General features: G+C 71.5%; 51 protein-coding genes, 1 tRNA gene and 1 other RNA gene (1 of these 53 cut by a window edge). 25 read left to right on the forward strand and 28 right to left on the reverse strand.

Annotated features, from left to right (window positions below; translation table 11 throughout):
• The 5 genes from HNQ01_RS11250 to HNQ01_RS11270 form a co-directional block, all read right to left on the reverse strand.
• On the reverse strand, nucleotides 1–537 hold a 537-nt coding region (locus tag HNQ01_RS11250), incomplete at its 3' end, for a DUF3987 domain-containing protein (protein ID WP_173805536.1).
• A complete protein-coding gene (locus tag HNQ01_RS11255; RefSeq protein ID WP_173805537.1) occupies nucleotides 534–1553 on the reverse strand; it encodes a DUF7146 domain-containing protein in 1020 nt (339 codons plus the stop codon). The genes HNQ01_RS11250 and HNQ01_RS11255, both read right to left, overlap by 4 nt.
• A gap of 172 nt (nucleotides 1554–1725) precedes the next feature.
• Complete coding sequence (locus HNQ01_RS11260; protein WP_173805538.1) at nucleotides 1726–1917, reverse strand: helix-turn-helix domain-containing protein; 192 nt, start codon at nucleotides 1915–1917, stop codon at nucleotides 1726–1728.
• Nucleotides 1918–1996: 79 nt separating this feature from the next.
• On the reverse strand, nucleotides 1997–2656 hold the full coding sequence (locus HNQ01_RS11265) for a hypothetical protein (RefSeq protein WP_173805539.1): 660 nt from the start codon (nucleotides 2654–2656) through the stop codon (nucleotides 1997–1999).
• Nucleotides 2653–3822, reverse strand: a complete 1170-nt coding sequence (locus tag HNQ01_RS11270) for a tyrosine-type recombinase/integrase (RefSeq protein ID WP_173805540.1) — start codon at nucleotides 3820–3822, stop codon at nucleotides 2653–2655. Before HNQ01_RS11270 ends, HNQ01_RS11265 begins: the two co-directional genes overlap by 4 nt.
• Before the next feature lie 84 nt (nucleotides 3823–3906).
• Between HNQ01_RS11270 and HNQ01_RS11275 the strand changes: the two genes are divergently transcribed.
• Nucleotides 3907–3997, forward strand: a tRNA-OTHER gene (locus HNQ01_RS11275).
• Nucleotides 3998–4069: 72 nt separating this feature from the next.
• Here HNQ01_RS11275 and HNQ01_RS11280 read toward each other — a convergent pair.
• Nucleotides 4070–4927 carry a LysR substrate-binding domain-containing protein gene (locus HNQ01_RS11280; RefSeq protein WP_173805541.1) on the reverse strand — a complete coding sequence of 286 codons (858 nt, stop codon included), beginning with the start codon at nucleotides 4925–4927 and terminating at the stop codon, nucleotides 4070–4072.
• Nucleotides 4928–5008: 81 nt separating this feature from the next.
• Between HNQ01_RS11280 and HNQ01_RS11285 the strand changes: the two genes are divergently transcribed.
• Nucleotides 5009–6070, forward strand: a complete 1062-nt coding sequence (locus HNQ01_RS11285; protein ID WP_173805542.1) for an NAD(P)H-dependent flavin oxidoreductase — start codon at nucleotides 5009–5011, stop codon at nucleotides 6068–6070.
• On the forward strand, nucleotides 6067–6564 hold the full coding sequence (locus HNQ01_RS11290; protein ID WP_173805543.1) for a YbfB/YjiJ family MFS transporter: 498 nt from the start codon (nucleotides 6067–6069) through the stop codon (nucleotides 6562–6564). The genes HNQ01_RS11285 and HNQ01_RS11290 overlap by 4 nt, the downstream gene beginning before the upstream one ends.
• On the opposite strand, the gene HNQ01_RS11295 is transcribed toward HNQ01_RS11290, so the two are convergent.
• Both HNQ01_RS11295 and HNQ01_RS11300 read right to left on the reverse strand, forming a co-directional pair.
• Nucleotides 6537–6869 carry a hypothetical protein gene (locus HNQ01_RS11295; RefSeq protein ID WP_173805544.1) on the reverse strand — a complete coding sequence of 111 codons (333 nt, stop codon included), beginning with the start codon at nucleotides 6867–6869 and terminating at the stop codon, nucleotides 6537–6539. The genes HNQ01_RS11290 and HNQ01_RS11295 overlap by 28 nt on opposite strands.
• 52 nt (nucleotides 6870–6921) lie before the next feature.
• A complete protein-coding gene (locus HNQ01_RS11300; RefSeq protein WP_173805545.1) occupies nucleotides 6922–7962 on the reverse strand; it encodes a quinone-dependent dihydroorotate dehydrogenase in 1041 nt (346 codons plus the stop codon).
• Between the two features lie 57 nt (nucleotides 7963–8019).
• On the opposite strand from HNQ01_RS11300, the gene rpiA reads away from it, so the two are divergent.
• Nucleotides 8020–8682: a ribose-5-phosphate isomerase RpiA gene (gene rpiA / locus HNQ01_RS11305; protein WP_173805546.1), complete on the forward strand. Its 663-nt coding sequence runs from the start codon at nucleotides 8020–8022 to the stop codon at nucleotides 8680–8682.
• A 2-nt stretch (nucleotides 8683–8684) separates the two neighbouring features.
• Here rpiA and HNQ01_RS11310 read toward each other — a convergent pair whose 3' ends face one another.
• Complete coding sequence (locus HNQ01_RS11310; protein WP_173805547.1) at nucleotides 8685–9392, reverse strand: response regulator transcription factor; 708 nt, start codon at nucleotides 9390–9392, stop codon at nucleotides 8685–8687.
• Nucleotides 9389–11038 carry a sensor histidine kinase gene (locus HNQ01_RS11315; protein WP_173805548.1) on the reverse strand — a complete coding sequence of 550 codons (1650 nt, stop codon included), beginning with the start codon at nucleotides 11036–11038 and terminating at the stop codon, nucleotides 9389–9391. Before HNQ01_RS11315 ends, HNQ01_RS11310 begins: the two co-directional genes overlap by 4 nt.
• Nucleotides 11039–11207: 169 nt before the next feature.
• Between HNQ01_RS11315 and HNQ01_RS11320 the strand changes: the two genes are divergently transcribed.
• Nucleotides 11208–11783 (forward strand): hypothetical protein, encoded by a 576-nt coding sequence (locus HNQ01_RS11320; protein ID WP_173805549.1) that lies wholly within the window; start codon nucleotides 11208–11210, stop codon nucleotides 11781–11783.
• 77 nt (nucleotides 11784–11860) lie between these two features.
• On the opposite strand, the gene ssrA is transcribed toward HNQ01_RS11320, so the two are convergent.
• The 4 genes from ssrA to ompA all read right to left on the reverse strand — a co-directional run bounded on the left by ssrA (nucleotide 11861) and on the right by ompA (nucleotide 14382).
• Nucleotides 11861–12232: a transfer-messenger RNA gene (gene ssrA / locus HNQ01_RS11325) on the reverse strand.
• Nucleotides 12233–12251: 19 nt separating this feature from the next.
• A complete protein-coding gene (locus HNQ01_RS11330; RefSeq protein WP_353621688.1) occupies nucleotides 12252–12905 on the reverse strand; it encodes an HAD family hydrolase in 654 nt (217 codons plus the stop codon).
• Nucleotides 12906–12922: 17 nt separating this feature from the next.
• Complete coding sequence (gene ubiG / locus HNQ01_RS11335; RefSeq protein WP_173805551.1) at nucleotides 12923–13630, reverse strand: bifunctional 2-polyprenyl-6-hydroxyphenol methylase/3-demethylubiquinol 3-O-methyltransferase UbiG; 708 nt, start codon at nucleotides 13628–13630, stop codon at nucleotides 12923–12925.
• Nucleotides 13631–13710: 80 nt separating this feature from the next.
• The gene (gene ompA, locus HNQ01_RS11340; RefSeq protein ID WP_173805552.1) at nucleotides 13711–14382 is read right to left on the reverse strand and encodes an outer membrane protein OmpA; all 672 of its coding nucleotides are present in this window, start codon (nucleotides 14380–14382) and stop codon (nucleotides 13711–13713) included.
• Nucleotides 14383–14645: 263 nt separating this feature from the next.
• Between ompA and gyrA the strand changes: the two genes are divergently transcribed.
• The 11 genes from gyrA (at nucleotide 14646) to HNQ01_RS11395 (ending at nucleotide 27511) form a co-directional block, all read left to right on the forward strand.
• Nucleotides 14646–17330: a DNA gyrase subunit A gene (gyrA, locus tag HNQ01_RS11345; RefSeq protein ID WP_173805553.1), complete on the forward strand. Its 2685-nt coding sequence runs from the start codon at nucleotides 14646–14648 to the stop codon at nucleotides 17328–17330.
• Nucleotides 17330–17914 carry a DUF2059 domain-containing protein gene (locus HNQ01_RS11350; protein WP_286180720.1) on the forward strand — a complete coding sequence of 195 codons (585 nt, stop codon included), beginning with the start codon at nucleotides 17330–17332 and terminating at the stop codon, nucleotides 17912–17914. Before gyrA ends, HNQ01_RS11350 begins: the two co-directional genes overlap by 1 nt.
• Nucleotides 17915–17947: 33 nt before the next feature.
• The gene (gene serC / locus HNQ01_RS11355) at nucleotides 17948–19048 is read left to right on the forward strand and encodes a 3-phosphoserine/phosphohydroxythreonine transaminase (RefSeq protein ID WP_173805706.1); all 1101 of its coding nucleotides are present in this window, start codon (nucleotides 17948–17950) and stop codon (nucleotides 19046–19048) included.
• A 40-nt stretch (nucleotides 19049–19088) separates the two neighbouring features.
• Nucleotides 19089–20204 (forward strand): prephenate dehydratase, encoded by a 1116-nt coding sequence (gene pheA / locus HNQ01_RS11360; protein ID WP_173805554.1) that lies wholly within the window; start codon nucleotides 19089–19091, stop codon nucleotides 20202–20204.
• 29 nt (nucleotides 20205–20233) lie between these two features.
• Complete coding sequence (locus HNQ01_RS11365) at nucleotides 20234–21115, forward strand: prephenate dehydrogenase (RefSeq protein WP_173805555.1); 882 nt, start codon at nucleotides 20234–20236, stop codon at nucleotides 21113–21115.
• Between the two features lie 22 nt (nucleotides 21116–21137).
• A complete protein-coding gene (locus tag HNQ01_RS22420) occupies nucleotides 21138–23162 on the forward strand; it encodes a bifunctional 3-phosphoshikimate 1-carboxyvinyltransferase/cytidylate kinase (protein WP_173805556.1) in 2025 nt (674 codons plus the stop codon).
• A gap of 149 nt (nucleotides 23163–23311) precedes the next feature.
• Nucleotides 23312–25021 (forward strand): 30S ribosomal protein S1, encoded by a 1710-nt coding sequence (rpsA, locus tag HNQ01_RS11375; RefSeq protein WP_173805557.1) that lies wholly within the window; start codon nucleotides 23312–23314, stop codon nucleotides 25019–25021.
• Nucleotides 25022–25059: 38 nt separating this feature from the next.
• Nucleotides 25060–25365, forward strand: coding sequence for an integration host factor subunit beta (locus HNQ01_RS11380; RefSeq protein WP_173805558.1), 306 nt, complete (start codon nucleotides 25060–25062; stop codon nucleotides 25363–25365).
• 115 nt (nucleotides 25366–25480) lie between these two features.
• A complete protein-coding gene (locus HNQ01_RS11385) occupies nucleotides 25481–25819 on the forward strand; it encodes a LapA family protein (protein ID WP_173805559.1) in 339 nt (112 codons plus the stop codon).
• On the forward strand, nucleotides 25809–26960 hold the full coding sequence (gene lapB, locus HNQ01_RS11390; RefSeq protein WP_173805560.1) for a lipopolysaccharide assembly protein LapB: 1152 nt from the start codon (nucleotides 25809–25811) through the stop codon (nucleotides 26958–26960). The genes HNQ01_RS11385 and lapB overlap by 11 nt, the downstream gene beginning before the upstream one ends.
• Nucleotides 26961–27184: 224 nt before the next feature.
• A complete protein-coding gene (locus HNQ01_RS11395) occupies nucleotides 27185–27511 on the forward strand; it encodes a ComEA family DNA-binding protein (protein ID WP_353621689.1) in 327 nt (108 codons plus the stop codon).
• Here HNQ01_RS11395 and HNQ01_RS11400 read toward each other — a convergent pair.
• The 9 genes from HNQ01_RS11400 to HNQ01_RS11440 all read right to left on the reverse strand — a co-directional run bounded on the left by HNQ01_RS11400 (nucleotide 27489) and on the right by HNQ01_RS11440 (nucleotide 35312).
• The gene (locus HNQ01_RS11400; RefSeq protein WP_173805561.1) at nucleotides 27489–28826 is read right to left on the reverse strand and encodes a patatin-like phospholipase family protein; all 1338 of its coding nucleotides are present in this window, start codon (nucleotides 28824–28826) and stop codon (nucleotides 27489–27491) included. The two genes, HNQ01_RS11395 and HNQ01_RS11400, sit on opposite strands and share 23 nt — an antisense overlap.
• Before the next feature lie 58 nt (nucleotides 28827–28884).
• Nucleotides 28885–29115: a hypothetical protein gene (locus tag HNQ01_RS11405; RefSeq protein ID WP_173805562.1), complete on the reverse strand. Its 231-nt coding sequence runs from the start codon at nucleotides 29113–29115 to the stop codon at nucleotides 28885–28887.
• A 149-nt stretch (nucleotides 29116–29264) separates the two neighbouring features.
• Nucleotides 29265–30095, reverse strand: a complete 831-nt coding sequence (locus HNQ01_RS11410; protein WP_173805563.1) for an urease accessory protein UreD — start codon at nucleotides 30093–30095, stop codon at nucleotides 29265–29267.
• Nucleotides 30096–30183: 88 nt separating this feature from the next.
• Nucleotides 30184–31155, reverse strand: coding sequence for an isopenicillin N synthase family dioxygenase (locus HNQ01_RS11415; RefSeq protein ID WP_173805564.1), 972 nt, complete (start codon nucleotides 31153–31155; stop codon nucleotides 30184–30186).
• A gap of 106 nt (nucleotides 31156–31261) precedes the next feature.
• A complete protein-coding gene (locus HNQ01_RS11420; RefSeq protein ID WP_286180721.1) occupies nucleotides 31262–31762 on the reverse strand; it encodes a nucleoside deaminase in 501 nt (166 codons plus the stop codon).
• A 28-nt stretch (nucleotides 31763–31790) separates the two neighbouring features.
• Nucleotides 31791–32558 (reverse strand): ABC transporter permease, encoded by a 768-nt coding sequence (locus HNQ01_RS11425; RefSeq protein WP_173805565.1) that lies wholly within the window; start codon nucleotides 32556–32558, stop codon nucleotides 31791–31793.
• A complete protein-coding gene (locus HNQ01_RS11430) occupies nucleotides 32555–33397 on the reverse strand; it encodes an ABC transporter ATP-binding protein (RefSeq protein ID WP_173805566.1) in 843 nt (280 codons plus the stop codon). The genes HNQ01_RS11425 and HNQ01_RS11430 overlap by 4 nt, the downstream gene beginning before the upstream one ends.
• An 18-nt stretch (nucleotides 33398–33415) precedes the next feature.
• The gene (locus tag HNQ01_RS11435) at nucleotides 33416–34465 is read right to left on the reverse strand and encodes an ABC transporter substrate-binding protein (protein ID WP_434801499.1); all 1050 of its coding nucleotides are present in this window, start codon (nucleotides 34463–34465) and stop codon (nucleotides 33416–33418) included.
• Nucleotides 34466–34559: 94 nt separating this feature from the next.
• A complete protein-coding gene (locus HNQ01_RS11440) occupies nucleotides 34560–35312 on the reverse strand; it encodes a GntR family transcriptional regulator (protein WP_173805567.1) in 753 nt (250 codons plus the stop codon).
• Nucleotides 35313–35533: 221 nt separating this feature from the next.
• On the opposite strand from HNQ01_RS11440, the gene HNQ01_RS11445 reads away from it, so the two are divergent.
• From HNQ01_RS11445 to HNQ01_RS11460, 4 genes are all read left to right on the forward strand, one after another.
• Nucleotides 35534–37213 (forward strand): Na/Pi cotransporter family protein, encoded by a 1680-nt coding sequence (locus tag HNQ01_RS11445; protein ID WP_173805568.1) that lies wholly within the window; start codon nucleotides 35534–35536, stop codon nucleotides 37211–37213.
• Between the two features lie 171 nt (nucleotides 37214–37384).
• Nucleotides 37385–38854: an acetyl-CoA hydrolase/transferase family protein gene (locus tag HNQ01_RS11450; protein WP_173805710.1), complete on the forward strand. Its 1470-nt coding sequence runs from the start codon at nucleotides 37385–37387 to the stop codon at nucleotides 38852–38854.
• Nucleotides 38855–39100: 246 nt separating this feature from the next.
• Entirely contained in the window at nucleotides 39101–39652 is a 552-nt protein-coding gene (locus tag HNQ01_RS11455; RefSeq protein ID WP_173805569.1) for a hypothetical protein, read from the forward strand.
• Complete coding sequence (locus HNQ01_RS11460) at nucleotides 39649–40095, forward strand: hypothetical protein (RefSeq protein WP_173805570.1); 447 nt, start codon at nucleotides 39649–39651, stop codon at nucleotides 40093–40095. Before HNQ01_RS11455 ends, HNQ01_RS11460 begins: the two co-directional genes overlap by 4 nt.
• A gap of 96 nt (nucleotides 40096–40191) precedes the next feature.
• Here the strand turns inward: HNQ01_RS11460 and HNQ01_RS11465 are convergent, their stop codons facing one another.
• Nucleotides 40192–41673 carry an 8-oxoguanine deaminase gene (locus HNQ01_RS11465; RefSeq protein WP_173805571.1) on the reverse strand — a complete coding sequence of 494 codons (1482 nt, stop codon included), beginning with the start codon at nucleotides 41671–41673 and terminating at the stop codon, nucleotides 40192–40194.
• Between the two features lie 111 nt (nucleotides 41674–41784).
• Between HNQ01_RS11465 and HNQ01_RS11470 the strand changes: the two genes are divergently transcribed.
• From HNQ01_RS11470 to HNQ01_RS11485, 4 genes are all read left to right on the forward strand, one after another.
• Nucleotides 41785–43338, forward strand: coding sequence for a pyridoxal phosphate-dependent decarboxylase family protein (locus HNQ01_RS11470; protein WP_173805572.1), 1554 nt, complete (start codon nucleotides 41785–41787; stop codon nucleotides 43336–43338).
• A 2-nt stretch (nucleotides 43339–43340) separates the two neighbouring features.
• Entirely contained in the window at nucleotides 43341–44564 is a 1224-nt protein-coding gene (locus HNQ01_RS11475; protein ID WP_353621690.1) for an ATP-grasp domain-containing protein, read from the forward strand.
• Nucleotides 44561–46186 carry a hypothetical protein gene (locus tag HNQ01_RS11480; RefSeq protein ID WP_173805574.1) on the forward strand — a complete coding sequence of 542 codons (1626 nt, stop codon included), beginning with the start codon at nucleotides 44561–44563 and terminating at the stop codon, nucleotides 46184–46186. The genes HNQ01_RS11475 and HNQ01_RS11480 overlap by 4 nt, the downstream gene beginning before the upstream one ends.
• A gap of 112 nt (nucleotides 46187–46298) precedes the next feature.
• Nucleotides 46299–48872 carry an ATPase, T2SS/T4P/T4SS family gene (locus HNQ01_RS11485; protein WP_173805575.1) on the forward strand — a complete coding sequence of 858 codons (2574 nt, stop codon included), beginning with the start codon at nucleotides 46299–46301 and terminating at the stop codon, nucleotides 48870–48872.
• Between the two features lie 24 nt (nucleotides 48873–48896).
• Here the strand turns inward: HNQ01_RS11485 and mutL are convergent, their stop codons facing one another.
• Both mutL and HNQ01_RS11495 read right to left on the reverse strand, forming a co-directional pair.
• The gene (gene mutL, locus HNQ01_RS11490) at nucleotides 48897–50876 is read right to left on the reverse strand and encodes a DNA mismatch repair endonuclease MutL (RefSeq protein WP_173805576.1); all 1980 of its coding nucleotides are present in this window, start codon (nucleotides 50874–50876) and stop codon (nucleotides 48897–48899) included.
• 25 nt (nucleotides 50877–50901) lie between these two features.
• Nucleotides 50902–52023 (reverse strand): ABC transporter substrate-binding protein, encoded by a 1122-nt coding sequence (locus tag HNQ01_RS11495; RefSeq protein ID WP_173805577.1) that lies wholly within the window; start codon nucleotides 52021–52023, stop codon nucleotides 50902–50904.
• Between the two features lie 159 nt (nucleotides 52024–52182).
• Between HNQ01_RS11495 and HNQ01_RS11500 the strand changes: the two genes are divergently transcribed.
• Complete coding sequence (locus tag HNQ01_RS11500) at nucleotides 52183–52845, forward strand: DedA family protein (protein ID WP_173805578.1); 663 nt, start codon at nucleotides 52183–52185, stop codon at nucleotides 52843–52845.
• Nucleotides 52846–52874: 29 nt separating this feature from the next.
• Here the strand turns inward: HNQ01_RS11500 and HNQ01_RS11505 are convergent, their stop codons facing one another.
• Nucleotides 52875–54323 (reverse strand): hypothetical protein, encoded by a 1449-nt coding sequence (locus HNQ01_RS11505; RefSeq protein WP_173805579.1) that lies wholly within the window; start codon nucleotides 54321–54323, stop codon nucleotides 52875–52877.
• 61 nt (nucleotides 54324–54384) lie between these two features.
• On the reverse strand, nucleotides 54385–55096 hold the end of the coding sequence (locus tag HNQ01_RS11510; protein ID WP_173805580.1) for an N-acetylmuramoyl-L-alanine amidase. The gene runs 737 nt beyond the window's last position; only the last 712 of its 1449 coding nucleotides appear in the window; its start codon lies off the right edge, out of view; the stop codon is at nucleotides 54385–54387.

Here is a 55096-nt window from a genome sequence, read left to right on the forward strand (position 1 = left end):
CGCGGGCGGTTCCTCCAGACCGTCAAAGGCGTTGCCGATCTCGGCGTGTGGGTCTTTCGCCAGCTTCTGCCGGGCCAGCTTGTCGGCGGCGTCGGCGCGCATCTTGTGCAGCCGCAGCGCGTCGGCGTGCCCTTTGGCGTCGGCGTCGAACTGCTCGGCGCTCCGGACCTCAAGGCGTTCGAGCGGGGCCAGCGCGGCAGACATCGCCGGGCTCTTCATCATCCCCGGCCGGCCGACCACCAGCGCCCACAGGTTCGGCGACTCCTGCCACTCGGTCCGCTCCTGCGGGCGGATCGCCAGCCGGCGCGCCACCAGCGCGGCAGCCCCCACCAGCATCGGCACGCCCACGAAGTCCGGGGGGCATTGCATCCGCTCCGACACGTCGGCCACCCAGGGGCGCAGCGCATCGGGCAGCGCAGCCAGCGGCAGGGGCTCCACCGGCAGCAAGTCGGGCGGCAGCGGCAGCGGTGCCGATCCATCGATCAGCTCATCGGCGGCGGTGCTCATGTCGGTCATCAGTTCTTCGGCGCGGCTCATCGGGCGCCCTCCTTGTGGTGTTCGGTGGCGGCCGTCTTGGCTGCTGTGTTGCGCTGCTGGACCACATCGCACCAGTCCATTCCAGGCTGCTGCGGGGTCTTGGTGAGGACGGCCAGGCCGGCGCGCTGCGCTCGGGCTCTGAGCTTGGCGGCGGCTTCGGCGCCGGCCTCGTCGTGGTCGCTCCAGATGACCAGGCGGCGGGCTCCTGCCGGCCACTGCCAGGCAGCCAGGTTGCCGGCGCTGTACGCGGCGCAGACCGGCATCCGGCCACCGTAGTGGGCAGCCATCGCCGTTTCGATGCCTTCGGCCACGCCGATCACGCCCCGGTCGTCCGGCTCGCTCCACAGCGCGATGCCAGCGCCACCCAACGGGCCGCAGGTGCGCGACAGCTTCTTGACCGGGCCGGGCACATCGGCCTTCCGACCGTCTCGGCTGAGGTAGGTCCGGTGCAGCGCCAGCAGCTCGCCGGCCGGGCTGGTGATCGCGGCCAGCATCGCCGGGAAGCGGCCGACCTCCTTGCCGTCCTCGTTGAAGTACGGCAGCGCCGGCACGTACCGCAGCGCGGCCGGCAGTGGCCACAGCGCCACGCCCAGGCGGTTCTTCAGGTAGAGCGTGACCGGATCGCCGGGCACCAGCGGCCGGGCGCGTGACCACTGCAAGGCGATGTCGGCAGCGTTCTTCGCCCAGGCGGCGCGCTGCTCGGCTTCTCGTTGGCGGCGCTGCTGCTCTGCCCAGGCCCGAGCGGCGGCGCGCTCTGCCGGGTCCATCGGGCGGCCCAACTCGCTCCAGGTCTGATGTTCGCCCGTGCGCCAGTCGCCGAAGACGGCGGCGCGGCCATCGGTGAACAGCCGGACCCACAGCGGCCGATTCCGGCCACCGAAGCGGATGAACTCGCCGGGCGTGATGTCGCGCTCGGGCGCAGCGCCGAACGTGGCGCGCAGGGTGTCGTGAAGGCTGGCGGCGGTCTGTTTCGGGCAATGCAGCGGCCAGACCGACCTCTTGGGACGGTTGTTCATGGGGCTCCTTGGGTGTTACCGGACGGGGCCGGCTGCTGCCTGTTGCGCCAGGGCGGCGCGGCGTTGCGTGTGGTGGCGGGTCATGGGAAGATCACGTCCTGTTCTCGATCTGCGTTGAACACTGGCCCGGAACCGTTGCGAGCGGTTGCCGGGCCTTTCTCTTTGGCGTCGATCACTGTGCAGCGCCGGACTGAATCAGGCGCTCGATCGACGAACGGCGGATGCGGGCGGCGCGGCCGAACTTCACCAGTTCGAGGGCGCCACGCTTCTGCAGCGTGTAGATGAAGCCACGCGAAACGCGCAGGGCGGCGCAGGCTTCGGGGATGGTCAGCAGGGTGTCGGCGGGTTGAGATTGGGTGTTCATCGGTGCGGCTCCTTGTCATTGGGTAACTTCTGGGCGAAGCCTAGGGCGCTTTGTTGGCAGACCGAATCCAATCCGCCAACTACTTTTGCAGCGTCGCCAGGTGCTCGCGGATCGTCCGTTCTGCGCCCCGGCCGTACCCGAAGTCGGCGACGATGCGTGCAGCGGCGGCGGAGAACGACATTCGGCCGTTCACGGCCCGCAGCTCGTGCCATCTTGCCGCCCAGCGCTCGCGGTCCTCGTCCGTGTACTTTCGGCGGGCCTCGCCACCCTTGCGCAGCGCTGGCGCGGTCGTTTCGTCCGTGATGCGGTACACCTTCGCCAGTGCATCCAGGCGTCCAAGATGCAGGGCCGTGCTGATGATCTGGCTGGCCGGGTACCCTAGTTCTTCGTACCCGTCCAGGTGGTTGCACAGCTCCACGATGCGAGCGGCCAAGCCAAGCTCAGAGTCAGAGGGGTGGTCCAGTGAATTCCATACGTAGTCGCGCACAAGCGACCCGTACGGGGATCTCTCCAGCAACTCGGACACCGGGATGCCGGCTGCTTCGAGGATGCGAATCGAGCGGGCGCGCATCTCTTCGCGGGTGGCGTACATGGCGCGGTCCGGCTCCACCATGAGCCCATAGCCATCGACCGGGTGCTCAATCGCCCGCACCTTGGTGAAGCGCCTTCCGACCGTGACGCGGCGGGTTTTGTCGGTTTTGGCAGTGCCACGGGTAGCGGTTTTCGGCCGATCGCTCACAGTGCCAGCCCCGCAAGCGCATCGGCTGCGCGGTCGTTCTGCAAGTGGGCGTAGTGCTTGGCGATCATCGGCACCGATGTGCCGGCCAGCGCGGCGACGGTCGCCATGTCCAGCCCGGACACCACCAGGTCTGTGATCGTCGAGTGCCGCAGCGAGTAGGCGACGGCATCGGCCGGCAGACCTGCAGCGATCACGGCGGCCTTGACCGGGCCTTTCCATGCGTCCTTGTTCCATGCCTCGCCGTCTGCCCGCGCGAACAGCGGCGCGCCCGGCAGCTTGTCGCGGCTGCAGTCGGCCAGCAGTGCAGCAGCGCCGGCAGGAAGCTTGATGATCCGGCCGGCTCCGGCCTTGTCCGCGCGGATACGCAGCGTCCCCTGTTGGCGGTCGAAGTCGGCGACGGTCAGCGAGGCGAGGGCGCCAGGACGAAGCGGCAGGATCGCCAGGCCGCGCAGTAGCGGGCGGATCTCGTCGCTGGCGTTGGCGATCAGGTCGCGGCGCTGCTGCGGTGTCAGGTAGACCGTGCGGCGGCCATCTGCGCCGGCCGTGGCCTTCAGTGGCTCGTCCCAGGCGAACGACGATGCAACAGCGCCTTCGGCCAGAGCGTGATTCAGCGCGGCTCGAACGGCGGTCATGTCTCGGTTCACGGCGCTGTCGCTGCGCGGTCGGGTGTCTCCCGCCTTGCTGGTGATCGGCGCGGCGTGCAGGCGGGCTCTCCAGGCGCGGACATGCTCGCGCTTGAGCTTCAGCAGCTCCACCGGCCCGAGTGGGTCAGCGTCGATCCATCGGCGGTATCGGGCGCGCAGGTCATCGGCCTGCTTGTCCCCCTTGGTGCTGGCGATGTGCTCGGCGTAGACGCGGCAGGCGTCGGCGACCGTCACCACGTCGAGCCGGCCGCCTCGCTCCAGATGCGTCATCCAGGCCAGGGCGGCGCGGCGCGCGGCGTCGAATCGCTCGGACGGCGGCAGGTTCTCGAACGTCCCTAGCGGCTCGTGGATCTGGCGGCCGGTGTCCTGCTCGCGGTACCGGGCAATCCAACTGCCAGGGCTGGTGCTGGTCATCTTCCTGAAGCCGAGGGCCTTGCCGGTCTCCAGGCGCTGAAAGTAGGGGTCGCGACGGGGCGAGAGGCGATCTCGTCCGGCGACTTTGTGAAGTTCGATCTTCGCCATGCTCTTCAGATCCGTGTGAAAGGAGTCTGAAAAACATTGGAGCACAAGGATGAACTCAGAAGGATGCTGGATACTGGCTACAGAGGGAGAGTTGGTCTATGTTTGTGCATGGATGACTACAGATCCTGCCTTCACACGGCAGGGGTCGCAGGTTCGAACCCTGCACCGCCCACCAGAACAAGCCCCGTAAGTCGTTGATTTACGGGGCTTTTTCCTGTTGGCCAAGAGCGTGCAGTCTCGCAGCTCGTCAGTCCAGCAGCTGCTCGAAGGCCGACAGAGCGGCGCTGCGCAGGGTGTCGCGGCGGCGCACCAGCAGCGTGTCGACCGTCAGGCTGGCGGGTTCGAACGGCTCGAGGCGCAGGTCGGTGGCGCCACGGTGCGCCTCGACCACGCTGCGCGGCAGTCCGGTGATGCCGACGCCCGCGGCGACGCAGCCGAGCATGCCGTCGAGCGTGCCGAACTCCAGCCGCTGCAGCGGGCCCCAGCCGCGCGTCGCGAACGCCGCCTCCAGCCGCTGCCGGTAGGTGCAGCCGGCGCGGAAGACGATCACGGTGAGCCGGCCGCGCGCCAGCAGTGCGTCGATGCCGGGGCTGTCTGCCGCCTGCACCAGCACCAGCTCCTCGCTGAACGCCGGGCGGGCGTCCAGCTCCGGGTGGTCGAGCGGTCCGGCGACGAAGGCGGCGTCGAGCTGGTGGCGCTGCACCTGCAGCAGCAGCTCGGCGCTGGTGCCGGTGCGCACCTCCAGCTGCACCTGGGGATGGGCGTCGTGGAAGCGCCGCAGCAGCGGCGGCAGGCGCACCGCGGCGGTCGTCTCCATCGTGCCCAGGCGCAGCGGGCCGTGCAGCGCGCCGTCATCGCGCAGCGCCGCGCGCGCCTCTTCCTCCAGCGCCTGGAAGCGCTGCGCATAGCCGAGCAGCCGCTCGCCGGCCGGCGTCGGCCGCACGCCGCGGCTGTGACGAACGAACAGCGCGACACCCAGATCGGCCTCCAGCTGCTTGATGCGCGCGGTGACGTTGGACTGCACGGTGTGCAGATCCTCCGCGGCGGCGCTGACCGAGCCGCGGCGCGCCACCGCGACGAAGGTGTTCAGGGCGAGCGGGTCCATGCGATGTCATCTCCTGTACAGATATCTATGATCGCAACAAATCATTGGTACAGATGGTAGAACGGCCGTAACGTGATGACCATGGACACCTTGGACCGTTCGATGAACTCCTTTCTCGGCACGCGCTGGCCGCTGATCCAGGCGCCGATGGCTGGCGCGCAGGGCGCACGGCTGGCGCGGGCGGTCGGCGAGGCCGGCGCGATGGGGGCGCTGCCGGCGGCGATGCTCGATGCGGCGACGCTGGCGCGCGAGCTGCAGGTGCTGCAGGACGCCGGCCGGCCCTATCTCGTCAACTTCTTCGCCCATGTGCCGCCGACGGCGGAGGCCGCGGCAGCGGCCGAGCCGCGCTGGCGGGCCGCGCTGGCGCCGTATCACGCCGAGCTGGGCCTCGATCCGGCCGCGGCGGTCGCGGCGCCGAGCCGCCAGCCCTTCGGCCCGCCGGCGGCCGAGGTGCTGGAGGCCTTCCGGCCCGCGCTGGTGAGCTTCCACTTCGGGCTGCCGGCGCCGGATCTGCTGGCGCGGGTCAAGCGGCTCGGTGCGCGCGTGCTGTCGTCGGCGACGACGCTGCGCGAGGCGCAGTGGCTGCAGGCCCATGGCGCCGACGCGGTGATCGCGCAGGGACTGGAGGCCGGCGGCCACCGCGGCCATTTCCTCGACACCGATCCGGCGCGGCAGAGCGGCACGCTGGCGCTGCTGCCGCAGCTCGTCGCGGCGCTGGACATCCCGGTGATCGCCGCCGGTGGCATCGCCGACGCGGCCGGCGTGCGCGCGGCGATGGCGCTCGGCGCGGCGGCGGTGCAGGTCGGCACGGCCTTCCTGTGCTGCGACGAGGCGAGCACCGGCGCGCTGCACCGCGCCCGCCTGCTGCGCGATCCGGCCGAGCCGACCGCGCTGACGAACCTGTTCTCCGGCGGGCTGGCGCGCGGCCTGCCGAACCGGCTGATGCGCGACCTGGGGCCCGTCGCCGACGTGGCGCCGCCGTTTCCGCTGGCGTCGAACGCGCTGGCGCCGCTGCGTGCCCGCGCCGAGTCGCTCGGCCGCGACGACTTCACGCCGCTGTGGTCGGGCACGAACCGCACCGGCTGCCGCGCCGCTCCGGCCGCCGAGATCGTGCAGGCGCTGGCGGCCGGGTTCGACGCATGAGCACGGCGCCGACGGACCGCATGTCGCCGGCTGCCGATGCGGCGCGGCTGCGCGTGCTGGTCGCCGGGCTGTGCAGCCTGATGCTGACGATGGGCGTGGCGCGCTTCGCCTACACGCCGCTGATGCCGCTGATGCAGCGCGAGGCCGGGCTCGGCGTGGCCGAGGCGGGCGGGTTGGCGGCGGTCAACTACGCCGGCTACCTGTCCGGCGCGGTGCTGTTCGGCGCGACCTTCATCGGGCTGGTCAGCCTGGTGCTGACGATGGCCGGGCGCTTCCATCCGAACAGGCCGGCCCGGATGATGGGCCGCATGACGCTGACCTACGGCGTCGCGCAGATCATCGGGCCGGCCGTGACCGGATGGCTGGCCGCGCGCAGCGGCGGCAGCTACACTGGCGGGCTGCTGGGCGCGGCGGTCGTCATGGCGGTGGGGCTGGCGCTGCTGGTCGTCCTGCGCCAGCGCGGGCGTCAGCCCCGGCTGCCGCCGAGCCGCTGATCGGCGCGCACCACCTCGCGCGCCTGCACCTCGACGACGTCCCCGGCCTCGGCGGCCATGCCGCCGCCGTTCCAGCGCGCGCCGAAGCCGCCGGTGCGGGCGCGTTCGCGTGCGGCCTGCTGGAAGCGGAAGATGTCGACCGCCACCGGCCGGCGTCCGCGCAGCAGGCTCCACAGCGTGAATGCCACCGCGGCGATGACGCCGGCCAGCAGCAGGCTCATGAAGAACACCGCGCCCGCCGCGACGAAGACGAAGCGCACGACGAAGCGGATCAGGCGGCCGAGGGGATCGGAAGGTTGGTTCATGCGGGCTTGGAGCGCGGCGGCGCGTTCCGGTTCCGTGAAAAGACGGGTGTGCTCAGCGCGCGCGCATCGCCCGGGCGCATTCGCCCGCCAGCGCCGGGCCGCGGTAGATGAGGCCGGTGTAGACCTGCACCAGGTCGGCGCCGGCGCGCAGCTTGGCCTGTGCGTCGGCGCCGCTCAGCACGCCGCCGACGCCGATGATCGGATAGCCCGCGCCCAGCTCGGCGCGCAGCTGCGCGATCACCCGGTTGCTGGCCTCGAACACCGGCCGGCCCGACAGGCCGCCGGTCTCCTCGGCATGCTTCAGGCCCTTGACCGCGTCGCGGCCGATGGTGGTGTTGGTGGCGATCACGCCGTCGATGCCGTTGTGCTTCAGCGTCGCGGCGATGACCTTGACCTGCGCCTCGTCCAGGTCGGGCGCGATCTTCACGAACATCGGCGCGTTGCGGCCGTGCTGGCGCGCGAGCTGCTGCTTGCGCGCCTGCAGCCGCGACAGCAGCGCGTCGAGCGCCTCGTCGCTCTGCAGCGCGCGCAGGTTCTTGGTGTTCGGGCTGGAGATGTTGACCGTCACGTAGTCGGCGTGCGGATAGACGCCGTCGAGCGCGATCAGGTAGTCGTCGACCGCGTTCTCGATCGGCGTGGCCGCGTTCTTGCCGATGTTCAGGCCGAGGATGCCGCCGGTACGGCGGAAGCTGGTCGCACGCTTGACGTTGGCCAGGAAGCTGTCGAGGCCCTCGTTGTTGAAGCCGAGGCGGTTGATCAGCGCGTCGGCCTCGGGCAGGCGGAACATGCGCGGCTTGGGGTTGCCGGGCTGGCCCTTCGGGGTCACGGTGCCGACCTCGATGAAGCCGAAGCCCATCGCGCCCAGGCCGTCGATGCAGCGGCCGTTCTTGTCCAGACCGGCGGCCAGGCCGATGCGGTTGGGGAACTTCAGGCCGGCCACGGTGACCGGGTCGCTGACGCGCGCGTGCGACCACAGGCATTGCAGGGGCGTGTTCTGGAAGCGCGCGATCGCGTCGAGCGTCAGCTCGTGCGCGGCCTCCGGGTCGAGGCCGAAGAGGAAGGGGCGGGTGAGGGCGTAGGGGACGAGGGCCATAATCGTGAATTGTCCCCGATCACAACCCCTCCCCGAACTTCCCCGAAGATTCCTCCCATGACCCAGGACGAACTCAAGACCCTCGTCGGCCAGGCGGCCGTGCAGTACGTGCCCGCGGGCGCCATCGTCGGTGTCGGCACCGGCTCGACCGTCAACAAGTTCATCGACGCGCTGGCCACCATCAAGGACCAGATCCGCGGTGCGGTGTCGAGCTCGGTGGCGTCGACCGAGCGCCTGAAGGCGCTGGGCATCCCGGTGCTGGAGGCCTGCGAGGTCGAGTCGCTGCCGGTCTACATCGACGGCGCCGACGAGGTCGATCCCCGCGGCAACATGATCAAGGGCGGCGGCGCGGCGCTGACGCGCGAGAAGATCGTCGCCGACCTGGCCGAGCGCTTCGTCTGCATCGCCGACGAGAGCAAGCTGGTGGAGGTGATGGGCCGCTTCCCGCTGCCGGTCGAGGTGATCCCGATGGCGGCGGTCCAGGTGGCGCGCCGCCTGAAGGCGCAGTACGGCGGCGAGGCGACGCTGCGCGCCGGCTGCGTCACCGACAACGGCTGCCACATCCTGGACGTGCGCGGCCTGAAGATCACCGACCCGGCCGCGATGGAGGCCGACATCAGCCAGTGGCCGGGCGTGGTCACGGTGGGCATCTTCGCCCGCAACAAGGCCAGCGTCTGCCTGCTGGGCACGTCGGACGGCGTGCGCACGCTGACCTTCTGACCTCAGCCCGGCGCCTCCAGCCGGTAGCCCAGGCCGCGCACCGTGTGGATCAGCGCCGGCGTGCAGCCCTCGTCGATCTTGGCGCGCAGCCGGCGGATGTAGACGTCGACGACATTCGTCAGCGGATCCTCGCTGGCGCCCCAGACATTGGCGAGGATGCGCTCGCGGCTGAACAGCCGCCCCGGCGCGCTCATCATCAGCTCCAGCAGCGCGAGCTCGCGCGCGGTCAGCGCCAGCGGCCGGCCGGCGCGGCTGGCCTGCATGCGCTCGCGGTCGAACACCAGGTCGGCCACCACCAGCCGGCTCGGCGTAGCCGGCGTCCAGTCGCGGCCGCGCCGCGCCAGCGATTCCAGCCGCGCCAGCAGCTCCTCGAAGTCGAAGGGCTTGGCCAGGTAGTCGTCGGCGCCGAGCCGCAGCCCGGCGACCCGGTCCTCGACCGAGCCGAGCGCCGACAGCATCAGGATCGGCAGCGCCGCGCCTTCCGCGCGCAGCGTCTGGCAGATCTCCAGCCCGCCGATGCCCGGCAGCATCAGGTCCAGGATCAGCACCACCGGCGCGCCGCCGGCGGCCACCTCGCGCGCGGCCTGGCGGGCGGCCTCCAGGCCCTGAGGCCCGGTGCTGGCCAGCTCGACCCGGTGGCCCTCGGCGCGCAGGCCGCGGCCCAGGAAGTCGGCGATGCGCGGATCGTCCTCGATGATCAGGATGTTCATGTCGTCAGGGGTTCGGGGGCGAGCAGGTCCTGTGCCCGGATCCGCGGCAGCGTCAGCACCGCCCGGGTGCCGCGCTCGCTGCTGTGCAGCTGAAGCTGGCCGCCGTGCGCCCGCGCCAGCGAGCGTGCGATCGACAGGCCCAGACCGCTGCCGTCCGGGCTGTGGCGGCGCGCCTGCGCGCCGCGGAAATGGCGATCGAACACCAGCGGCAGCTCGTGCGCCGGAATGCCGATGCCCTGGTCGCCGACCGTCACGCGCAGGTCGGCCGGCTCGTCCTGGCCGTCCGGGCCCTGCGTCAGATCCTGCACTGCCTCGACGGTGATGTCGACCTGGTCGCCGGCGCGCGAGTAGCGCGTCGCGTTGTCCAGCAGCACGCCCAGCAGCTGGCGCAGCCGCAGCGGATCGCCCGCGACCACATGGCGGCCGGTGCGCCGGGGCGACTCGCCGAGCCGCACGCCCTGGCGGGCCGCGAGCACGCCGGCCTGCGCCAGCGCCTCGGCGGCCAGCTCGTCCATGTCGACCGGCTCGCGCACCAGCGACAGCGAGTCGATGTCGCTGCGCGCCATCGCCAGCAGGTCGTCGATGACCGCGCCGAGCTGGCGCGCGGTGACGACGATGCGCGACAGCGTCTCCTTGTATTCGGCCGCCGGCTTGTCGATGCCGCGCAGCGTGATCTCGGCCTCGCCGCGGATCACGGTCGTGGGCGTGCGCAGCTCGTGGCTGATGTCGGCGAAGAGGCGGCGACGCTGCGCGTCGGCCTGGCGCAGCGAGGCCAGCGCGTCGGCCAGCTCGCGGGTGCGTGCATTGACCTGCTCCTCGAGCCGCTGGCGCTGCGCCGATTCGCGCTCGCGGTGGCGCTCGAGCTCGGCGGCCAGCGCGTTGACGCTGTGCGCGACCTCGGCGAACTCGTCCTGTCCGTCCAGCGCGATGCGGTGGCCTAGCTGCCCGGCCTGCAGCGCCTGCGCGCCTTCGCTGAGCTGCCGCAGGGGGCGGTGCAGCGCCCGGCCGAAATGCAGCGCCGCCGCCATCGCGCTGGCCGACAGCACCGCGGCCGCACCGAGCCAGAGCCAGCGCACCCCCGTCAGCGTCGCGTCGGCGGCCGCGCGCTCGCGCTGCACCGCGGCGGTCTCGCGGGCGATGTTCTCGGCGATGAGCTTGCGCACGTCGTGGCCCTGGGGCATGTCGAAGACCCTCGACAGCTCGGTCCAGGCCTGTGCGGCGTCGGAGCCGGGCGGCAGCGCGCGGGCCTGGTCGGCCGCGCGGGCCAGCGCGCTGACGCTCTGCTCGAGCACCGCCAGCGTCTCGCGGCGGCGCAGGTTCTCCTCGCGGGCCTCGGCGCGGCCGTCGAGCTCGATCGCCTGCTGGGTCAGGCCCTTCAGGCGCTGCAGCGTGCCCTGCATCGCCGCGAGCAGCTCGGCGCGCGCGCCGCTGTCGGCGTGCGCGCCCTGCTGCGTCTGGGCGACCCAGGTGCGCAGGCGCTGCTTCTGCGCCGAGAGCTGGATGAAGCCGGTGGCGATGTCGCTGGCCACCCGTCCGCGCAGCACCTGGCGCTCGGTGACCGCCAGCGAGGCGGCGGCCAGCAGCGCGGCCAGCGCCATCACCAGCGCGAACAGGGCCAGGACCAGGGTGAGGCGGCGACGGAACATGGCCCGATTGTCTCCGTGCCGCCGCGGCGCGTGCCCCGGTTCATCCGGCGTTCATCTGGCTGTCAGTGCCGCCTCATGCGCCGATCACCGCAGGTTCAAGGCGCGTCGCTCCAATCGGACCTGTGCCGACACCCCGCAACGAATCCCGCGAGACACGGAGTTTCCGACCATGAAGAGCCGCATCCCCGCCCTGATCGCCACCCTGGCCGCCCTGACGCTGGGCCACGCGCCGCTGGCCGCCCGCGCCCAGACCGTCGTCGTCAACCATGCCATCACCGAGTCCGAGGTGCTGTCGGCGCAGAAGGCCTGGTGCCAGGCGCTGCTCGACATCGGCGCGGCGCATGCCAGCGGCGGCCAGCCCGCGGCACGGGCGCTGGCCGAGAAGGTGATCGATGCCGCCTACGGCTACCAGATGGGCGTGGTGCTGTTCAAGCCGACGCTGACGGTCAATCCGCAGACCTTCCGCACCACCCGCGACGGCGCGCTGTCCTATTTCGTCGGCGGCGACGCGACCTATCCGAAGGACAGCGGCTTCGCGCTGAAGGGCTGGACCGCCTGCGAGCCGGTCAATGCGGCGGTCTTCATCGCCGGCGACAGCGCCACCACCATGGGCAAGGTCCGCTTCACCGGCAAGGACGGCAAGGTCACGGCGGTCGACAAGACCTGGCAGTTCGTCAAGGACGACGCCGGCCGGCTGCGCATCGTCGTGCACCACTCGTCGCTGGAATACGTCGCGGCGAACTGAGCCGGGTTGAACTGAGCTTGGCTCTGGCACCAAAGGACAAAGGGCCCGGAGGTCGTCCGGGCCCTTGTCGTCGCAGCTGGTGGAGCCGGGGGGAATTGAACCCCCGTCCGCAAGCCATCCTCAGGCAGTTCTACATGCGTAGTTCTCTGATTTGAGTCTCGCGCGCCAGGCGGGCAGGAACACCCTCTTGGACACGCCAGTCACGAGATCTCGACCTGAACCGTGTGACCCGGCTCAGACCCAGCCAATGTGAATGACCTCTCAGCCCTTGACCTTGCGATCTCAGGCCCGGCCCATCGGCCAACCGTTGAGAGGCTCACCGGTGTTAAGCGGCGAGGGCGAAACGTTCGTCGTTCGCAGTTACTTTGTTTCCAGTGGATTTACGAGCGAACTGGTGCTCGGCATGCCCTGCTCCGATTCCGCACCCACGTCGAAACCAGGTCGGCCCCTGAACCCGTCATCTTAGCATCATCCGCGGGTGTCGAGCTGCAGCAGCTCGAGCAGCCCGGCCGGCGTGTGCGCGAGGTGGTCGGCGCCCCAGGCCTCGATCGGCTCGCCGTCGCCCAGATAGCCCCAGGCGGCGGCGACCGTGCCCATGCCAGCGGCCTGTCCGGCCTGGATGTCGCGCAGGTCGTCGCCGACATAGAGGCAGTGCGCCGGGGCGACCGCCAGGCGGCGCGCGGCCTCCAGCAGCGGATCGGGGAAGGGCTTGGCGCGTGCGGTGGTGTCGCCGCAGACCAGCACCCGGCTGCGTCCGGCCAGGCCGGTGCCGGCCACGACCGGCTCGGCGAAGCGGCTGTGCTTGTTGGTGACGATGCCCCAGGGCAGGGCGGCGGCGTCGAGCGCGTCGAGCACCGGTGCCATCGCGTCGAACACCCGCGTCAGCCGGGTCAGGCGGGCGGCGTAGATCGCCAGGTATTCGTCCTTCAGCACCTCGAAATCGGCGTCGTCGGGCGACAGGCCCAGCGCCACGCGCAGCATGCCGCGCGCACCGGTGCCGGTCATCGGCCGGAAGGTCTCGAGGGGCAGCGGCGGCAGGCCGCGGCGCTCGCGCAGGTCGTTGCCGGCGCCGCCGAGATCGAGTGCACTATCGATCAGGGTGCCGTCAAGATCGAACAACACCGCATGGACAGACCGGCTCACTGCGTTTCCCTGCGGCAGGCGATCATGTAGTTGACGCTGGTGTCGGCGCTCAGCCAGTAGCGGCGCGTCAGCGGGTTGTACTCCAGGCCCCGGGTGTGCTGCAGGTCCAGGCCGCAGTGGCGGCACCAGCCGGCCAGCTCGCTCGGGCGGATGAACTTGGCGTACTCGTGCGTGCCGCGAGGCAGCAGGTTCAGGACGTACTCGGCGCCCAGGATCGCGAACAGGAAGGACTTCGGGTTGCGGTTCAGCGTCGACAGGAAGACCCAGCCGCCCGGACGCACCAGCTTCGCGCAGGCCGCGACGATCGAGCCCGGATCGGGCACATGCTCGATCATCTCCATGCAGGTCACGACATCGAAGCGGCCCGGCATCTCGTCGGCCAGCGCCTCGGCGGCGACCTCGCGGTACTGCACGTTCTGCAGGCCGGCCTCCATCGCGTGCAGCTGCGCGACCTTCAGCGAGCGTTCAGCCAGATCGACCCCCAGCACCTGCGCGCCGCGCCGGGCCATCGCCTCGCTGAGGATGCCGCCGCCGCAGCCGACGTCGACGACCTGGCGGCCGTCGAGCGATCCGGCGCACTGCTCGATCCACTCGAGCCGCAGCGGATTGATCTGGTGGAGCGGACGGAACTCGCTCTCCGGGTCCCACCACTTGTGGGCCAGCTCGCTGAACTTGGCGAGCTCCTTGGGGTCGACGTTTTGCATGATCCGGCGATGGTAGCGAAATCGGACGGGCAACAAAAAACCCCGCCGGGGCGGGGTTCCTTGAGCGAGCAGGGTGCTGCTTACTTGGTGCGGGTACCGACGACCTCGATTTCCACGCGACGGTTCTTCGCGCGGCCTTCGTTGGTCTTGTTGTCGGCGACCGGCTGCTTCTCGCCCTTGCCTTCGGTGTAGATGCGGTTCGGCTCGATGCCCTTGCCGACCAGATACTTCTTGACGGCTTCGGCTCGACGCAGCGACAGCTTCTGGTTGTAGGCATCGGAGCCACGGCTGTCGGTGTGGCCGACGGCGATGATGACTTCCAGATTGATGCCCTTGACCTTGCTGACCAGGTCGTCCAGCTTCGCGCCGGCGTCCTTCTTCAGGACAGCCTTGTCGAAGTCGAAGAACGCGTCGGCGGCGAAGGTGACCTTCTCGCTGACCGGAGCGACCGGGACCGGAGCGGGGGCCGGAGCCGGAGCCGGAGCGACCGGGACGACGGCCGGAGCCGGTGCCGGAGCGGGGGCCGGAGCCGGGGCCGGAGCCACCGGAGCCGGGACGCCGTCGCAGCCCTGGACGCCGGTCTGCGGGGTCCAGAAGGCGTCACGCCAGCACAGTTCGTTCGTGCCGTTCTTGATGACGGTGCCGTCGGCAGCGCGCCAGTTGTCGACGGCGCCGGAGGTCGAGCCACCGGTCGCACAGGCGGCGAGAGCGGCCGACGCGAACAGCAGTGCAACCTTGTTGAGTTTGTTCATGGTTCTCCTCTCGAGAAAAGCCGCAGATCGGGCTGCAAGATGCAGAAAAAGCGGCGGCCCATGCTTGCCGATGAGAGCGCGGCACTAGGGACCGACAAATTCATTGTGCCATACGCGCTTTGCCGGCTTGTGCCACGGGAAGACGCCTCCGGACAGCGATGTTGCGCCATGACGACATTGCGCGGATCGTAGAATGGAGGGCTCGATGTCTCGTACAGCCCTGCGCTGACGAGCGCGTCCCCGCTGTGCAACGGTCCGACCGCATGACTCAATTCGCCAAAGAAACCCTGCCCGTCAGCCTCGAAGAGGAAATGCGCCGCTCGTACCTCGACTACGCGATGAGCGTGATCGTCGGGCGGGCGCTGCCGGATGCACGCGACGGTCTGAAGCCGGTGCACCGGCGCGTGCTCTACGCGATGCACGAGCTCAACAACGACTGGAACCGCCCCTACAAGAAGAGCGCGCGCATCGTCGGCGACGTGATCGGCAAGTACCATCCGCACGGCGACACCGCGGTCTACGACACCATCGTGCGCATGGCGCAGGACTTCTCGCTGCGCCACATGCTGGTCGACGGCCAGGGCAACTTCGGCTCGATCGACGGCGACAACGCCGCGGCGATGCGCTATACCGAGATCCGCCTGGGCAAGGTCGCGCACGAGATGCTGGCCGACATCGACAAGGAGACCGTCGACTTCGGCCCGAACTACGACGGCAGCGAGCGCGAGCCGCTGGTGCTGCCGACCCGGCTGCCCAACCTGCTGGTCAACGGCTCGGCCGGCATCGCGGTGGGCATGGCCACCAACATCCCGCCGCACAACCTCAACGAGGTGGTCGACGCCTGCCTGCATCTGCTGCGCCAGCCCGACGCCACCATCGACGAGCTGATGGAGATCATCCCGGCGCCGGACTTCCCCACCGCTGGCATCATCTACGGCGTGGCCGGCGTGCGCGAGGGCTACCGCACCGGTCGCGGGCGCGTGGTCATGCGCGCGCGGGTGCATTTCGAGGACATCGACCGCGGCGCGCGCCAGGCGATCATCGTCGACGAGATTCCCTATCAGGTGAACAAGAAGACGCTGCTCGAGCGCATCGCCGAGCTCGTCCACGAGAAGAAGATCGAGGGCATCAGCCACATCCAGGACGAGTCGGACAAGTCCGGCATGCGCGTGGTCATCGAGCTCAAGCGCGGCGAAGTCCCGGAGGTGGTGCTCAACAACCTTTACAAGCAGACGCAGCTGCAGGACAGCTTCGGCATGAACATGGTCGCGCTGATCGACGGTCAGCCGCGCTTGTGCAACCTCAAGCTCCTGCTGGAGATCTTCCTGGAGCACCGCCGCGAGGTGGTGACGCGCCGCACGGTGTACGAGCTGCGCAAGGCACGCGAGCGCGGCCATGTGCTCGAGGGCCTGGCGGTGGCGCTGGCCAACATCGACGAGTTCATCCGCATCATCAAGACCTCGCCCACGCCACCGATGGCGCGCGCCGCGCTGATGGAGCAGGGCTGGGACTCGGCGCTGGTGCGCGAGATGCTCGAGCGCGCGGGCAGCGCCGCGCTGGGCGGCCGCGAGGCCTTCCGCCCCGAGGGGCTGCCGGCGCAGTACGGCCTGCAGGACGACGGCCTCTACCGCCTGTCCGACGACCAGGCCGGCGAGATCCTGCAGATGCGCCTGCAGCGCCTGACCGGCCTGGAGCAGGACAAGATCGTCGGCGAGTACCGCGACATCATGGCGACCATCGCCGACCTGCTCGACATCCTGGCGCGGCCCGAGCGGGTCACCGCGATCATCGTCGACGAGCTGGGCGTGCTGCGCGCCGAGTTCGGCCAGACGAAGCTGGGCGCGCGCCGCTCCACCATCGAGCACAACGTGCAGGAGCTAGGCACCGAGGACCTGATCACCCCGACCGACATGGTGGTGACGCTCAGCCACGGCGGCTACATCAAGAGCCAGCCGCTGGCCGAGTACCGCGCCCAGAAGCGCGGTGGCCGCGGCAAGCAGGCCACGCAGACCAAGGAAGACGACTGGGTCGACCAGCTCTTCATCGCCAACACGCACGACTGGATGCTGTGCTTCAGCGACCGCGGCCGCGTCTACTGGCTGAAGGTCTGGGAGGTGCCGCAGGGCGGGCGCGCCAGCCGCGGCAAGCCGATCGTCAACATGTTCCCGCTGCAGCCGGGCGAGAAGATCACCGTGGTGCTGCCGCTCACGGGCGAGTTCCGCAGCTTCCCCGCCGACCACTACATCTTCATGTCGACCGCGCTGGGCACGGTGAAGAAGACGGCGCTCGACGAGTTCAGCAACCCGCGCAAGGCCGGCATCATCGCGGTCGACCTGGACGAGGGCGACCACCTGATCGGCGCGGCGCTGACCGACGGCGAGCATGACGTGATGCTGTTCTCCGACGGCGGCAAGGCGGTGCGCTTCCACGAGGGCGACGTGCGCCCGATGGGCCGCAACGCCCGCGGCGTGCGCGGCATGTCGCTCGAGGACGGCCAGAACGTCATCGCGATGCTGGTGGCCGAGGACGAGTCGCAGAGCGTGCTGACCGCCACCGAGAACGGCTACGGCAAGCGCACCAGCATCGCCGAGCACACCCGCCACGGCCGCGGCACCAAGGGCATGATCGCCATCCAGCAGTCCGAGCGCAACGGCCGGGTGGTCGCCGCCACGCTGGTGCGCGCCGAGGACGAGATCATGCTGATCACCGACCGCGGCGTGCTGGTGCGCACCCGCGTGTCCGAGATCCGCGAGATGGGCCGCGCGACCCAGGGCGTCACGCTGATCGCGCTGGACGAGGGCACCCGGCTCTCGGGCCTGCAGCGCATCTTCGAGAACGACGCCAACGAGTCCGCCGAGCCTGGCGCCGACCCGACCGTCGATCCGGCCGCCGAGGCCGCCACCGATTCCCCCACCGACACCGGCGCCAGCGCCGGGGAGACTGCCTGATGACTTGCCTGTCCACCCTGCGTCGCCTGGCGCTGATTCCTGCCGCGACGCTGGCGCTGGCGGCGGCGCTGCCGGCGCAGGCCGCCGAGCCGAGCGCAGCCAAGAAGGAGCTGATCGCCAAGGTCATCTCGCTGCAGCAGGGCGGCATCGAGGGCATCGCCCGCAGCCTGGTCGAGCAGCCGGCCATGGCGCTGATGCAGCAGGCCGGCATGGTGCTGCAGACGCGCATCGCGCCGGAAAAGCGCGAGGCCGTCGCCAAGGACATCCAGGCCGACGTGCGCAAGTACGTCGACGAGGCCACGCCGGTCGTGCGCGACCGCGCGCAGAAGATGGCGCCGGGCGTGATGGGCTCGATGCTCGACGAGAAGTTCAGCGAGGACGAGCTCAAGCAGCTGGTCAGCTGGCTGGAGTCGCCGGTGGTGCGCCGCTACCAGCAGATGACGCCCGAGATCCAGAAGGTGCTGTCCGAGAAGCTGGTCACCGAGACCCGCACCGCCGTCGAGCCCAAGCTGCAGGCGCTCGACCGCAGCATCAGCACCCGCCTGGGCGTGCCGCAGCCGGCCTCGGCGCCGGCGAAGAAGTGACTCTCCCGAAGACCTGTTGATCCGACGATGACGATGACTGCGCGCCCCTACAACTTCTCCGCCGGTCCCGCGGCGCTGCCCGAGGAGGTCCTGCAGCAGGCTGCGGCCGAGATGCTCGACTGGCACGGCTCGGGCATGAGCGTGATGGAGATGAGCCACCGCGGGCGCGAGTTCATCTCGATCGCCGAAGCCGCCGAGGCCGACCTGCGCGAGCTGCTGGCGGTGCCGGCGGACTTCCGCATCCTGTTCATGCAGGGCGGCGGCCTGGCCGAGAACGCGATCGTGCCGCTGAACCTGTCGCGGGGCGGCGCGGCCGACTTCGTCGTCACCGGCGCCTGGTCGCAGAAGTCGGCCAAGGAGGCGAAGCGCTACTGCGACGCCCAGGTCGCGGCCAGCAACGCCGAGGGCGGCCACCTGTCGATCCCCGCGGCGGCCGGCTGGGCGCTGCGCCCGGACGCGCGCTACGTGCACGTCTGCAGCAACGAGACCATCCACGGCGTCGAGTTCCAGGCGCTGCCGGATCTGAAGGCCCTGGGCAGCACGGCCGAGCTGGTGATCGACTGCTCGTCGCACATCCTGTCGCGCGCGATCGACTGGTCGAAGGTGGGGCTGGCCTTTGCCGGCGCGCAGAAGAACATCGGCCCGGCCGGCGTCACCATCGTCATCGTGCGCGAGGACCTGCTCGGCCATGCGCTGGCGATCTGCCCGAGCGCCTTCGACTACAAGCTGGTGGCCGACAACGCCTCGATGTACAACACGCCGCCGACCTACGGCATCTACATCGCCGGCCTGGTGTTCCAGTGGGTGAAGCGCCAGGGCGGCGTGGCCGAGATGGAGCGCCGCGCGGTCGAGAAGGCCGGGCTGCTCTACGGCTATCTGGACGGCGAGGGCGCGGGCTTCTACGTCAACCGCATCGATCCGGCCTGCCGCTCGCGCATGAACGTGCCCTTCCAGCTGCGCGACGAGTCGCTCAACGCCGACTTCCTCAAGGGCGCGCAGGAGCGCGGCCTGCTGCAGCTCAAGGGCCACAAGAGCGTCGGCGGCATGCGTGCGTCGATCTACAACGCCATGCCGCTGGCCGGCGTGCAGGCGCTGGTGGACTACCTGCGCGCCTTCGCCGCCGCCCGCGGCTGATCCGACTCCTCGACCACGACAAGACCGGGACCCTCCTGCCATGACCACGCCCGACCACGACGCCGCGTCGCCCGCTCCGACGCTGCCGGAGCTGCGCGACCGCATCGACGCGCTCGACCGCGAGCTGATCGCGATGCTCAACCGCCGCGCCCGCCTGGCGCAGGAGGTCGGCGAGATCAAGAAGAAGGAGGGCTCGGTCGTCTTCCGCCCGGAGCGCGAGGCGCAGGTCATCGACGGCCTGAAGCAGTTCAACCCGGGACCGCTGAAGAACGAGAGCGTCGCACCCATCTGGCGCGAGATCATGAGCGCCTGCCGCGCGCTGGAGACGCCCACCCGCGTGGCCTATCTCGGTCCGGCCGGCACCTTCAGCGAGGAGGCGGCGCTGGGCTTCTTCGGCTCGTCCATCGTGCGGGTGCCGTGCGCCAGCATCGACGAGGTCTTCCGCAACACCTCGGCCGGCGTGGCCGACTTCGGCGTGGTGCCGGTCGAGAACTCGACCGAGGGCATGGTGGCGCGCTCGCTCGACATCTTCCTGACCACGCCGCTGTTCATCATCGGCGAGACCAGCCTCTTCGTGCGCCACAACCTGCTGCGCAAGGAGAACGCGCTCGACGGCATCGAGGCGGTCTGCGCGCACCCGCAGGCGCTGGCGCAGTGCCACGACTGGCTGTCGCTGCACCTGCCGCACGCCGAGCGCCGGCCGGTCTCCAGCAACGCCGAGGGCGCGCGCCTGGCCGCGCAGGACAGCCGCCTGGCCGGCATCGCCAGCGCGCGTGCGGCCAGCGAGTACGGCGTGCATGTGGTCGCTCCGGCGATCCAGAACGATCCGCACAACCGCACCCGCTTCGCGATCGTCACCGACCCGCACCGCCATCCGGCCCCGCAGGCTTCCGGCCACGACTGCACCAGCCTGGTGGTGTCGGTGGTCAACCGGCCCGGCGCGATGTACGACATCCTGGCGCCGCTCAAGCGCCACGGCGTGTCGATGACCCGGCTGGAGTCGCGTCCGGCGCGCTCGGGCCAGTGGGAGTACTACTTCTTCATCGACCTGCAGGGCCATCCCGAGCAGCCGGCGGTGCAGACCGCGATGCACGAGCTGCGCGAGGCCTGCGCCTTCTTCAAGGTGCTCGGCGCCTACCCGATCGACGCCCACTGATCTCCCCTCTGCCGGCAGGTTCTCCAATCATGTTCAATCAACTCGGGGTGATCGGCTGCGGCCTGATGGGCGGCAGCTTCGCGCTGGCCCTCAAGCGCGCCGGTCTGGTGCAGCGGGTGGTCGGCTACAGCAAGTCGCCCTCGACGGTGGAGCGCGCGCGCCGGCTGGGCGTCGTCGACATCGCGGCCGAATCGGCGCTGCTGGCGGTCTCGGGCTCGGACATCGTGCTGATCGCCGTGCCGGTGGCCGCCAGCGACGCGACCTTCAAGGCGATCCGCCACCTGGTCGAGCCCGGCACGCTGTTCATGGATGTCGGCAGCACCAAGCGCGACGTGGTCGACGTGGCCCGGCGCGTGCTGCGCGAGCGCATCGGCAGCTTCGTGCCGGCGCACCCGATCGCCGGCAAGGAGGTCGCCGGCGTCGAGCATGCCGACGCGCAGCTCTACCAGGGCAAGCAGGTCATCCTCACGCCGCTGGCGCAGACCGATCCGGTCATGGTGCAGAAGGCCACCGACGTCTGGGCCGCGATCGGCTGCCAGGTGCTGCGCATGACGCCGGAGAACCACGACGCGGCCTTCGCCGCGGTCAGCCACCTGCCGCACCTGCTGGCCTTCGCCTATTTCAACGCGGTGATGTCGCAGCCGGCCGGCCGCGAGTTCCTGTCGCTGGCCGGTCCGGGCTTCCGCGACTTCACCCGCATCGCCGCGGGCGATCCGACGGTCTGGCGCGACATCCTGATGGCCAACCGCGAGGAGGTGCTCAAGCAGTCGCAGCGCCTGCGCCATGCGCTCGACGCCTTCGAGGTGGTGATGCGCTCGGGCAACCAGGAGGCGCTCGAGGACCTGATCCGCACCGCCTCCGAGGGCCGTTCGGGCTGGCAGATGAATGCCCGTCCGGCCACCGCCCGCTGATTTCCGAAGAACAATCCTGCGCATGTATTCGATCCCGTACCTCGACCTTCCGCCGCTCGGCCATGCCGCCGGCACCGTGCAGCTGCCCGGCTCCAAGAGCATCTCGAACCGGCTGCTGCTGCTGGCGGGCCTGAGCGAGGGCACGACGACGCTGGTCGACCTGCTCGACTCCGACGACACCCGCGTGATGCTGGCGGCGCTGCGCACGCTGGGCTGCGCCATCGTCCAGGACGGCCGCCTGACCCGCATCACCGGCTTCGCCGGCCGACCCCAGGTGGCCTCGGCCGAGCTCTTCCTGGGCAACGCCGGCACCGCGATGCGCCCGCTGACCGCCGCGCTGGCGGTGCTGGCCACGCAGCAGGGCGGGGCGGCCTACACGCTGGGCGGCGTCAAGCGCATGCACGAGCGCCCGATCGGCGACCTGGTCGACGCGCTGCGCGGCCTGGGCTGCACGGTCGACTGCCTGGGCACCGAGGGCTATCCGCCGCTGCGGGTGGCCGGCGGCACGCTGGACCTGGCCGCGCCCGTCAAGGTACGCGGCGACGTGTCGAGCCAGTTCCTGACCGCGCTGCTGCTGGCGCTGCCGCTGGCGGCGACCGATCGCGCCGTCACCATCGAGGTGGTCGGCGAGCTGATCTCCAAGCCCTACATCGAGATCACGCTGAACCTGCTGGCGCGCTTCGGCATCGCGGTCGAGCGCCAGGGCTGGGAGCGCTTCGTCATTCCGGCCGGCAGCCGATATGTCACGCCGGGCGAGGTGCATGTCGAGGGCGACGCCTCGTCGGCGTCGTACTTCATCGCGCTGGGCGCGATCGCCGGCGTCGACGCGCCGGTGCGCATCGAGGGCGTGGGCGCGGCCTCCATCCAGGGCGACATCCGCTTCAAGGAGGCCGCCGAGGCGATGGGCGCGGTGGTGCACGCCGAGCCCAACGCGCTGGAGATCCGCCGCGGCGCCTGGCCGCTGAAGGCGATCGACCTCGACTGCAACCACATTCCCGACGCGGCGATGACGCTGGCGGTGATGGCGCTCTACGCCGACGGCCCCAGCACGCTGCGCAACATCGCGAGCTGGCGCGTGAAGGAGACCGACCGCATCGCCGCGATGGCCTGCGAGCTGCGCAAGCTCGGCGCCACGGTCGAGGAGGGCGAGGACTTCCTGCGCGTCGAGCCGCTGGCGCGCTTCCAGCCCGCCTCGATCCACACCTACGACGACCACCGCATGGCGATGTGCCTGTCGCTGGCCGCCTTCAACCGGCTGAATCCGGCCGGCGACGGCGAGCACGCGGTGCCGGTGCGCATCCTCGACCCGAAGTGCGTCGCCAAGACCTTTCCCGACTATTTCGAGGCGCTGTTCTCGGTGGTCGAGGCCCGCGCGGCCGACATTCCGGTGATCACCATCGACGGCCCGACCGCCTCCGGCAAGGGCACGCTGTCGGCCAGCGTGGCCGCGCAGCTGGGCTGGCACACGCTGGACTCGGGCTCGCTGTACCGGGTGACCGCGCTGGCGGCGCGCCGCGCCGGCGTCTCGGCCGACGACGAGCAGGGCCTGGCCGCCACCGCACGGGCGATGCAGCTGCGTTTCGAGGGCGTGCGGGTGCTGCTCGCCGGCGAGGATGTCAGCGACGAGCTGCGCGACGAGGCGGTGGGCATGATGGCCTCGCGCATCTCGGCCTGGCCGGCGGTGCGTGCCGCGCTCTACGACCTGCAGTGCGGCTTCCGCCAGCTGCCCGGCCTGGTGGCCGACGGCCGCGACATGGGCACCGTCATCTTCCCCGACGCCGGCCTGAAGATCTTCCTGACGGCGACGGCGGCCGCGCGCGCCGAGCGCCGGCTCAACCAATTGATCGCAAAGGGAATTTCTGCTAGCCTCGACGATCTTCGGGCCGACCTGGAGGCACGCGACGAGCGGGACCGCACCCGCGCGACCGCGCCCTTGAGACCGGCCGAGGACGCGCTCCGGCTCGACAACTCCCAGCTCGGCATCGAGGCTTCGGTGCAGCAGGTGGTGGCCTGGTGGAACGCACGGCAGCCCTTCGACGCGCGCTGAGCGCCGCCGGATCGACCGCCACCTGAAAGCCTGGCCCGGCGTCCCACGCCTGGTGCGCGATGCACCTCCGGGGCGCCGGATCATCAACTCAACCCCGCCACGGAAGTGGCACCCGCCGCCGGCGCACCCGCCGGTGCAGAAAGTCCCCAATGTCCCAAGCAGCTATGGCCGACCTCGGCATGGAATCCTTTGCCGCGATGTTCGAGGAGTCGCTCCAGCGCGCCAACATGCGCGCCGGTGAAGTGATCTCCGCCGAAGTCGTGCGCGTCGAGCACAACTTTGTCGTCGTCAACGCCGGCCTGAAGTCGGAAGCGTACGTCCCGCTGGACGAGTTCAAGAACGACCAGGGCGAGATCGAGGTCCAGGTCGGCGACTTCGTGTCGGTCGCGATCGACGCCATCGAGAACGGCTACGGCGACACCATCCTGTCGCGCGACAAGGCCAAGCGTCTGGCCTCGTGGCTGTCGCTGGAGAACGCCCTCGAGTCCGGCGACTTCGTCACCGGCACCGTCTCGGGCAAGGTCAAGGGCGGCCTGACCGTGCTGGTCAACGGCATCCGCGCCTTCCTGCCGGGCTCCCTGCTGGACACCCGTCCGGTCAAGGACATGAGCCCGTTCGAGGGCAAGACCATGGAGTTCAAGGTCATCAAGCTCGACCGCAAGCGCAACAACGTCGTGCTGTCGCGCCGTGCCGTGGTCGAAGCCTCGATGGGCGAAGAGCGCGCCAAGCTGCTCGAGACGCTGCGTGAAGGCGCGATCGTCAACGGCGTGGTCAAGAACATCACCGAGTACGGCGCGTTCGTCGACCTCGGCGGCATCGACGGCCTGCTGCACATCACCGACATGGCCTGGCGCCGTGTCCGTCACCCGAGCGAAGTGGTGACGGTGGGTCAGGAGCTGACCGCCAAGGTCCTGAAGTTCGACGCCGAGAAGAACCGCGTCTCGCTGGGCCTGAAGCAGATGGGCGACGATCCGTGGCTGGGCGTCTCGCGCCGCTACCCGTCGGGCACCCGCCTGTTCGGCAAGGTCACGAACATCGCCGACTACGGCGCGTTCGTCGAGATCGAGCCGGGCATCGAAGGCCTGGTGCACGTCTCGGAAATGGACTGGACCAACAAGAACGTCGCTCCGTCCAAGGTCGTCTCGCTGGGCGACGAGGTCGAGGTCATGGTCCTGGAGATCGACGAGGACAAGCGTCGCATCTCGCTGGGCATGAAGCAGTGCCGCGCCAACCCGTGGGACGAGTTCGCGCAGAACTTCAAGCGCGGCGACAAGGTCAAGGGCCCGGTCAAGTCGATCACCGACTTCGGCGTGTTCGTCGGCCTGGCCGCGGGCATCGACGGCCTGGTGCACCTGTCCGACCTGTCGTGGAACGAGCCGGGCGAAGCCGCGGTCCGCAACTACAAGAAGGGCCAGGAAGTCGAAGCCATCGTCCTGGGCATCGATGTCGAGCGCGAGCGCATCTCGCTGGGCATCAAGCAGCTCGACGCCGACCCGTTCACCGCCTACACCTCGGTCAACGACCGTGGCATGACGGTCGCCGGCAAGGTCAAGTCGGTTGACGCCCGCGGCGCCGAGATCCAGCTGAACGACGACGTCACCGGCTACCTGCGTGCTTCGGAAATCGCCCGCGAGCGCGTGGAAGATGCCCGCAACGTGCTGAAGGAAGGCGACGAGGTCACCGCGCTGATCATCAACATCGATCGCAAGACCCGCTCGATCCAGCTGTCGATCAAGGCCAAGGACAACGCCGAGCAGCAGGAAGCCCTGCAGCGCCTGTCGGCCGACTCCAGCCGCGAGAACGCCGGCACCACCAGCCTGGGCGCCCTGCTGAAGGCCAAGCTGGACCAGGGCCACTGATCGCTGCCCGCTGACGAACGCCACGGACTCCTCGCTGCATGACCCGCTCCGACCTCGTGACGCTGCTGGCCGACCGCTTCGGCCAGCTGACCCATCGTGATGCCGAGTTCGCCGTCAAGACGATGCTCGACGCGATGACCGAGGCCCTGGGGCGGGGCCACCGCATCGAGATCCGTGGCTTCGGCAGCTTCGCGATCAACCGCCGGCCGCCGCGCATGGGGCGCAATCCCCGTTCCGGCGAGCCGGTCGGCATTCCCGAGAAGCTCGTGCCGCATTTCAAGCCGGGCAAGGCCCTGCGCGAGGCGGTCGACCGCATCGACGACGGTGGCAGCTCCGCCGCCTGAGATCGCGTTTTCCCTCCTCTTCCTGCCGCGTCCTGCGGCGGCTCCTCGCACCTGCACGCCGGCATGGCCGTGCCCGCGATCGGCAAGGCGCCGATCGAACTAGAATCCCGGTGCGATGCGATTCCTTTCCTGGCTTTTCCGGGCCGCGATCTTCTTCGTGCTGTTCGCGTTCGCGCTGAACAACCAGCACGAGGCCCAGATCAAGTGGTTCCTTGGCTTCGAGTTCCGGGCACCGATGGTGCTGATGGTGCTCGTGGTCTTTGCCGCCGGTGCGCTGTTCGGCGTGCTGGCGATGACGCCGAACTGGTGGCGCCAGCGCCGCCGTGCGCGTGCGCGCATCGAGCCGCAGGCTCCGGTCGCCTCGGCGGCGGCCCCCGCCGGCCCGCCCGGACCGCAGACCGTGCCGGTCCTGCCCGACGTTCCCCTCGGACTGCCTCCCCGCGATGGACTTTGACCTGCGCTGGCTGCTGCTGGCGCTGCCGCTGGCCTTCGGGCTCGGATGGCTCGCCTCGCGCCTGGACATGCGCCAGTGGAGGCGCGACATCGAGTCGTCGCCGCGCGCCTATTTCAAGGGCCTGAACCTGCTGCTCAACGAGCAGCAGGACAAGGCGATCGATGCCTTCATCGAGGCGGTCCAGCACGATCCCGGCAGCTCCGACCTCCATTTCGCGCTGGGCAACCTGTTCCGGCGCCGGGGCGAGTACGAGCGCGCGGTGCGGGTGCACCAGCATCTGCTGGCCCGGGCCGACCTGCCGACCGCCGAGCGCGATCGTGCCCAGTACGCGCTGGCGCAGGATTTCCTGAAGGCCGGTCTCTTCGACCGCGCCGAGGCCGCCTACCAGGCGCTCGAAGGCACGCCCTTCGCGACCGACGCCCGCATGGCGCTGCTGACGCTGCACGAGCGCTCGCGCGACTGGAAGTCCGCGATCGAGGTCGCGCGCCAGCTCGAGGCGGTCGCGGCCGGCTCCTTCGGACCGCGCATCGCCCACTACTGGTGCGAGCTCGCGCTCGAGGCGGACGCGCGCGGCCAGCCTGCCGACGCCGACAGCGCGCTCGACAAGGCGCGCCAGGCCTCGCCGCAGGCGGCCCGCCCGCTGGTGCAGGCCGGTCAGCGCGCCGCGCGCGCCGGGCGGCACGACGCGGCGCTGCAGGCCTGGCTGCCGCTGGCGACGCTGTCGCCGGGTGCGCTCTCGGTGATCGCCTCGGACTTCGCGGCCAGCGCGACCGCCTGCGGTCGCGGCGACGAGGCGCGCACGGTGCTGCAGGACCTGCATCGCCAGTCGCCGACCTCGGACCTGCTGGCGGCGCTGCTGCGCCTGGATGGCGATCCGGCGTCGCGGCGCCGGCTGCTGCTCGAGCATCTGCGCATCCAGCCCGGCATCGGTCCGGCGCTGGGGCTGCTGCGCGAGCCGGGCGGCGAGGCGCTGTCGCCCGACGAGATGCAGGCGGTGCAGTCCAGCCTGGCGCAGTCGCTCAAGCCGCTGCAGCGCTACCGCTGCGCCGCCTGCGGCTTCGAGGCGCAGCAGCATTTCTGGCAATGTCCCGGCTGCCAGGGCTGGGAGACCTTCCCGCCGCGCCGCCTCGAGGACCACTGAGCAGGCACCTCGGGCGGTCTGCCGCGCGCCGCCTTGTCCCCCCGACGGGGGACCCCCTCGTGGGGATGGGCAGGCCCGGGGGCCGGATCTATCGTGATCTCGCGCCGGGGACCTGGGCCGCACCGATCGCGGACCCGCCACGGCGGTGTCGCGGCCAGCCACCCGGCCGGTCGCTCCGTCATCCGCGAACGCGGCCTGCCACGGCCGCACAGGGGAAGATCATGGTGCTGATCCGCAATCTGCTGGCCGGCCTCGCGCTGGCGCTGGCCTCGGCCACCTGCTGCCTGGCCGCCACCGACATCAACAAGGCCTCGCAGGCCGAGCTCGAGTCGATCAAGGGCATCGGCCCGGCGATGTCGGCGCGCATTCTCGACGAGCGCAAGAAGTCGCCCTTCCGCGACTGGGCCGACGTGATGGAGCGGGTCAAGGGCATCAAGCAGGCCACCGCGACCAAGTACTCGACCGGCGGGCTGACCGTCAACGGTGCGACCTTCGCCGCTCCCGCCGCGGCCACCGCCACCGCGGCCCTCACGTCGGCGAAGAAGCCCTGAGGTCCTGCGGCGTGCGCGGCGGGTCGAGCGCTCTCCCGGTGACCTCGGCCGCAAGGGCGCCGGCCAGTCGCGCGACGCTGGCGGTCCGCGGACGGCGCTCCTGCGCGTCCCAGCCGAAGAAGGCGATCACGTCGGCACGCCGGGCCTGCGCATCGGCCTCGCCGAGCGCGATCAGCTCGCGGGTGTAGCCCGACTCGAACAGCAGGTAGCTGGCCAGCGCCGCGCCGCGGGCCGACGTGCCCCGGCCGCTGACGCCGACGCCGCGCAGCAGGCTGCGCACCGTCAGCGGCAGGCTGTCGAGATGGCGCCCGGCGATCTCGTCCAGGCGCTGGCTCGGCGCGATCACCAGCGCCTCGATCGGCCGCAGCGCCGTCTGCGCCAGCGCCTGCGGCGGAAGCAGGGCCAGCGTCGCGTTGATGCGCTGCAGCCGCTCGACATCGACCGCCAGCGCGTCGAGGAAGATGTTCGACAGCGCATGGCCGGCGATCTGCGCGATCGTGGGATAGCCGCTGATCTCCAGATGGGCGCCGGCCGGCTCGTGCATGCGCCCGGCACCGACGATCAGGATGCGCTCGGCGCCGAGATGGACCGCCGGCGAGATCGGCGCGGCCTGGCGCATCGAGCCGTCGCCGAACCAGCCGGTGCGCTCGCCGAAGGGCAGCTCGACCGCCGGGAAGACGAAGGGAATCGCCGCCGAGGCCAGCAGATGCCGCACCCCGAGCCGGGCCGGCACCGCGATGCGCTGCGAGCGGTTCCATGGAGCGATGTCCTCGCGGCTCTCGTAGAAGGTGACATGCTCGCCGCTGGTGTAGCTCGACGCGGTCACCGCGATCGCGTCCAGATGGCCTTCGGCCATCAGGCGCTGCAGCCGGTCGAAGCGCACCATGCGCAGCAGCAGCGACTCCAGCGGGCTGTTGTCCAGCAGCGAGCGCGGGCGCAGCCGCCGCCAGCGGTGCAGCAGCCAGCCGAAGGACATCATCGTCAGCCACGGCGCGCCGGTGCGCAGCACGCCCAGCGAGTCGGTGCGGTAGACCTGCTCGGAGCGGAACTGCGACCAGACATCGGCGATCTCGCGCACCGCGGCATCGTGGCGGTCGGCCTGGCAGGCCAGGGCGGTCGCGTTGATCGCGCCGGCCGAGGTGCCGGCAATGATCTGGTAGGGGCTGCAGGTCGGTGCGCCGACCTCGCGTGCGATGTCGGCGATCGCGCGCAGGACGCCGACCTGATAGGCGGCGCGCGCGCCACCGCCGGTCAGCAGCAGCCCGGTGCGGCGCCGGGCGGGCGCCGTCGATCCGGGCAGTCGGGCAGTGTCCATCGCGTCAGTCTACGGCGCAGGCTGCGCCATGACGCCGGAAAACCGGGGCGTACGCCCTTCAGTCCCGGTGCTGACGGATCAGCCGGCGCTGCAGCAGCGCGATCGCGGCCAGGCTGGCGGCCAGCAGCGCGATCGGGTTCGAATCGTTGTCCGCCAGGCGACCCGCCTGGGCCGAGGCGGCCGCTTCGGGGCTGCGGGGCCGCGGATCGGTTTCCTGGGAGACGGGCTGCGCGGAGGCGCCGGCAGCGGCCAGCAGCAATCCGAAGGCCAGCGAGAACGAGGGCTTCATGATCGATTTTCCCTGCGGCGTGAATCGTTGTATGACAAGACAGAACGATGAAATCGTCAGTCTTCGAAGCCGATTCTATGCGCCGGCATCAACAGGGATCCGTGTAAACCCTTAAATATTGGTGTCCAGCTGTGAGGTCCGGAGGCTCATCAGGTGCGCCAGATGCGCGGCGGACAGGGCTCGAGCTGCCAGGCCTGCCGGCGCCAGGCCGCACGCACCGCCACCAGCAGCTGCATCGCCGGCTCGACCCGCTCGGCCAGCACCCGCAGCACGATCAGTCGGCCGTCCAGCGCGCTGACGCCGGCCTGCATCGCCAGCGGCGATGCGTCGATCACCTCCCGGGCCAGCTCGACCAGACGGGAGGCGCGGTCGCGGCCCAGGGCGCTGCCGCCGCTGAACCACATCGTGCCCAGCACCCGCCGGCCGGCCCAGCCGAGCGGACCGTCGAGCAGCGTGCGGTCGTCCGCCTCGATGCGGGCCCGCTCCAGCCAGAGGTCGGGCAGTTCCAGGTGCTGCTCGTAGCGGCCGCGCTCCCAGGGCTCGCCGGCGGCCGGCAGGCCCAGCGCCAGCAGGTCCCAGCCGATCATCTCGGCGCCCGGTGCCAGCTCGAAGCGCATGCGGTTGACCGCGATGCAGTCGCGGTAGGCGATCGTCTCGAGCGGCAGCCACTCGAGGCGTGCGCCCTCGGCCACGCGAGCCTGCACCTGCTGCAGCGCCGCGGCGCCGGCGCTGCGATAGAAGCGGGTCGCGCCCGGCGTCGTGACCAGCGCGTGGGTGCCGGCCTCCAGCGTCGCGTCGATCTCCAGCGTGTCGCCGCCGACGATGCCGCCGGGGGGGTGGACCAGCACATGGTGGCAGATCGCGCCGCCTTCCGGGTACAGGCGCTGCAGCACGCGCAGCGGACCCTCGTGGCGGTCGAGCGCGATCGTTCGGTCGCCGTCGCGGGTGTAGCGCAGGTTCAGTCGGCCGGGCCAGCTCATGGGGCAGTCAGGAACGTCGAAAGGGCGGGAGTGTAGCGGGCCGTCTCATGCCCGTGCCTGTCCCTGGGGCCGGCCGGCGGGACTCGGTTCAGGCCGCGGCCGGCAGCGTCGTGCGGCGATACATGTCGATGATGTGGTCGCCCGCGGTGATCGGCGGATAGCGCGGCGGATCGCCGGCGTCATGGCAGCCGGGCAGGGCGGCCACCTGGGCGTGGTAGTCGATGTCGTGGAACCAGGCGATCGAGAAGCGCTCGCGCCCGCTGTGGCGGTTGACGACGCGGTGCAGCGAGGAGCGGTATCGGTCGTTGGTCCAGCGCTGCATCAGGTCGCCGAGGTTGACCACCAGCGTGCCGGGCATCGGCGGCACGTCGATCCATTCGCCCTCGCGCTGGACCTGCAGGCCGCCGGACTCGTCCTGGGCCAGCAGCGTCAGGCCGCCCCAGTCGGTGTGCGCGCCCGAGCCGATCTGGCCGTCGAGCCGGCTGGCCGACTGCGGCGGATAGTGCAGCAGCCGCAGCACCGGCATCGGATTGCGCTGGAAGGGATCGAAATGCGCGCGCGGCAGCTTCAGCGCCAGCGCGATCAGGCCCATCAGGTGGCGGCCGAGGCGGGTCATCGTCGCCTGGTAGGCCTCGACGGTGGCCTGGAAGCCGGGCACCAGCGCCTCGTCGGGCCACTGGTTCGGGCCGTGGTTGGGCGTGCCGGCGCGCACCAGCGCGTCCCAGGGGCCGCGGTCGACGCCGAGGTAGAAGCTCTCCTTCAGGTCCGCGGGGCGGCCGGATTCCAGCGCCTGCCAGCCCACCGGGTCGTAGCCCCGGCACAGCCCGCCCGACAGCTCGACATGCCAGCGTCGCTTGACCTCCTCGGGCAGCGCGAACAGCCGGCGCGACAGCATGAAGAGATGGTGGCTGAGCGCCAGCGGCACGCCGTGGCCGGTGACATGGAAGAAGCCGTCGCGCCGGCAGGCCGCGTCGATGCGGGCGGCGATGGCGTGCAGGGCCTGGGGGTCGTGACCGAAGCTGGGGGCCAGATCGATCACCGGCAGCGGGCTGTCCGGCATGGAAAACGCTCCTGGAGGCGAAAGACGAGAAATCCGTCACGCAGAATCGCACGAGCCATGCCAGCCGGTCATGCCCGCGATGCACCGATCGCGGGCGGCGAGCTGTTCAGCGGCCGAGCCAGAAGCGGGCGTGCACCGCGGCCAGATCGTCCTCGATCGCGGGAATCGGGCCCCAGACGCGGATCGGCTTCTGGCCGCGCGAGAAGACCTCGCGGCAGGGCACGTCCAGCGTCGGGTTCTCCGGGTGGCGGCCGGTGGTGGCGCGCAGCCGCGACTCGCTCATGCCGTAGACCAGCCGGCCGATGCCGGCCCAGTACTGGGTTCCCGAGCACATGCAGCAGGGCTCGACGGTGGTGTAGAGCGTGCTGTTCCACAGCAGCTCGGCGTCGAACTTGGCCGCGGCCTGGCGCGCGAGCACCGCCTCGGCGTGGTTGACGCTGTCGACGTTGCCCTGGATCAGCAGCACCGTCTCGTGGTCCGGGCCGACCAGCAGCGCGCCGAAGGGGTGATGGCCCTGCTCCATCGCGGCGCGTGCGATGTCGCTGGCCTGGCGCAGGTGCAGCAGCATCTGCTCCATCGTCGGGTCGGGCGAGGTGAAGGCATGCATGGCACTGATCATGCGCCTTTTTCCCGTTTCAGTGCGCGTTCGATCCGCGATGGGCCCAGCCGGTCGTGCGCTTCTCCACCACCGAGAACAGCTCGTACATCACCATCGCCATCGCGCCGACGACGACCAGCCCGGCGAACGCCAGCCCCATCTGCATCGAGCTGCCGGCCGAGATCAGCAGGTAGCCGATGCCCTCGTTGGCCGCGGTCATCTCCGACACCGTGGTGCCGACGAAGGCCAGCGTGATCGCCACCTTCAGCGAGCCGTAGAAGTAGGGCAGCGAGCGCGGCAGCCCGACCTTGACCAGCACGTCCCAGCGCCGCGCGCCCAGCACCCGCAGCACGTCCTCCAGCTCGGGCTCGAGCGTGGCCAGGCCGGTGGCGATGTTGACCATGATCGGGAAGAAGCTGATCAGGAAGGCCGTCAGGATGGCCGGACCGATGCCGATGCCGAACCACACCACCAGGATCGGCACGAAGGCGGCCTTGGGCAGCGCGTTGAAGGCGGTCATCAGCGGATAGACCGCCGCATAGGCCGCGCGCGAGCTGCCGATCAGGAAGCCCAGCAGCACGCCCACCACGATCGACAGGCCGAAGCCGGCCATCGTCACCCAGAAGGTGCGCCAGGCATGGCCGGCGATGGTGGCGGCATGTTCCTTCAGCGCGGCGGCGATCGAGGCCGGGCTGGGAAAGATGAACTCCGAGATGCCGAAGCCCGAGCACAGCACCTGCCACAGCAGCAGCACCAGGACCAGCAGGATCCAGGGCGACCAGCGTTCCATCTGTCGGGCGTTCATTGGGCGATCTCCGTGCCGGTCAGGCCGGCGACCGGCTTGCGCATCGCGCCGATGTGGCCGCGCAGCTCGTGCACGATGGCGGTGAACTCGGGCGTGTAGGTGATCTCCAGGTCGCGCGGGCGCGGCAGGTCGATCTCGCGCCTGACGACGAAGCGGCCCGGGCTCCTGCTCATCACGTAGACCGTGTCGGCCAGGAACACGCTTTCGCGCAGGTCGTGCGTGACCAGGATGACGTTGAACTTCTGCGCGGCCTGCAGGTCGCGCAGCGCGCACCACAGCTCCTCGCGGGTGAAGGCGTCGAGCGCGCCGAAGGGCTCGTCGAGCAGCAGCATCTTCGGCTCGTGGATCAGCGCGCGGCAGATGCTGGCGCGCTGCTGCATGCCGCCCGAGAGCTGCCACGGGAACTTGTCCTCATAGCCGGCCAGGCCGACGCTGGCCAGCAGCCGGCGTGCCTTCTCGCGGTACTCGGCCCGCTTCTGCTTGAAGCTCGAGCGGTAGGGCTCGACGATCTCCAGCGGCAGCAGCACGTTGTCGATCGTGGTGCGCCAGGGCAGCAGGCTCGGCGCCTGGAAGGCCATGCCGGTGATCTTCAGCGGCCCGGTGACCTCCTGGCCGCCGATGATGACGGTGCCGCGGCTCGGGCGCTTCAGGCCGGTGGCCAGCTTCATGAAGGTGGACTTGCCGCAGCCCGAGGGGCCGACGATGGCGATGAACTCGCCCTCGCCGACCTGCAGGTTGATGTCCTCGACGGCGAACTGCTGCTGGGCCAGCAGCTCGTCGTTGTAGGCCAGCCAGACCTCGTGGAAATCGACGAAGGGCCGGTCGTGGGGCGTGCTCATCGCGTCAGGCTCCGTGCATCACTTCTTCGCCGCGGCGAAGACGTTGCGCTCGGCCGCAGCCGGCAGGAAGCCGCCGTTCCAGACCGCGTCCGGGTTGATGCGCTCCTTGGTGGCGAAGGCGTCGGCCACCTGGCTGGCCATCAGGCTCAGGCGCGGGCCGCTGACCGCGCCGAAGCCCTCGGCCCGGGCGTCCGGCGTCAGCACCGAGGCGTCGAGCGCGAGCTTGAGCCGGCGCAGCTCGAGCTCGCCGTTGATGATGCCGTCGCGCGCCTTGACCGTCTCGATGCCGGCCTTCGGATCGGCGATGACGTCCTTCACGCCCTTGGTGAAGGCGCGCAGGAAGGCCTTCACCGCCTCCGGGTTCTTCTTCAGGAAGCCCTCGCCGACGATGATCGCGTTGCCGTAGAGCTTCACGCCGTGCGCGGGGTAGGGCAGCACGACCACGTCCTCGGCCTTGACGCCGCGCGCCTCCAGGTTCAGCAGCGAGGTGAAGGAGAAGCCGGTGATCGCGTCGATGTCGCCGCGCACCAGCATGGTCTCGCGCAGCGTCGGGTCCATGCCGGTCCAGGTCACGCCGCCGATGGCGTTGGCCTTGGCGAAGATCGGCCAGGCCTTGCGGCCGGCGTCGAAGACCGGCGCGCCGAGCTTCTTGCCGTTCAGGTCGGCCGGCGCCTTGATGCCCGACTTCTTCAGCGCCAGCACCGCCGCCGGCGTGTTGTTGTAGACCATCATCACCGCGACCGGCTTGTTCGGCGCGGTGGGGTTGTTGGCGTGGAACTCCATCAGCGCGGCCAGGTCGGCGAAGCCCATGTCGTAGGTGCCCGAGGCCACGCGGGTGACGGTGCCGCCCGAACCGTTGCCGGCGTCGACCGTGACGTCGAGCTTCTCGGCCTTGAAGTAGCCCTTGGCCGCGGGCTGCAGGAACAGCGCGGCCGGTCCCTCGAAGCGCCAGTCGAGCTGGAACTTGACCGGGGTTTCCTGGCTGTGCGCCGGGCTGGCGAGCAGGCCCAGCGTCGAGGCGGCGGCAAGCACCATCACGGTGCGTCGGATCGGCGAGAGAACGGACATCGTCGTGGGCTCCAAGCTGTATACAGTTTGCGGAGAACCGGGCTTGCAATATCCGTGCGCGCCTCGCAAGCCGAAGGACCGGGGCGGTCCGGGATCAGGGCCCGGCGGCCGGGGCCAGCGCCGCGGCCAGGTCGGCGACGCGCGGATGCAGGCGCAGATTGCTCTCGACCTCGGAGATGTGCGCCTCCATCAGCCGCACCGCCTCGTCGCCGTCGCCGCGCGCCAGCGCGTCGACGATCTGCACATGGCCTTCCTGCGAATGCTCGGCCGAGTGCGAGGACTGGTACATCAGCGAGATCAGCGAGGAGCGCGAGAGCAGGTCGACCAGCAGCTGCGCGAGCACCTCGTTGCCGAGCTGGCGCGCCAGGATGATGTGGAAGTCCGCCAGCAGCCGGGTGCGCCCGGGCACGTCGGTGCGCTGCACCGCCGAGGCTTCCGCGCGCAGATGTGCGCGCAGTTCCTCGACCTGTTCCGCGGTGATGCCGCGCGCGAGCTGGCGCACCATCGCCGTCTCGAGCATCTGGCGCACCGCGAAGACCTGGCGGGCCTCCTCGACGCTCGGCCGGGCGACGAAGGCGCCGCGCGCGGGCTCCAGCGTGATCAGCCGGTCGCGGCTGAGCTGCATCAGCGCCTGGCGCACGATGGTGCGCGAGACCTTGAAGATGTCGGCGATTGGCTGCTCGGCGAGCTTGGTGCCCGGCATCAGGCGGCGCTCGACGATCGCCGCGGTGATCGCCTCGGCGATGCGCCGGGTCATCGTGGCGCCGGGATCGGCGCCGTCGCCTTCGGCGGGCGCGGCGGCATCGGCCTGCAGGGCCTTGGGCATCAGGGAGCTGGCACGACTCATGAACGACTCATGATGAAAAAATCGGTTCCGAAGGACGCACCGGAACGGTCCGGTGACACACGCAATACGGAGGCCAGTCTGTCGCAGCACTTCACGACCCGGGAGTCCGGGGATCCCGGAAACCGTGCATCCGACTGTATACAGTTGGTGCATGTGCACGCCATCGGCGCATTCCCGGGGAGCGCGGGCGGTGCGGCCGGGCTGGCTCCGAAGGGGGGATCATGCTGCATCTGCTGAACCTGTTCGCCGCGATCGCGCTGCTGATCTGGGCCACCCAGCTGGTGCGCACCGGCGTGCTGCGCCTGTTCGGCGAGAGCCTGCGCCGGATGCTGGCCGCCAGCATGGGCGCCTGGCCCAAGGCGATGCTCTCCGGGATGGTGGTGACCTGCATCGTGCAGTCCAGCACCGCGACCTCGCTGATCGTGTCGTCCTTCGTCGGCAAGGGGCTGGTGGCGACCGCGCCGGCGCTGGTGGTGATGCTCGGCGCCGACATCGGCACCAGCGTGATGGCGCTGGTCTACTCCTTCGACCTGTCGTGGCTGTCGCCGCTGCTGATCTTCGCCGGCGTGGTCGCGCACCTCTCGCGCGAGAAGAGCAGCACCGGCCAGCTCGGCCAGATCGGCATCGGCCTGGGGCTGATCACGCTGGCGCTGCAGCTCATCGTCGAGAGCACCCGACCGCTGGTGGAGGCGCCGCTGGTGCGCACGCTGCTGGTGTCCATCCCCAACGACCTGGGCATCGAGCTGGCGGTGGGCGCGGCACTGGCGATCCTGTCGTATTCCAGCCTGGCGGTGGTGCTGCTGGTGGCGACGCTGGCCGACCAGGGGCTGGTGCCGGTGCCGACCGCGCTCGGGCTGGTGCTGGGCGCCAATCTGGGCCGGGCGCTGGTGGCGGTGCTGTCGGTGCTGCGCTCGGACGTGGCGACGCGGCGGCTGCCGATGGGCACGCTGGTGTTCAAGGTCGTCGCCTGCGCGCTGGCCGCGCCCTTCATGGCGACCTTCCATGTCTGGCTGCAGGAGGGCGTGCCGCAGGTGCTGCAGCAGATCGTCGTCTTCAACCTGATGTTCAACGCGGCGCAGGCGCTGCTGTTCGTGCCGGTGGTCAAGCCGCTGGCGCAGGCGCTGGAGCGCTGGATGTCGCCGCCGCCGCAGGTCGACGAGCGCACGCCGCGCCACCTCGACCGGCTGGCGCTGGGCACGCCCTCGCTGGCGCTGAGCTGCGCCGCCCGCGAGGCGCTGCGCCAGGCCGACGCGGTCGAGACGATGCTGCGCGGCATCGTGCCGGTCATCCGCGGCAACGACCTCGGCGAGGCCGAGCGGCTGCGCGACATGGACGACGTGGTCGATGCGCTCTACACCGCGGTCAAGCTCTACCTGACCCAGATCTCGCGCCAGCCGCTGTCCGAGCGCGAGAGCCAGCGCTGGACCGAGATCGTCTCGTTCACGATCAACATGGAGCAGATCGGCGACATCATCGAGCGGGTGCTGCAGGACGTGGAGGACAAGAAGATCCGCAAGCAGCGCCGCTTCTCCGAGGCCGGCATGGCCGAGATCATCCATCTGCACGAACGGCTGATGGCCAACCTGCGCCTGGGCATGAGCGTGTTCCTCGACGGCCACCCGAGGGACGCGCAGAAGCTGCTGGAGGAGAAGGCGCGCTTTCGCGAGCTCGAGCATGCCTACGCGGCGCGCCATCTCGACCGCCTCAAGGACAACACGCCCGACAGCATCGAGACCAGCTCGCTGCACCTGGACCTGATCAGCGACCTGAAGCGCATCAACTCGCACATCTGCTCGATCGCCTATCCGATCCTGGAGCCGGCCGGCGCGCTGGCGCAGACCCGGCTGCGCCCCTCGCGCATGGCCGGGCTCGACGAGATCCGCGGCGATCTGCGCGGCTGAGGCCCCCGCGGCCGCGGGGCGGGCGGCCGCTCCGACTTGATCGCGCTCACTGCAGCGCCCCGTTCCGGGTGAAAGAATAAGGGTTTGTACTTATTCTCTGCAGCACCCGTGACCGCTTCCTTCTCTCCTGACTCCGACCGCATCCTGCACGCGCCGCTGCGCAGCCGCATCATGAGTGCCGACGAGGCGGCCGCGCTGATCCCGTCGGGCGCGCATGTCGGCATGAGCGGCTTCACCGGCGCCGGCTATCCGAAGCTGGTGCCCGCGGCGCTGGCGCGGCGCATCGAGTCCGCGCATGCGTCGGGCGATCCGTTCCGCATCAGCGTCTGGACCGGCGCCTCGACCGCGCCGGAGCTCGACGGCGCGCTGGCCAAGGTCGATGGCATCGAGATGCGTCTGCCCTACCAGTCCGACCCGGAATGCCGCCGCCGCATCAACGCCGGGCAGATGGAATACATCGACATCCACCTGTCGCATGTCGCGCAGGCGGTCTGGTCGGGCTTCTTCGGTCCGCTGGACGTGGCCGTGGTCGAGGTGGCGGGCGTGCTGGAGGACGGCCGGCTGGTGCCCTCGTCCTCGATCGGCAACAACAAGACCTGGATCGACCGGGCCGACCGGGTGATCCTGGAGGTCAATGCCTGGCAGAACCCGGCGCTGCACGGCATGCACGACATCTACTACGGCACGCAGCTGCCGCCGCGGCGCGTGCCGATCCCGCTGGTGCGCGCCGACGACCGCATCGGCGAGAGCTGCTTCCGCTGCGATCCGGACAAGATCATCGCCGTGGTGCCGACGCGCCATCCGGACCGCAATTCCGCCTTCTCCGCGCCGGACGAGAACTCGCGCCGCATCGCCGGCCACATCCTGGAGTTCCTCGAGCACGAGGTGAAGAAGGGCCGGCTGCCGCGCGAGCTGCTGCCGCTGCAGTCGGGCGTGGGCAACATCGCCAACGCGGTGCTCGAGGGCCTGAACGAGGGGCCGTTCGAGAACATGACCGCCTTCACCGAGGTGCTGCAGGACGGCATGCTGGCGATGCTGAAGTCGGGCAAGCTGCGCTGCGCCTCGGCGACCGCGTTCTCGCTCAGCCCGGACGCGCAGGCCGAGCTCAACGCCGACCTGGCCCGCTACCGCGACCGCATCATCCTGCGCCCGCAGGAGATCAGCAATCACCCCGAGCTGATCCGCCGCCTGGGCGTGATCGCGATGAACGGCATGATCGAGGCCGACCTGTACGGCAACGTCAACTCGACCCACCTGATGGGCAGCCAGATCATGAACGGCATCGGCGGCTCGGGCGACTTCGCGCGCAACGCCTACATCTCGATCTTCATGACGCCGTCGCTGGCCAAGGACGGCGCGATCTCGTGCATCGTGCCGATGGTCTCGCATGTCGACCACACCGAGCACGACGTGCAGGTGCTGGTGACCGAGCAGGGCCTGGCCGACCTGCGCGGCCTGTCGCCGAAGCAGCGCGCGCGCCTGGTCATCGACCGCTGCGCCCACCCTGACTTCCGCCCGATGCTGCACGACTACGTCGAGCGCGCGCTGCACTCGGGCGCCGGCCGGCAGACGCCGCACCTGCTCGGCGAGGCGCTGTCGTGGCACCAGCGCTATCTGGCGACCGGCACGATGCGGCCCTGATGCCCCCACCCGTCACGCCCGCGAAGGCGGGCGCCCACGCGGAGCGACGGTGATGGTCGCCGCGTGGGCCCTCGCGTCCGCGAGGGTGAAGCCGGCTTCTGCAACTGCTCCCGCCTACGATGGATTTCCGGCATGGGCCAGAAACTGGTGCGCACCGGCAATCGGCCGGCGTTGGCGGGACATCTGCACTGGAGACACCCTGTTTTTTCACGGATATTCATTTCCGGTTGATTGCAGGGAGCTGTCGTGTCGTTCATGTCGTTTGCCCGTTGCGGGCCACCAGTCTTGGTGCTGGGTCTGTGCACCCTGGTATCGGGTGTCCAGGCGCAGTTCAAGTGCACAAGTGCCTCGGGCTCGGTCTCTTTCCAGCAGACACCCTGCAGCGGAAATGACCGGCGCGCGGAGCGGCTGGACATCCGGCCTGCGGCGGGATCCGCCGCATCCGGTGCAGCGCCTGCGCTGCCCGCCTCGGCCACTTCGGCCGCGAAGGACAACGTGGACATGCGCATGGCCCGACAGATGGAGCGCGAGCGTCTGATCCGAGACAAGGAGTTCGAGATCGCCCAGCTCGGCGAGCTGATGGTTCGGCGCAGTGGCTTGATGGAGCAGGAGCTGGCTGCGTTGAGAGCCAAGAAGATGCAGGCCAACAACAATCTGGCCGGTGCAACCTGGGAGCAGAGCATTTCGACGGAAATGTCGGTGGTGGTCGAGAAGTACAAGGCCCAGAAGGAGTCCGACGGCGAGCGTCTGAAGGCGATGAACGCGGAGCTCCGACGGCTCAAGGAGATGGCCCGATGAAAAGCATGCTTGCGGGACTGCTGGCGCTGACTGGGCTGATCGGCGCCGCCGACGCCTCGTGCTACCTCGTCTATGACGGACAGGACAAGGTGATCTATCAGGCCAGCATTCCACCGGTGGACATGTCCCTGCCCGTGTCGGACCAGATCCGCGCCCGGTTTCCGGACGGTCATCTGGTGTTCACGACCGAGGGCGCATCGTGTTCCTCGGCAGACATCGCCGTGCAGCCGGCCTTCGGCAGGCCGGTCGAACCCCAGTTTCCTGAATCCGAAGTCCGGCCTCTCGTGTCCGAATCCAGTCCGGAGACGCGATACGGGGGCATGCCTTTGCTGCAGGGTCGTGGCCGCGATGCGGCAGGGACGGATGTTGCCGTGAGGTCCTATTGGCGCCGTGACGGAACCGCCGTGTCGGCCCATACCCGCGCGGCGCCCCGACGGCGCTGAAGCGCGCACGCCCCCCCACCCGTCACGCCCGCGAAGGCGGGCGCCCACGCGGAGCGACGGTGACGGGGTGGGCGCGGTGACGAAGGGCGACGGGCGTCAGCCTCGTGTCCCGGATCGCTCCGCCAGCGTCCGCGCCAGCCGGTCATGCCGCTCCACCAGCGGCCCCAGGTCCAGCGTCGTGAGCTGGCCTTCACGCACCAGCACCTGGCCGCCGACGATGTTCCACGCCGCCTGCGGGCTGGCGCACAGCAGCAGCGCGGCCAGCGGGTCGTGCACCGCGCCGCCGGCCATCGCCAGCGAATCCAGCCGCCACAGCACCAGGTCGGCCGCCATGCCGGGCGCGAGGTGGCCGGTGTCGTCGCGGCCGAGCACCTGGGCGCCGCCCCGCGTGGCGATCGCCAGCGCGTCGCGGGCCGTCATCTCGGCGGGGCCGAGGTCGCAGCCGTAGCGGGTCACGCCGTCGGTGCCGGTCTCGGGCGGCTGCATCGCGCGGCCGACGCGCGCCAGCAGCAGCGCCTGGCGCGCCTCGTTGAGCAGGTGGCCGGCGTCGTTGCTGGCGCTGCCGTCCACGCCCAGGCCGACCGGCACGCCCGCGTCCAGCATGCGCCGCACCGGCGCGATGCCTGAGGCCAGCCGCATGTTGCTGCACGGGCAGTGCGCCACGCCGGTGCCGGTGGCGGCGAAGCGGGCAATGCCGTGCGCGTCCAGCCGCACGCAGTGCGCGTGCCACACGTCCGGCCCGAGCCAGCCGACGCTCTCGGCGTATTCGGTGGGGGTCATGCCGAACTTCGCCCGGCTGTAGGCCAGGTCGTGGTCGTTCTCGGCCAGATGGGTGTGCAGCCGCGTGCCCAGGCTGCGTGCCAGATCGGCCGAGTCGCGCATCAGCTCGCGGCTGACCGAGAAGGGGGAGCAGGGCGCGGCCACCACGCGCAGCCGGCTGTAGCGCCCGGCGTCGTGGTAGGTCTCGATCAGGCGCTGCGTGTCCTTCAGGATGGCCGCCTCGTCCTCGACCAGGTGGTCGGGCGGCAGGCCGCCGGCCGACTCGCCCACGCTCATGCTGCCGCGTGCGGCGTGGAAGCGCATGCCGACCTCGGCGGCGGCCTCGATCTGGTCGTCGAGCCGCACGCCGTCGGGGAAGATGTAATGGTGGTCCGAGGTGGTGGTGCAGCCCGACAGCAGCAGCTCGGCCATCGCCACCTGGGTCGAGACCTTCACCATCTCCGGCGTCAGCCCGGCCCAGATCGGGTAGAGCGTCTTCAGCCAGCCGAAGAGCTCGGCGTCCTGCGCCGCCGGGATGACGCGCGTGAGCGTCTGGTACATGTGGTGGTGCGTGTTGATCAGCCCCGGCGTGACGACGTGGCCGCGCGCGTCGACGCATTCGCCGCGGGCGCGCACCTCGTCCATCACCTCGGGCGGCACCTCGCCGGCCGGCCAGATCGCCTCGATCGCCTCGCCGCGGATCAGCACGCTGGCGCCGCGCAGCTCGCGCCGGTCGGCGTCGAAGGTGGCGATCAGCTCGGCCTGATGGATCAGCAGCGGCGGGGGCGGCAGGGCGGGGAAGGAGGGGGCGGCGCTCATGGCGGCATTGTCGAGCAAGCACCGTTCCCGCCGCGGGCCCGGAACTCGCCCGGCTTTCCCTCGTTCATCCCGCTAATGTTCTCCCGATCCCGCAAATAACCTCGTGTCACGATGAGTGACACCGCCGCCTGTTCGCCGACTTCGCTGGACCCTGCCGATCCGGCCGCCTGGGAAGACTTTCGCGCCCAGGCCCACCGCATGCTCGACGACATGATCGGCCACCTGCGCACGCTGCGCGAGCAGCCGGTCTGGCGGCCGATCCCCGAGGCGCTGCGCGCGGGCTGGCGCGAGCCCCTGCCGGCGCAGCCGGTGCCGGTGGCCGAGCTGCACCGGCGCTTCCTGGCCGAGGTGCTGCCGCATGCGGTCGGCAACGCGCATCCGCGCTTCATGGGCTGGGTGCAGGGCGCCGGCACGCCCGAGGGCCTGCTGGCCGAGATGCTCGCCGCCGGCCTGAACGCCAACGTGGGCGGGCGCGACCAGATGCCGCTGGAGGTCGAGCGCCAGGTGGTGCACTGGATGCGCGAGCTGTTCGACTTTCCCGACACCGCCTCCGGCCTGCTGGTGACCGGCTCCTCGACCGCCAACCTGATCGGCGTGCTGGTGGCGCGCACCCGCGCGCTGGGCGTCGACTCGCGCCGCGACGGGCTGGGCGCGGACGGCCTGAGGCTGGTGGCCTACACCAGCGCGGCCGCGCACGGCTGCGTCGCGCAGGCGATGGCGATCGCCGGGCTGGGCCACCAGGCGCTGCGCCGGGTGCCGGTGGACGCCGATCACCGCATCGACGTCGCCGCGCTGCGCCGCATGCTGGCGGCGGACCGCGCTGCCGGCCTGCAGCCCTTCCTGGTGGTGGGCACCGCCGGCACGGTCGATGTCGGCGCGATCGACGATCTGGACGCGCTGGCCACGCTGTGCGCGACCGAGCAGCTCTGGTTCCATGTCGACGGCGCCTTCGGCGCGCTGGCGCGGCTGTCGCCGGCGCTGGCGCCGCGCCTGGCCGGCATCGAGCGGGCCGACTCGCTGGCGCTGGACTTCCACAAGTGGGGCCAGGTGCCCTACGACGCCGGCTTCGTGCTGGTGCGCGATCAGGCCGCGCAGCTGGCGGCCTTCGCCTCGCCGGCGGCCTATCTGGCGCGCCACCCGCGCGGGCTGGCGGCGGGCTCGCCCTGGCCCTGCGATCTCGGCCCCGACCTCTCGCGGGGCTTCCGGGCGCTGAAGGTCTGGTTCACCGTCATGGCCCACGGCCGCGAGCGCCTGGGCGCGGCGATCGAGGCCAGCTGCCGCCTGGCGCGTCGGCTGGCCGAGCGGGTCGATGCCGACGCGCGGCTGCAGCGGCTCGCGCCGGTGGCGCTGAACATCGTCTGCCTGCGCTATGTCGGCGCGGCGCCGGACCTGGCCGACGGCCAGCCGCTCGACGAGGCCACGCTCGACGCGCTCAACGCCGAGCTGGTCGCCGACCTGCACGAGAGCGGCGTGGCCGCGCCGTCCACCACCACGATCGGCGGGCGCACCGCGGTGCGCGTCGCGCTGGTCAACCACCGCACCGTCGAGGCCGACCTCGACCTGCTGCTCGAGGCCCTGCATCACTTCGGACGACTGCGCCTGCGGCAGGCGTGCGCCGGCGGTGCGGCGGGCCTGCCGATCCTTTCCGACGAAAGCTCCCGATGACCGTGACCGCTTCCCCGATCGCCCCCCGCAAGCCGCTGCTGGGCCTGGCGACGCTGATGACCCAGGCCTTTCGCGGCACCGACCTGCGCCCGCTGGCGCAGTCCTTCATCGAGCGCGCCGGCGCCGACGAGCACGACGCCGAGGCACTGATGGACCTGTCCACCGCGCTGTTCCTGCAGGGCCTGCGCGAGGTCGGCCTGGCGACGCAGGCGCAGGCGCTGCAGGTCAGCCGCCTGTACCGGCTCGAGGCGCCGTGCCCGCCGGCCGAGGGCCGGCCGCTGCGGCTGCTGGCGCTGATGATGCCCGGCGACCTGATGACGAATGCGCCGCTGCCCTTCCTGTGCGAGGGCAGCGACGTCGAGCTGACGATGCTCTACCTGGTGCCGGGCGAGCCGCTGCCCGAGACGCTGCCGGCGCATGACGTGCTGTGGACGGCGGTGTCGGAGTCGGCCGCCAGCCGCACGCTGCTGTCGCGCCTCGACGCGCAGATGGCGCGCTGGGGCGTGCAGCCGGTCAACCGGCCCGCCGCCATCCTGCGTACCTCGCGCGACGAGGCCTGGCAGATGCTGCACGGCCTGCCGGGCCTGGCGATGCCGGCCACCGCGCTGCACGAGCGCGGCGTGCTGCAGGAGCTGGCCGAGGGCCTGCGGCCGCTGGGCACGCTGCTGCCCGACGCCGCCTGGCCGCTGATCATCCGCCCGCTCGACTCGCACGCCGGCCACGACCTGGAGAAGGTCGACACGCCGGCGGCGCTGGCGGCCTACCTCGAGGCGACCGCCGGCGAGGTCTTCTACCTGTCGAGCTTCGTCGACTACCGCGGCGCCGACGGCCAGTTCCGCAAGTACCGCGTCGTGCTGGTCGACGGCCAGGCCTTCGCCGGCCACCTGGGCGTGTCCTCGCACTGGATGGTGCACTACCTCAATGCCGGCATGACCGACAGCGAGGACAAGCGCCGCCAGGAGGCCGAGTTCATGACCGGCTTCGACGCCGGCTTCGGCGCGCGCCATGCCGAGGCGCTGGGCCGGATCGGCGCGGGCTTCGGTCTGGACTATCTGGTGATCGACTGCGCCGAGACGAGCGACGGCCGGCTGCTGGTCTTCGAGGTCGATCCGGGCGCGGTCGTGCACTCGATGGATCCGGAGGAGATGTTCCCGTACAAGCACCCGGCGATGCGTCGCGTGCGGCAGGCCTTCCGGGGCCTGCTGGCGCGGCGGGCCGCGCGATGACGGCGGCGACCGAGCGCCGCGTCTCGTCCATCGTCCTGCGCACGCTGCTGTCCGCGTCCTCCCCCCCCGCCATGGCCACCGCCTCCACGCTGATCGACGATCCCGAGCTGGCCGACGCGACCGCCTACTGGCTGACGCAGGGCGGGGACACGCGGCTGCAGCTCGACGTGCAGGGCACGAATCTCTACGGCTGCCCGCCCCGGCCCGATCCGGGACTGATCGCGCTGGGCTCGTCGACCGCGTCGGTGGTGTCGGCGCGCGGCTTCGAGGCGGCCTCGCGGCTGATGCTGCGCCTGGGCGCCGATCCGGGCTGCTGGCCCGGCGAGGTCGACCGGGTGCGCGCCGAGCTGCTGGCGCTGACCGGCGCCGACCAGGTCACCGGCACGCAGGTGGTGCTGGCGGCTTCCGGCACCGACCTGCATCTGATCGCGACCCAGATCCTCAGCCCGGCCGACGGCGAGCCGGGCGCGGCCCGGCCGCTGCAGGCCTTGATGGCCGATCCGTCCGAGACCGGCAGCGGCGTGCCCAAGGCGCTGGCGGCCCGCCACTTCAACACCGTCACCGCGCAGGGCGCCCAGGTCGCGCCCGGCCTGTCCCTGCCCGGGCTCGAGATGGCGCCGGCGCGCACCGTGGCGCTGCGCGAGCCCGACGGCCGGCCGCGCCCGGTCGAGGCGATCGACGCGGAGTTCGCCGCCGAGGCCGAGCGCATCGTGCGCGCCGGCGGGCGTTGCCTGCTGGTGATGGTCGACGTGTCGAAGACCGGCCTGGTCGCGCCGTCGCCGGCCTGCGCGCTGCGCCTGCGCCACCGCTGGGGCGAGCAGGTCGAGGTGCTGGTCGATGCCTGCCAGTTCCGGCTGGCGCCGGAATCGGTGGCGGCCTTCCTGCGCCAGGATTTCCTGGTGGCGCTGACCGGCTCGAAGTTCGTCGGCGGACCGGCCTTCAGCGGCGCGCTGCTGCTGCCGCCGGCGGCGGCCGCGCGGGTGCGCCGCCGGCCGCTGCACCGGCTGCGCTCCTACAGCGCGCGCGGCGACTGGCCGCGTTCCTGGCCGGGCGCGCGCGAGCTGCCGGGCAGCCCGAACCCGGGCCTGCTGCTGCGCTGGGAGGCGGCGCTGGCCGAGCTGCGCCGGCTGCGCGAGGTGCCGGCGGCGGCGGTGCAGGACTTCCTGCGCGAATGGGGCGCCGCGGCCTCGGCGCGGCTGACCGACGATCCGGTCTTCGAGCCGCTGCCGGTCACGCCGCTGGCGCAGTCGCGCGACTGGCGCGTCGCCAGCGCCGGGCCGGCCTGCTGGGACCGGCTGCCGACGATCCTTCCCTTCCTGCCGCGCCGGCGCGAGGGCCGCACCTGGCGGCCCCTGCGCCCGGAGGAGACGGCCTGGCTGCACCGCCAGATGCGCGAGGCGCAGGCCGGCGACGGCGTGCCGCTGCTGGCGCAGCTGCGCTTCCAGATCGGCCAGCCGGTGGTCTGCGGCGTGCGCGATGGCCAGGCGCTGACGGCGCTGCGCCTGTGCGTGGGCGCACGCGACATCTCGGCGGCGACCTCCGGCGCCCGCGGCCCGGCCGAGGCGCTGACGCAGGCGCGGCTGGCGCTGGACAAGCTCGCCTGGCTGATCGGCCGGATCTGATCCGCCGGCCGCCGATCCGGCCGCGGGCACGGCCGGTTTGGCGCGTCATTTCCGCCCTTCGTGCCGGCGGGACGCTGCCTAGCATCGCGACGAGAGCCTTCCTGGAACGCCCATGTCCGACCTGTCCCAGTTTCCGCCGAATCCTGCCGCCGGCGCTGCCGAGGTGCAGCGCACGCTGGCGCCCGCGCCGCGTGGCCGCCGCAGCGCGGCCGCTCCCTTCGCGTGGCCGATGCCGCCCTTCGCGTCCTACCCGCCGGCCGAGCCGCAGCGCGAGCCGCTGGCCGTCGAGATCGAGGGGCGCAGCGGCAACCTGATGAGCGGCCAGCTGGTCGCGCTGGAGCCGGCCGCCGGCATCGCGCGGGTGCAGGTGCCGCCGGACCGGGTGTCGCTGCCGATGCGCTTCGACCAGATCCGGCGCATCACGCTGCAGGCGCCGATCCTGCCGCTGTCGCGCCGCGAGGGCCTGCCGGCGCCGGCCGAGCCGCTGAGCGAGGCGCAGGCGCAGGTGCTCGAGCACCATCCGGCCCAGCCCTTCACCGTGCACCTGGCCGGGGGCGAGAGCTTCGGCGGCGTCACCGTCGGCCATGTCGAGAACGAGGTCGGGCTGTTCCTGTTCATGCCGCTGGACGACCGCGGCGCGGTGCAGTGCAGCCTGCTGCCCCGCGGGGCCTACGAGCGCGCGGCCCTGGGCGAGCGGCTGGGCGCCCTGCTGGTCGAGGAGGCCGCGGTCACGCCGGCGCAGGTCGAGCAGGCGATGCAGATCCAGAAGCGCTCGCGCGGGCAGAAGCTCGGCGAGATCCTGGTGGCGCGCCAGATCGTCACGCCCGACCAGCTGCTGGCCGCGCTCGACAAGCAGGCGCGCATGCCGATGGTGCGCCTGGGCGAGGCGCTGGTGGCGCTGGGCTATCTGCGCGAGGAGCAGCTCCACGAGGTGCTCGGCCAGCAGGTCAGCGAGCGGGTGCAGCCGCTCGGCGAGGTGCTGCTCGAGCGCGACTGGGTCACGCCGCAGCAGCTGCGGGTGGCGATGGCGCGCAAGATGGGCTATCCGGTCGTCAACCTGACGAATTTCCATCCGCAGAACGAGGCGCTGGCGCGGCTGCCGCTGGAGACGGCGCGGCTGCTGGAGGTGCTGCCGCTGGTACACCGCGCCGGCCGGCTGGTGGTGGCGATGCAGGACGTGTCGCGCCAGGCGGTGCTCGAGCAGCTCGCCGAGCTCAGCGGCTGCGCGATCGCGCCGGCGCTGACCGGCGCGGGCGACCTGAAGGCGGCGATCGAGCGCGCCTACGCCGACCTGCCGGTGCCGGTCGATCCGGAGGCCGCCGGCGTGCCGTCCGCCGCACCGGCGGCCTCCGCGGCCAGCGCCGGCGCCGCCGGTCCGGCCGCGCCCGAGGCGGCCGCCGGGCCGGCCCGCGAGGGCGAGGGCGGTGCGCGCGCCGGCCGCGACCATCCGGTGCAGCAGCTGCTGGTCACGCTGGTGGCCGACGCGATGGGCAAGGGCGCCAGCGCCATCCACATCGAGAACCACCCGAGCGAGGACAAGCTGTGGGTGCGGCTGCGCCGCGACGGCCGCATGGAGCCGCACACCGAGCTGCCCGGGCGCTGGCGCACCGGGCTGGTGGCGCGCATCAAGTCGCTGGCCGAGCTCGACGTGGCCGACAACCGCCGGCCGCAGTCGGGCCGGCTGGCCTTCGCGCGGCTGATGCCGCAGCACCGCATCGAGCTGCGCGTCACCACGCTGCCGACGCATGGCGGCATGGAGGACATCGTGCTGGGCCTGCCGACGCGGCTCAAGGCGCTGAAGTTCGAGGGCCTGGGCCTGGGCGCATCCGAGCAGGAGCGGCTCGCGGCGCTGCTGGAGCGGCCCGGCGGCGGGCTGATCCTCGGTGTCGGTCCGGCACGTTCGGGGCGCACCACCACGCTGCTGGCCGAGCTGAACCGGCTGAACCAGCCCGAGCGCAAGATCGTCGCGCTGGGCGAGCGCCTGGAGGCGACGCTGCCGGGCGTGCGCCAGATCGAGGTCGACGCCCGCGCCGGCCGGCCGATGGCCGCGGCGCTGCAGGCGGTGCTGCAGGCCGATGCCGACGTGATCGCCATCGACGGCCTGCGCGACGTCGACACCGCGCAGCTCGCGCTCGAGGCGGCGGCCGCCGGCCGGCTGGTGCTGGCCACCACCACCGGGCGCAACACCGCCGAGGCGGTGCAGCGCCTGATCGACCTGGGCGTGGACCGCTGGCTGCTGGGCGACACGCTGCAGGCGGTGCATGCGCAGCGCCTGATGCGCCGGCTGTGCAGCACCTGCCGGATGAGCCGTTCCGCGCGCGAGCCCGAGATCGCCGAATGGATCGAGGGCCATTTCCACGGCGGCCATGTCGAGGCGGCCGAAGAGGCGCGCGAGCAGCTGCGCGCCGACTGGCTGGCCCGCCATGGCCGCGACGGCAAGCTGCGTCGCTACCAGAGCGCCGGCTGCGAGCGCTGCCGCGGCACCGGGCTGCGCGGGCGCGCGGCCGCGCACGAGCTGATGTTCGTCAGCCGCGAGCTGCGCCGGATGATCCGCGCCGGTGCGCCGGCCTGGAACCTGCAGCGCCTGGCGCTGCAGGAAGGGCTGCGCACGCTGCGCCAGGATGCGGTCGAGAAGATGCTGGCCGGGCTGGTCAGCCTCGACGAGGTGCGCGGCGTCTGCGACTGAGCGTGCGCCGGCGGCGCGCGGGCGTCAGCGCCCGCGCAGGAACAGCGCGTCGAGCTCGCGCATCGTGACCTGGCGCCAGGTCGGCCGGCCGTGGTTGCACAGGTCGGCGCGCTCGGTGCGCTCCATGTCGCGCAGCAGCGCGTTCATTTCCTCGACGGTCAGCCGGCGGCTGGCGCGCACCGCGCCGTGGCAGGCCATCGTCGCCAGCAGCTCGTCGCGGGCGCGCTGCACCAGCGTGCTGGCCTCGTGCTCGGCCAGGTCGGCCAGCACCGAGCGCGCCAGAGCAGCGGCGTCCGCCCCCTGCAGCGCCGCGGGCACCGCCCGCACCGCCAGCACGCCCGGCGACAGCGGCGCGACATCCAGGCCCAGCTGCTGCAGCGTGTCGGCGTGCGTCTCCGCGGCCGCGACCTCGGCCGGCGTGGCCGCGAAGGTGGCCGGAATCAGCAGAGGCTGCGAGGCCAGCGCCTGCGCCTCGCCATCGCCGTGCGTCTCGGCCACCGCACGCTTGAGCCGCTCGTAGACGATGCGCTCGTGCGCGGCGTGCATGTCGACGACGATCAGGCCATGGCGGTTCTCGGCCAGCACGTAGACGCCGCCGAGCTGCGCCAGCGCGCGCCCCAGCGGCCAGTCGCCATCGGCGGGTTCCGGCGCGGGAGCCGGCGCCGGCGCGGCCCCCCGGGTCGGCACGGGGCACGACACCGGCGTCGCGGCGGTCTCCGCATCCTCGGCCTGAGCGAGTGCGGGGACGGGTGCGGGCACGGGGGCGGGCGTGGGCGCCGATGCGGCCTGACGCCACGGCGCCGGCAGCTCGCGGGCATGCAGCCGCGCGGCCTGCTCGAGCAGCAGCCGCCCCTGCACCGGCGCCGGGGCACGCCAGGCGGGTGCAGGGCGGGGCGTCGGTGCGGGCGCCGGCTCGGACGTCGCCATCGGGGCCGGCGGCGGCGTCTCTGCGGCCGTGTCGGGCGCGTCCGGCGCCGGGCGGGTGCGCGAGGGCGCCAGCGCCGCCTCGACCGCGCGGCGCACCGCCTGGTGCACCTCGCGCGAATCGCGGAAGCGCACCTCGGTCTTGGTCGGATGCACGTTCACGTCCACCCGCTCCGGCGCGATCTCCATGAAGAGCACATAGCTGGGCTGGCGGCTGCCGTGCAGCACGTCCTCGTAGGCGGCGCGCACGCCGTGCGCCAGCAGCCGGTCGCGCACATGGCGGCCGTTGACGTAGACGTACTGCAGGTCGGCGCGCGCGCGGGCGGTTTCCGGCAGGCCGGCGCGGCCGCGCACCGACAGCGGCCCGAGCTGCAGCGCCACCTCGCGGCTGTCGCGTGCGAAGGCCTCGCCGAGCACGTCGCGCAGGCGCTGCTGCGCGTCGCCCGGGCGCCACTGCTCGACCAGCCGGCCCTCGTGCCAGACCTCGAAGCCGACCTCGGGCCGCGCCAGCGCGTGGCGGCGCACCGCCTCCAGGCAATGCGCCAGCTCGGTGGCGTCGGACTTCAGGAACTTGCGCCGCGCCGGCGTCGAGAAGAAGAGCTCGCGCACCTCCACCGTCGTGCCGACGGCCCGTGCGGCGGGCTGCAGCTCGCCGGTGCGGCCGTCGATGCGCTGCGCGTGTGCGGCGTCCATCGTGCGGCTGGTGATCGACAGCTCGGCGATCGAGCCGATCGCCGCCAGCGCCTCGCCGCGGAAGCCCATCGTCATCACCTGCTCGAGATCGTGCAGCGAGCCGATCTTGCTGGTGGCGTGCCGGCGCAGCGCCAGCGGCAGCTCGGCCGCGGCGATGCCCTGGCCGTCGTCCTCGATGACGATCGAGCGCACGCCGCCGGCGATCAGCCGCACCGCGATGCGCGTGGCGCCGGCGTCCAGCGCGTTGTCGACCAGCTCGCGCACCACCGAGGCCGGGCGCTCGACCACCTCGCCGGCGGCGATCTGGCTGATCAGCTCGTCGGGCAGCTCGCGGATCGGGCGGCGGGAGGGCGGGGCCAGCGGGGCGGTCGTCGGGGGCAGGGTCATGCCCCGGATTGTAGGAAGGCGCGGTTCAGCCCAGGTACCGCCCGGATTCGCTGATCTGCACCAGCTCGACGTAGCGCGAGCCGCCGCCTTCGTGGCGGCTGAAGTCGATGCGCATGCTGGCGAGCTGCATCTGCAGCAGCCGCAGCGAGTTCGTCAGGTGGGTGCGCGTCAGCAGGCCGTTGCAGCGGCGCAGCGCCTCGATCATCACCTGCGCGTCGATCCAGCCGGCCAGGCTGGCATAGCCGAGCGTGACGCCGGCGGCCTGCGCGCGGCTGCGGTAGTCCTCCATCAGCCGGCCGTGCTCCTTCCAGGGGCTGGGCACCGGCTGGGTGATGACCAGGCCGCGCGCCGGCGCGCCGATCTGCCGCGGCAGGTCCTCGTCGCCGACGACCGACAGGCCGAAGAAGGGCGGCTGGCGGCGCAGGCTGGCGGCCGCGGCCATCATCGCCGCGGCCTGCGCGCCGCCGGTGAACAGCACGATCGCCTGCGGCGCCGGCGCCATGGCCAGCAGCTTGCGCGAGGCCTCCTGCGCGGTGGCGGCATCGCTGGTCAGCGCGGCCGAGCCGGCCAGCTGCAGGCCCTGGCGCGCCAGCGCGTCGGCGACCAGCTTCAGGCCTTCCTGGCCGAAGGGCGTGGCCAGATGCGCGATGGCCACGCGCTGCAGGCCCAGGCTGGCGAGATGGCGCGCCAGCGCCGCGGCCTCCTGCGCATGGCTGGCGCGCACGAAGAAGCCGGCGTCGCCGCAGCGCGCCCGCACCGAGTCGGCCACCCGCGGGCCGCCGAGCGCCGGCAGGCCCGAGTCCTGCAGCAGCGGGCCGATCTCGTCCGGGCCCAGGCTGCCGAAGCCGCCGAACAGCGCCAGCGCCTGCGGGTCGGCCGCCAGGCGGCGCAGGTTGGCGCGGGCGCGCGCCGGGTCGCCCGCGTCGTCGAGCCGCACCCAGCGCAGCGGCCGGCCGTCGATGCCGCCGCGCTCGTCGAGCGCGGAGAAGGCCAGCGTCGCGCCGGCGCCATAGGACCGGCCCGACGCCGCCAGCGGCCCGCTCAGGGCCGCGGACTGGCCGATCACCAGCGGGGCGCCTGCGGCCCGCACCGGCCGGCGCGCCAGGGCCAGCGCGGCGCCGGCCAGGACAAGACTTCTGCGTTGCATCGTGAATTCGTCTCTTGTTTTCGGTATTCGTGTGTCAACCCCCTGAACGGAGGGGTGGAGTGTGCCCAGCGCAATATGTCCTGTCCGTTGCGGAAATGGAGAGGACCTCATCGGCGTGACGTAATGCGCACAACCGTGCCGGTGCTAATCTCGCCGGCCATGGACATCCTTCCCTTCCTGATCGATTTCATCCTGCATGTCGACAAGCACCTGGCCGACTTCGTCGCCAGCTACGGCACCTGGGTGTACGCGTTGCTGTTCCTGATCATCTTCGTGGAGACCGGCGTCGTCGTGATGCCCTTCCTGCCCGGGGACTCGCTGCTGTTCGTCGTCGGTGCGATGTGCGGCGTCGGGCTGATGGACTACGGCCTGTCGGTGGCGCTGCTGCTGGCCGCGGCGGTGCTGGGCAACCAGAGCAACTACACCATCGGCCGCCTGCTCGGCCCGAAGGTCTTCCAGTGGGAGGACTCGCGCTGGTTCAACAAGCGCGCCTTCAACCAGGCGCACGAGTTCTACGAGCGCCACGGCGGCGTGACCATCGTCATCGCGCGCTTCATGCCCTTCGTGCGCACCTTCGCGCCCTTCGTCGCCGGCGTGGCGCGCATGACGCGCAGCAAGTTCACCTTCTACGACGTGACCGGCGGCTCGCTGTGGGTCGGCGGCATCGTGACCGCCGGCTACTTCTTCGGCAACGTGCCCTGGGTCAAGCACAACCTCGAGAAGATCATCTGGGCGATGATCGTCATCCCGGGCCTGCTGGTGATGTTCGGCGCGTGGAAGTCGCGCCGCGCCGAGGCGGCCGCGGCCGCCTCGCGGGCCTGAGCTCCTGAGCGCAGGCGTCCGCGCCGGCCTCAGGGCCGGCGGATCCCGGCCGCCGGCGGCGGAAATTCCAGCGGCGACTGCGGGCCGCGCATCGGCACGCGCGTCTCCAGCGCGGCGGGCTGGTAGCTCGCCGCGAAGCGGCAGCCCTGCGCCGGATTCCAGGCGGCCGGCAGCGCGCGGCAGCGCTGCTCGAGCGCGGTGCCGTCCGGCCGGGCGCCGCCGCCGGCCCAGTCCAGCAGCGCGTCGACCGCGCTGACATAGGCCGCATCCGACAGGTACTCGTGCTCGCCGTCGCGGGTGTAGGCCTGCGCGAGCCGCTCGGCCGCGCCGGCCTCCGTCACCGTGTCGCGGAAGCGGCTCTCCATCTCGACGAAGGCGACCGGGTCGTCGATGCCGTGCAGCGCCAGCGTCGGCAGCAGCAGCCGGCCGCTGGGGTCGCCGTCGCGGCCCAGCTCGGCGCGGGCGGCCAGATCGGCGCGCAGCCGCGGCACGCGCCGGTTCAGCGCCTCGTCGTCGTCGCTGCCGCTGTAGCGCACGCCCTCGTTGGTGAAGGGATTGCGCGCACCGAGCCTGCGCACCGTCAGCTCGCGGAAATGCCAGGTCGCCCACTGCAGGTGGCCGATCAGCGCGCTCTCGGGCAGGCGCAGCACGCGGGTGAGCGTGTCCAGGCGCTTCTGCTGCTCGGCGCTGCGCTCGGCGCGCGGGCGCTGCACGCCGGTGCAGTCGTCGACCCGCTGCGCGACATCGAGCCGGGTCAGCGTCGACTCCGGCGGCATGCCCATCCACAGCGGATAGACCGGCTCGTCCGGGCGTGGATGGTTGTTGCAGACCGCCTGGTAGACCGCGCGCAGGTCGACGCGCACGTCGTAGGCGCGGGTGGCGCCGGCCAGCACGCCGCTGCTGAGCAGCACGCCGTCGTAGGGCTGCGGGCCCGGCGCGGTCTGGCCGGGGCGGATGTCGGGCGTGATGTAGCGCTCGGCCATGCGCGCGGCCACCGACGCGCCCCAGCTCTGGCCGTGCAGCACGGTGCGCCGCGGCGTGCCCAGCGCCTCGACCGCGATGCGGCGCAGCCGGTCGACATCCTCGCCGGCGGCCAGCACCTCGAAGCCGCCCTGGCGGTAGCTGGTGCCGGCCCAGGCGTGGCCGGCCTGCAGCATGACCTTCCAGCGCTGCAGGTCGCCGGTGACGCGGGCCAGCGTCGGTTCGCCCAGCGACGGGCCGCCGTGCGCATGCACCACCAGCACGCCGCTCCAGTCCTTCGGCACCGCGATCCAGTACCAGGCGCCGAGGTGGTCGCGTCCCGACAGGCAGCGCACGCCCTCGGGCAGGCCGGAGGGGCAGGGGCGCTCGGCGGGCGGGGCGGGCAGCTCGGGCCGCGCGGCGCTGGCGGCCTGCGGGCCGCACAGCAGCGCGGCGGCGGCCGCGGCCGCGAGGGCCGCCCGCGCCGGACGGAAGGGGGTCGGTGCCAGATCGTTCATGGGCGGCAAGGTTACTGCACGCCGCCCTCGTCCTGCCACCACCGCGTCAGGGCGGGCGCGGTCAGAGCAGGCGGTCGCGCGCCAGCGGCGGGTTGCGCGCGAAATAGCGCGAGATGCCGGTGTAGAGCGCCTGCACCAGACGGGCCTGGTAGGCGTCGTCGCGCAGCTGGCTTTCCTCCTCCGGATTGGAGATGAAGGCGGTCTCGACCAGGATCGACGGGATGTCGGGCGCCTTCAGCACCGCGAAGCCGGCCTGCTCGACGTCGGCCTTGTGCAGCCGGCCGACCTGGCCGATGTGGCCGAGCACCTCGCGGCCCAGGCGCAGGCTGTCCTTGATCTGCGCGGTCGTGCTCATGTCGAGCAGCGTGCGCATCACATGCGCGTCCTTGCCGGCGACGTTGACGCCGCCGATCGCGTCGGAGGCGTTCTCGCGCTGGGCCATCCAGCGCGCGGCGGCGCTGGTCGCGCCGGAGTCCGACAGCGCGAAGACCGAGGCGCCGCGCGCCTGCGGCGTGATGAAGGCGTCGGCGTGGATCGAGATGAACAGGTCGGCCTGCACCCGGCGGGCCTTGCGCACCCGCTCGTGCAGCGGCACGAAGTAGTCGTCGTCGCGCGTCAGCATCGCGCGCATGCCGGGGCGGGCGTTGATGCGCTCCTTGAGCTGGCGGCCGATGCTCAGCACGACGTCCTTCTCGCGCAGGCCGGACGGGCCGATCGCGCCCGGGTCCTCGCCGCCGTGTCCCGGATCGATCGCGATGACGACCAGCCGGTTG

Source organism: Sphaerotilus uruguayifluvii (assembly GCF_013294065.1).
Taxonomy (GTDB): Bacteria; Pseudomonadota; Gammaproteobacteria; order Burkholderiales; family Burkholderiaceae_C; genus Sphaerotilus; species Sphaerotilus uruguayifluvii.

Bases quoted from the DNA above. Each gene is read 5' to 3' on its own strand.
- HNQ01_RS11365 (WP_173805555.1), top strand. From the start codon at position 20,234: ATGTTCAATCAACTCGGGGTGATCGGCTGCGGCCTGATGGGCGGCAGC.
- HNQ01_RS11400 (WP_173805561.1), bottom strand. From the start codon at position 28,826: ATGGACACTGCCCGACTGCCCGGATCGACGGCGCCCGCCCGGCGCCGC.
- HNQ01_RS11290 (WP_173805543.1), top strand. From the start codon at position 6,067: ATGAGCACGGCGCCGACGGACCGCATGTCGCCGGCTGCCGATGCGGCG.
- HNQ01_RS11495 (WP_173805577.1), bottom strand. From the start codon at position 52,023: ATGCAACGCAGAAGTCTTGTCCTGGCCGGCGCCGCGCTGGCCCTGGCG.
- HNQ01_RS11450 (WP_173805710.1), top strand. From the start codon at position 37,385: ATGAGTGCCGACGAGGCGGCCGCGCTGATCCCGTCGGGCGCGCATGTC.
- HNQ01_RS11420 (WP_286180721.1), bottom strand. From the start codon at position 31,762: ATGCATGCCTTCACCTCGCCCGACCCGACGATGGAGCAGATGCTGCTG.
- serC (WP_173805706.1), top strand. From the start codon at position 17,948: ATGACTGCGCGCCCCTACAACTTCTCCGCCGGTCCCGCGGCGCTGCCC.
- HNQ01_RS11460 (WP_173805570.1), top strand. From the start codon at position 39,649: ATGAAAAGCATGCTTGCGGGACTGCTGGCGCTGACTGGGCTGATCGGC.
- HNQ01_RS22420 (WP_173805556.1), top strand. From the start codon at position 21,138: ATGTATTCGATCCCGTACCTCGACCTTCCGCCGCTCGGCCATGCCGCC.
- HNQ01_RS11255 (WP_173805537.1), bottom strand. From the start codon at position 1,553: ATGAACAACCGTCCCAAGAGGTCGGTCTGGCCGCTGCATTGCCCGAAA.
- HNQ01_RS11430 (WP_173805566.1), bottom strand. From the start codon at position 33,397: ATGAGCACGCCCCACGACCGGCCCTTCGTCGATTTCCACGAGGTCTGG.
- HNQ01_RS11310 (WP_173805547.1), bottom strand. From the start codon at position 9,392: ATGAACATCCTGATCATCGAGGACGATCCGCGCATCGCCGACTTCCTG.
- HNQ01_RS11320 (WP_173805549.1), top strand. From the start codon at position 11,208: ATGAAGAGCCGCATCCCCGCCCTGATCGCCACCCTGGCCGCCCTGACG.
- HNQ01_RS11500 (WP_173805578.1), top strand. From the start codon at position 52,183: ATGGACATCCTTCCCTTCCTGATCGATTTCATCCTGCATGTCGACAAG.
- HNQ01_RS11435 (WP_434801499.1), bottom strand. From the start codon at position 34,465: ATGTCCGTTCTCTCGCCGATCCGACGCACCGTGATGGTGCTTGCCGCC.
- HNQ01_RS11425 (WP_173805565.1), bottom strand. From the start codon at position 32,558: ATGAACGCCCGACAGATGGAACGCTGGTCGCCCTGGATCCTGCTGGTC.
- HNQ01_RS11505 (WP_173805579.1), bottom strand. From the start codon at position 54,323: ATGAACGATCTGGCACCGACCCCCTTCCGTCCGGCGCGGGCGGCCCTC.
- HNQ01_RS11380 (WP_173805558.1), top strand. From the start codon at position 25,060: ATGACCCGCTCCGACCTCGTGACGCTGCTGGCCGACCGCTTCGGCCAG.
- HNQ01_RS11270 (WP_173805540.1), bottom strand. From the start codon at position 3,822: ATGGCGAAGATCGAACTTCACAAAGTCGCCGGACGAGATCGCCTCTCG.
- HNQ01_RS11440 (WP_173805567.1), bottom strand. From the start codon at position 35,312: ATGAGTCGTGCCAGCTCCCTGATGCCCAAGGCCCTGCAGGCCGATGCC.
- HNQ01_RS11485 (WP_173805575.1), top strand. From the start codon at position 46,299: ATGTCCGACCTGTCCCAGTTTCCGCCGAATCCTGCCGCCGGCGCTGCC.
- HNQ01_RS11385 (WP_173805559.1), top strand. From the start codon at position 25,481: ATGCGATTCCTTTCCTGGCTTTTCCGGGCCGCGATCTTCTTCGTGCTG.
- HNQ01_RS11280 (WP_173805541.1), bottom strand. From the start codon at position 4,927: ATGGACCCGCTCGCCCTGAACACCTTCGTCGCGGTGGCGCGCCGCGGC.
- lapB (WP_173805560.1), top strand. From the start codon at position 25,809: ATGGACTTTGACCTGCGCTGGCTGCTGCTGGCGCTGCCGCTGGCCTTC.
- HNQ01_RS11405 (WP_173805562.1), bottom strand. From the start codon at position 29,115: ATGAAGCCCTCGTTCTCGCTGGCCTTCGGATTGCTGCTGGCCGCTGCC.
- HNQ01_RS11350 (WP_286180720.1), top strand. From the start codon at position 17,330: ATGACTTGCCTGTCCACCCTGCGTCGCCTGGCGCTGATTCCTGCCGCG.
- mutL (WP_173805576.1), bottom strand. From the start codon at position 50,876: ATGACCCTGCCCCCGACGACCGCCCCGCTGGCCCCGCCCTCCCGCCGC.
- pheA (WP_173805554.1), top strand. From the start codon at position 19,089: ATGACCACGCCCGACCACGACGCCGCGTCGCCCGCTCCGACGCTGCCG.
- rpsA (WP_173805557.1), top strand. From the start codon at position 23,312: ATGTCCCAAGCAGCTATGGCCGACCTCGGCATGGAATCCTTTGCCGCG.
- HNQ01_RS11410 (WP_173805563.1), bottom strand. From the start codon at position 30,095: ATGAGCTGGCCCGGCCGACTGAACCTGCGCTACACCCGCGACGGCGAC.
- rpiA (WP_173805546.1), top strand. From the start codon at position 8,020: ATGACCCAGGACGAACTCAAGACCCTCGTCGGCCAGGCGGCCGTGCAG.
- HNQ01_RS11415 (WP_173805564.1), bottom strand. From the start codon at position 31,155: ATGCCGGACAGCCCGCTGCCGGTGATCGATCTGGCCCCCAGCTTCGGT.
- HNQ01_RS11285 (WP_173805542.1), top strand. From the start codon at position 5,009: ATGGACACCTTGGACCGTTCGATGAACTCCTTTCTCGGCACGCGCTGG.
- ubiG (WP_173805551.1), bottom strand. From the start codon at position 13,630: ATGCAAAACGTCGACCCCAAGGAGCTCGCCAAGTTCAGCGAGCTGGCC.
- ompA (WP_173805552.1), bottom strand. From the start codon at position 14,382: ATGAACAAACTCAACAAGGTTGCACTGCTGTTCGCGTCGGCCGCTCTC.
- HNQ01_RS11480 (WP_173805574.1), top strand. From the start codon at position 44,561: ATGACGGCGGCGACCGAGCGCCGCGTCTCGTCCATCGTCCTGCGCACG.
- gyrA (WP_173805553.1), top strand. From the start codon at position 14,646: ATGACTCAATTCGCCAAAGAAACCCTGCCCGTCAGCCTCGAAGAGGAA.
- HNQ01_RS11260 (WP_173805538.1), bottom strand. From the start codon at position 1,917: ATGAACACCCAATCTCAACCCGCCGACACCCTGCTGACCATCCCCGAA.
- HNQ01_RS11470 (WP_173805572.1), top strand. From the start codon at position 41,785: ATGAGTGACACCGCCGCCTGTTCGCCGACTTCGCTGGACCCTGCCGAT.
- HNQ01_RS11445 (WP_173805568.1), top strand. From the start codon at position 35,534: ATGCTGCATCTGCTGAACCTGTTCGCCGCGATCGCGCTGCTGATCTGG.
- HNQ01_RS11315 (WP_173805548.1), bottom strand. From the start codon at position 11,038: ATGTTCCGTCGCCGCCTCACCCTGGTCCTGGCCCTGTTCGCGCTGGTG.
- HNQ01_RS11295 (WP_173805544.1), bottom strand. From the start codon at position 6,869: ATGAACCAACCTTCCGATCCCCTCGGCCGCCTGATCCGCTTCGTCGTG.
- HNQ01_RS11300 (WP_173805545.1), bottom strand. From the start codon at position 7,962: ATGGCCCTCGTCCCCTACGCCCTCACCCGCCCCTTCCTCTTCGGCCTC.
- HNQ01_RS11465 (WP_173805571.1), bottom strand. From the start codon at position 41,673: ATGAGCGCCGCCCCCTCCTTCCCCGCCCTGCCGCCCCCGCCGCTGCTG.